This is a genomic window from Azotobacter vinelandii CA (genome assembly GCF_000380335.1).
In the GTDB taxonomy this organism is placed as follows: Bacteria; Pseudomonadota; Gammaproteobacteria; order Pseudomonadales; family Pseudomonadaceae; genus Azotobacter; species Azotobacter vinelandii.
The window spans coordinates 2,140,366-2,197,083 of the sequence record NC_021149.1 but is presented as its reverse complement, the minus strand read 5'-3'; the positions used below and the strand labels follow the sequence as shown (position 1 = coordinate 2,197,083).

Below are 56,718 nucleotides of genomic sequence, written 5' to 3'. Positions count from 1 at the left end.
GCCGACTTTCGCGACGCGCTGCCGGGCACGCTGTCCGGCGGCATGCGCCAGCGGGTGGCGCTGGCCCGCGCCTATGCGGTGGCCCCGGACTATCTGCTGATGGACGAACCCTTCGCCGCGCTGGACGCGCAGACGCGCCTGGTGATGCACGACCTGCTGCTGGAACTGCAGGGCCGCGAGCGCAAGGGCGTGCTGCTGATCACCCATTCGGTGGACGAAGCCCTCTACCTCTCCTCGAAGATCGTGCTGATCAGCGCCCGTCCCGCGCGCCTGCTGGAGGTGGTCGAGGTTCCCTTCGCCCATCCCCGCGACGAGACGCTGCGCGCCGATCCCCGTTTCGCCCGGCTGCACGCCCACCTGCGCCAGCGGGTGATGCAGGCCTACGCCGAACAGCAACACCAGGACAACCCCCATGCCTTGCCCCCGGAGAATCCCTGAATCATGAAACGCAGATCCCTGCTGCAAGGCGCCCTGGCCCTGGGCGCCGCCGCCTCGCTGCCGTCCCGGCTGCTCGCCGCGCCGCGCGAGAAGCTCAAGGTCGGATACCTGCACACCCTGTCCGCCGACGCCCACTTGTGGCTGGGCGAGCACCTGGGCGCCTGGTCCGCACAGGCCATCGAGATCGAGCCGATACGCTTCGTCACCGGCCTGGAGGCCTACCAGGCGCTGGCCGGTGGCAGCGTCGACCTGGTGACGACCGGCGCGGTCATCTCCAACTTCCCGGCGCGCGGCCAGGGCAAGGCGTTCCTGGTCAACGCGCTGGAAACCGGGATCGCGCAGATCTGGGCCGATCCGGCGGCCGGCATCCGCTCGCTGGCCGACCTCAAGGGCCGGCAGGTCGCCACCACGCGCGGCACCACCGCCCACTTCTTCCTGCACCGCGCGCTGCTCGCCGCCGGGCTGGACAGCACCAAGGACGTGGAAATCGTCCACCAGCGCCTCGACCAGGCGGTGACCTCGTTCATCGCCGGCTCGGTACCGGCGACCTCCCTGTGGGTGCCCTTCGACGTGCCGATCCGCCAGCGCCGGCCGCAGGCCGCATTGCTGGCGCAGTCCGGCGACTACCCGGACGCCACGGTGGTGGACGGCTGGTCGGCGCGCAACGAGCTGCACGCCAGCCGGCCCGATCTGCTGCAACGCTTCATCCGCGGCTGGGCACGGGCCAACGACCTGCTGGTCGAGCAGCCCGACGAGGCGCTGAAGATCCTCGCCGCGAGCCACTACAAGGAATTCGACTTGGCGGAACTGCGCCGCCAGCACGCGCTGATCACCTGGTACCCGAGCCGCGAATGGCCGCGTTACTACCGCGACGGTTCGGTGCAAGCCTGGCTGGACCGGGTGACCGCCTTCAACCGCGAGGTCGGGGCGATCCAGGACCCGCTGCCCGCCGCCCGCTACTTCGATCCGCAACCCTTCCTCGATGTCTTCGCCTGAACGGCAGGAGCCCAGCCATGTATCACTACAAGCACGCCAAATCGGTCGTCGAGCCGGTCCCCATCGAACAGCGTTACCGGCACATCCGCCCTCGCCCGCAGATGCCCGACTTCGCCGCCGAGGTGGACATCGACCTGTCGCGGCCGCTGGATGAGCCGGTCCGCGAGGAACTGCGCCAGGCCCTGCGGGATTTCGAGGTGCTGTTCCTGACACCCCAGGAACTGACCCCGGAACAGCACCTGGAGCTGGCCTCGGTGTTCGGCCCGGTGGCCCAGGGCGCCTACTTCCCGCGCAAGGACAGTCATCCGCAGATCGAGGTACTGGCCAACGACGCCCGGCGGCCGGCCTCGGTGGACCACTGGCACAGCGATCTGACCTGGCTGGAAGAGCCGCCCGCCGGGGTGGCGATCCAGCTCGTCGAAATCCCGGCGAACGGCGGCAACACCGCCTGGGCGAGCATGAGCAAGGCGTTCGCCGCCCTGTCGCCGGGGCTGCAGGAATACCTGCGCGGCCTGCGCGCCACCCATACCTGGGAAATCAGCCAGTGGCGCAACTACCTGGCCAACCTGGGCGAGGAAGTCCTTCTCAACTCGATCCGCCGCTTCAAGCCGGTGAGCCATCCGGTCGTGCAAAAGCACCCGCAGTCGGGCAAGGAAATCCTCTACGTCAACGAAACCTTCACCCGCAATATCGACGATGTTCCCCCTCAGGAAAGCCGCGAGATCCTGCGCTTTCTCTGCGAGTGGCTGAAACAGCCGGAATTCGTCCACAGCCACCGCTGGCAGCGCAACGGCATCGCCATCTGGGACAACCTCGCCACCCAGCATTACGCCCTGGCCGACTACTGGCCGCACAGTCGGGTCAACCAGCGGGTGACCTTCAATGCCCAGGGCAGCCGGGCGCCGGTGGCCAACACCCTGGCCGAAGTCGGCGGCCTGGGTGTCGAATCCAGGGTCGCCTATGGCTATTGAGGCATTGCGCCAGCTCCGTACCGCGCGTCTGCACCTGCACTACGCCGACAGTGGCCCGGCGGACGGGCCGGTCGCGGTGCTGCTGCATGGCTGGCCGGACTCGATCCTGGGCTGGTCGGACCTGGTGGCGGCGCTCAACGCCGCCGGCTGGCGCACGCTGGTGCCTTTCCTGCGCGGCTTCGGGCCGAACCGCTTCCTCGCCCCGGACACGCCGCGCAGCGGTCAGGCCTGTGCCATCGCCGCCGACGTGGAAGCCCTCGCCGACGGCCTCGACATCGAGCGTTTCGCATTGATCGGCCACGACTGGGGCGCCCGCGCCTCCTACGCGCTGGCGGCCTTGCGCAGCGAGCGGATCGAGCGGCTGGTCGCGCTGTCGGTCGGCCATGCGCCGCCCGCCCCGCTCGGCCTGCGCCAGGCGCAGAACTACTGGTACCACTGGTATTTCGCCCTGCCGCGCGGCGAGGCGGCGCTGCGCGAAGACCCGCGCGCCCTGTGCCGTCACCTGTGGCAGTCCTGGTCCCCCGGCTGGGCGTTCCCGGACAGCCTGTTCGAAGCGGCCGCGCAGGCCTTCGACAACCCGGACTGGATCGCCGTGACCCTGCATTCCTACCGGCAACGCTGGGGCTTCGCCGCGGGCGATCCGGCCCATGCGACCTGGGAAGGCCGCCTCGCCCAGGGTCTGCCCATCCCGGTCCCGACACTGGTGCTACACGGCGCGGACGACCGTTGCAACGATCCGTCCACCTCGGCGGATGCCTCCCTGTTCGTCGGCCGCTACCGGCGCCTGCTGCTGCCGGGCGTCGGCCACTTCCCCCAGCGCGAAGCCCCGGAAACGGTGAGCGCGGCCGTGCTGGACTGGCTGGGAACGCCCGGGCAGGCGGGAAACCGGGCTCTGTAGCAAAATGCCTGCGCTCGCTGGATGCGTCGTTGAAAACCGGTTCGGAATGCTCATTCACCGCGCGCAGGCCCTTCTTCCTCACCAACTCTTGCCTGGCCCGACCTTCGCTCGACGACTTTCGTACAGCCCCTAGCGAAAGCGCGGCGGCTCGAACGCCGTCACCGGCGGCGCTTCGCCGCTCCAGCGCTCCACCTCCACCTGCGCGCTATGGGCGGTGCAGCCCTGCGACAGGCTGGAGGCGCCGACGTCGTGGGTCAGCACGTTGGGGTTGCCGTGCTTCTCCAGACTATTGTGCTCGGCGGGATCGACGGGGTCGTACCAGGCGCCGGTGGCCAGTTGCACTACGCCGGGACGTATGTCTTCGCTGAGGATCGCGCCGGCCAGCAGCGCGCCGCGTTCGTTGAACACCCGCACTATGTCGCCGTCGGCGATGCCGCGGGCGGCGGCGTCCCGCGGATGCAGGGTGAGCGGCTCGCGGCCGTGGATCTTCGAGGCCCGGCTGTAGGCGCCGTGGTCATACTGGCTGTGCAGGCGGGTCTTCGGCTGGTTGGAGATCAGGTGCAGCGGATGGCTGGGCGGCGGCGGCTCGAACCAGACCGGATGGCCGGGGCAATCGGCGTAGCCGAAGCCGGCGATGCGCTCGGAGTGGATTTCCAGCCGACCGGAGGGCGTGCCCAGCGGGTGGGCCTCGGGGTCGTCGCGGAACTCCTCGAGCAGGATGGTCTGCTGCGCCGGGCGGGGCACCTCGAAGCAGCCCTCGGCCCAGAAGACCTCGAAGTCCGGCAGTTCGATGCCCTGCTCCCTGGCGCGCTGCCGCGAGCCTTCGTAGCTGTGGCGCAGCCAGTCCAAGGTGTCGCGGCCCTCGCCGAAGCGGTCGGCGAAGCCCAGACGCCCGGCCAGGTCGAGGAAGATGCGGTAGTCGTCGCGCGCCTCGCCGACCGGCTCGATGGCGCGCTTCATGGCCAGCATGAAACGGTCCGAACTGGCACTGCCGATGTCGTCGCGCTCCAGTGCGGTGGTCGCCGGCAGGACGATGTCGGCATGCTTGGCCTGGGCCGTCCAGTACTGCTCGTGGACCACGATGGTCTGCGGGCGCCGCCAGGCGTGGAGGAAGCGGTTGAGGTCCTGGTGGTGATGGAAGGCGTTGCCGCCCGCCCAGTACACCAGACGAATGTCCGGGTAACGGTGGCGCCGGCCGTCGTAGTCGAACGGCGCGCCCGGCCGCAGCAGCATGTCGGCGATGCGCGCGACGGGAATGAAATCGCGCACCGGGTTCGTGCCCTGCTCCAGGCGCGGGCCGGAAAACGGCTTGCGCCCGCTGCCGGTGTTGTTCATCGCCCCGTAGCCCAGGCCGAAGCCGCCGCCGGGCAGGCCGATCTGGCCCAGCAGGCAGGCCAGCACCAGGGTCATCCAGAACGGCTGTTCGCCGTGCACGGCGCGCTGCAAGGCGTAGGCGACGTTGATCATGGTGCGGCCGGCGGCCATGCGCCGGGCCAGTTCGACGATGCGCGGCGCGGGAATGTCGGTGCGCGCCGCGGCCCACTCCGGGTCCTTCGGCTGGCCGTCGACGACCCCTAGCAGGTAATCGCGAAAAGGTTCGAAACCCACCGTGTAGCGCGCCAGGAAAGCCTGGTCGTGCAGACCCTCGTCGACCAGCACATAGGCCAGCGCCAGCATCAGCGCGGTGTCGCTGCCCGGCCGCAGGGGCCACCACTCGCAGTCGGCCGCGCCCTGCAGGTCGCTGCGCAGCGGGCTGAGGTTGACGAAGCGCACGCCGGCCCGCGACAGCCTGTCGATGGCCTCGCGCAGCAGGTGATCGCTGGCGCCGCCGGGGCTGACCTGGGCGTTCTTCAGCGGCAGGCCGCCGAAGGCGACGAACAGTTGGCAATGCTCGGCCAGGTTGTCCCAGGAGGTGTGCCGCGCCAGCAGCCAGTCCATGTCGCCGGCGATGTGCGGCAGCAGCACGCGCCCGGCGCCCAGGCTGTAGCTGTCGCGGCTGGAGACGTAGCCGCCGAAGCCGTTGAGGAAGCGATGCAACTGGCTCTGCGCATGGTGGAAGCGGCCGGCGCTGCTCCAGCCGTAGCTGCCGCCGAAGATCGCCCGGTTGCCGTATTCGCCGCGCACCCGGCGCAGCTCGGCGGCGACCAGATCCAGCGCGGTATCCCAGTCGACCTCGACGAAGGGCTCCCGCCCGCGTCCTTCGCCGCTGCCGCCCGGCCGCTCCAGGAATCCCCGGCGCACGGCCGGGCGGCGAATCCGGCTGGGCGAGTCGATGGCGCCCGGCAGGGAGGCGCCGATGGGCGACGGATCGCGGTCCCAGGGCACCGGACGCATCTCCACCAGGCGGCCGTTCTCGACCAGGGGCCGGTAGGCGCCCCAATGCAGCGAGGTATAAGTCATCGTCGTTCGCCAGACAGTTCGGGAAAGCGGGTTCGCGGCGGGCAAAACGCCTCAAAGGCGCGACGGGCAAGCCTATGGCAGCGCTTTCGAACTGCTAAATACAAATAAATAATATGTTTATTATGCAATTTCATAATAATGATGCCTGCGCCCATGGGTGCGCAGCAGGTGCCTTCCATACTCCGTTTCGGACAGGCCGAGCGCCTCGTGAAACCGGGGTTGCCGTCATCCCCGGTCGAAGCTACCGGCACTCCGGCGCTTGCCCCGGCAACGATGAACAGGGCAGCGGAAGCCCGCCCGCAGCACGGCGATCCCCGCCTTCCCCCACTCGCCCAAACACATACAAAGTTTTTATTTTTAAAAAAATAAAATTCAAAAAATTAATAATAATCATAGAACCAAAAACAATTTCACAGTCACTTTTCAGGGGCATACGGTTGTAACCAGCCGACCCCCTCTCCGGTGGAGGCAGTAACGAACTGCCACTCATTACCGGAGATACGCCGATGTGCGCCGCCTCGAGTTTCTACAGTGCCACGGGGGCCAGCCAGAGCCTGGAGTTGCAGGCCGATGTGCTCGTGCTGGGCGGCGGTCTGTCCGGAACCTGGGCCGCCGTCGCGGCGGCCCGCGCCGGCGCGCGGGTGATCCTCGCCGACAAGGGTTGGTGCGGCGCCAGCGGCGTCACCGCGACGGCCGGCCCCGGACACTGGTGGGTGGCGCCCGAGGAACGCCGGGCCGCCATCGACAAACGCCTGGCCGGCGCCCTGGGGCTAGCCGATCCGCAGTGGATGGCGCGGATTCTCGACTGCACCTGGCGCACCTTGCCGACCCTGGCCGGCTACTACGACTTTCCCCGCGACGAACGGGGCGTGACCCAGTATCGCGGCCTGCGCGGCCCGGAATACATGCGCGGCATGCGCCGGCTGGCCGAGGACAACGGCGTGTCCATCCTCGACCAGAGCCCGGCCCTGGAACTGCTGCGCAACGCCGACGGAAGACTGGCCGGCGCGCGCGGCTGGCAGCGCCAGGCCAGGCGCGACTGGCAGGTGCGCGCCCCGGCCGTGGTGGTGGCGACCGGCGGCTGCGGGTTCCTCTCGCGCCTGCTCGGCAGCCAGACCAACACCGGCGACGGCCATCTCATGGCCGTGGAGGCCGGCGCCGAGCTGTCCGGCATGGAGTTCTCCAGCTACTACTGCATCGCTCCGCTGGACAGCACCATGACCCGCTCCATGGTCTACACCTTCGGCAGCTATTTCGACGACGCCGGGCGGCCGCTGGGCATAGTGCCCGGCCCGGACTTCACCAACGCCCTGGCCCGCGCGCTGCTCCAGGGCCCCGTGTACTGCCGGCTGGAACGCGTCCCGGAAGCGCTGCGCGCGCGCCTGCCCTACGTCCAGCCGAACCTGATGCTGCCGTTCGCCAGGCGCGGCATCGACCCCTACCGCGACCGCTTCCCGGTGACGCTGCATGCCGAGGGCACCATTCGCGGCGTGGGCGGCCTGCGGGTCGTGGACGCGCATTGCCAGACCGGGGTGCCGGGCCTGTTCGCCGCCGGCGATGCGGCCAGCCGGGAGCCGGTCACCGGCGCGGTTTCCGGCGGTGGCGCGGTGAACGCGGCCTGGGCGCTGTCCTCCGGGCAATGGGCCGGCCAGGGCGCGGCCCGCCATGCGCGCGGCAACGCATCCCTCGCACGCCGGGGCCTGCTGCTCGGCCTGGGCGGGATCGGCATGCCGCGCCGGCAGGGCGACAAGGCTCCCGACAACCGGACCCTGGTGCGACGCATCCAGGAGGAAATGCACCCCTACGACAAGAACCTGTTCCGCTCCGGCGGCCAACTGGATCGTTCGCTGGCGGAACTGGAAAACGTCTGGGACCGCTTGCGCCACGCTCCCGAGGGTCACGGCGGCGATCCCCTGCGCGTGCGGGAAACCGCCGCGCTGGCGGCAGTGGCCCGCTGGTGCTACGGCGCCGCCCTGGAACGCCAGGAGAGTCGCGGCCTGCACCAGCGCAGCGATGCGCCGGCGCAACGCGTGGAGTTCGACCTGCACCTGCGCAGCGGCGGCCTGGACCGGCCCTGGGTGCGTCGCGACGGACTGCCGGCAAGCACCTGGACGGACTTCGAGAACAGGAGCCACAACGCATGATCGAGCTGATCTTCAAGGACCTTTGTTCCGGCTGCGGAAGCTGCGTGCGCCTGTGTCCGGGCAACGTCCTGGGCCTGGATACGGACGGCAAGCCCCTCATCCGGGACCAGACGGCCTGCCAGACCTGCTTCATGTGCGAGCTGTACTGCACGGCCGACGCGCTTTACGTCGACCCGGACTGCGAGCACCCGGTAGCCCTGGACGCCCACGAGATCCGCGAATCGGGCCTGCTCGGCCAGTACCGCCGCGATTCCGGCTGGGACGAATGGGCCGCCGACCCACGCTACGCCAACCAGCATTGGCGCATGGACGCCATCTTCGCCCTGGGCTACGGCCTGCTGTCGCCGGCCATCCCGGGCGCCACGGGAGAAGCCGATGAAAAACGCTAGCCGTCTCTGTCTCACCCTGGCCGGGCTGCTGTCCTGCTCGGGAATCGCCTGGGCGCAGAACCTGCAAGCCCTGCGGGTGGCCAATCAGAAATCCGGCATCAAGCTGCTCCTGGAGGCGGCCGGGGAACTGCAAGAGGTGCCCTACGCCATCCAGTTCTCCGAATTTCCGGCGGCCGCGCCGCTGGGCGAGGCGCTGAACGCCGGCGCGGTGGATGTCGGCGGCCTGGGCGACGCGCCCTACGTTTTCGCCCTGGGCAGCGGTGCAGCGCTGAAGGTCGTCTGCATCGTCCATGCGGCCGGCCGCCTGAGCACGGCGATCATCGTGCCCAAGGACTCGCCCCTGCACGGCGTCGCCGACCTGAAGGGTAAGCGCATCGTCACCGGACGCGGCTCGATCGGGCATTTCCTGGCGCTCAAGGCCCTGCGCGAGGCGGGACTGCAAAGCAGCGACGTACGCTTCGTCAACCTGCTGCCCAGCGACGCGCGCAGCGTCCTGGAGAGCGGCGGCGCCGACGCCTGGTCGACCTGGGACCCGTACACCGCCATCGCCATCACCCAGGGCGCCCGGGTGCTGGTCAACGGCAGCCACCTGCTCAGCAACAACTTCTATCTGGCGGCGACCGCCCAGGCCATCGAGGACAAACGCCCGCAACTCACGGACTTCGTGAAGCGGCTGGAGCGCGCCTATCGATGGGCCAACCAGCATCCGGACGCCTACGCCGCCGCCCAGTCCAGGGTCACCGGCCTGTCCCGCGAGACGCACCTGGAGTCGGCCAGGAATACCCGTTTCCAGCGGGTCCCGATCGACGATGCGCTGATCGAGGGTCTGCAGGCGACCGCCGACCTGTATTTCGAGGAAGGCATCACCGGCAAGCGAATCGAGGTTTCGCAGGGCTTCGACAGGAGTTTCAACGAGGCGGCCGACGGACCGCTTCTACCCGCCCCGTCCCGGGTCCAGGCCTCCGGCCGCCCATGAGTCCTTTTCAGGAGATCGCAACGATGAGCATTTTCCAGTCCGGCCAGATCGGCAACCTCGCGCTCGCCAACCGTATCGTCATGGCCCCACTCGGCCGGGCGCGCTCGGACGTGCAGAGCCGCGTCCCGCTGCCGCGGGTGGCCACCTACTACAGCCAGCGCGCCGGCGCCGGGCTGATCGTCTCGGAAGCCACCCATGTCTCGCCGAACAGCGTCAGCCGCCCCGGCGGCTCGGCCATCCACACCGCCGAGCAGGTCGAGGGCTGGAAGGCGGTGACCGCCGCCGTGCATGCCGCCGGCGGGCGGATCTTCCAGCAGCTCTTCCACCTCGGCCGCAAGGCGCACCAGGGCCGCCTGCCCGGCAATGCCCTGCCGGTCGCGCCCTCGGCCATCGCCGCACAGGGCGAAGTGGAAACCCCGCAGGGACCGCAACCCTTCCCCGTGCCACGGGCGCTGGAGCGCGCGGAAATCCCCGCGCTGGTCGAGGAGTTCCGCCAGGCCGCGCGCAACTCGCTGCTGGCCGGCTTCGACGGCGTGGAAATCCATGCCGCCAACGGCTACCTGATCGACCAGTTCCTGCGCGACGGCAGCAACCGGCGCCAGGACGACTACGGCGGCAGCGTGGCGAACCGGGCGCGCCTGCTGCTGGAAATCGTCGACGCCGTCATCGGCGTGTTCGGCCCCGGCCGGGTCGGGGTGCGCATTTCGCCGCATTTCGAGGTGGACGGCATCGGCGACAGCGATCCCGCCGCGCTCTACACCCATGTCGCCGAACAGTTGCAGGCGCGCGGCATCGCCTACCTGCACCTGATCGAACCGGACAGCGTCGAGCCGGCCCGGCGCCTGGCGCCGCGCCTGCGCCAACTGTTCCGCGGCGCCTTCATCCTCGCCGGCGAGTTCGACCGCGCCAGGGCGATCCGCGCGCTGGCGGAGGGGCGCGCCGATTTCGTCGCGTTCGGCCGGCTGTTCATCGCCAATCCCGACCTGGTCGAGCGCCTGCGCCGCGAAGCGCCCCTGAATCCGCCGGACGAGGCCACCTTCTACAGCGGCGAAGAGCACGGCTACATCGATTACCCCTTCCTGGCGGTCGGTTGAACGCCGTCCAGCCGCGCCCGCGCGGGCACACCCTTACATACAAGGAGGCAAAGAAAGCATGAGTACGGGACAACTCAAGCTGGGCACCATGATCCATGGGGTCGGCCATGGCTGGGGAGAATGGCGGCACCCCGAGGCCCTGGCCGACGCCAGCGTCAATTTCGAGTTCTACCGGCAGCAGGCCCAGGTCGCCGAGGCGGGCAAGTTCGACTTCGTGTTCATCGCCGACAGCCTGCACATCCACGAGAAATCCAGTCCGCACTACCTCAACCGCTTCGAGCCCCTGACCATCCTCTCGGCGCTGGCGGCGGTGACCCGGCACGTCGGCCTGGTGGGCACCGTCACGGTCAGCTACAGCGAGCCCTTCAACGTCGCCCGCCAGTTCGCCTCGCTCGACCACATCAGCGGCGGGCGGGCCGGCTGGAACGTGGTGACCTCCTGGCTGTCCGGCACGGCGGACAATTTCGGCAGGGCCGAGCATCCGGCGCATGCCGTGCGCTACCGGATCGCCAGGGAACATGTCGGGGTCGTGAAAGGACTGTGGGACTCCTGGGAGGACGATGCCTTCGTCCGCGACAAGGCGAGCGGCGAATTCTTCGCTCCCGGCAAGCTGCACGCGTTGAACCACCAGGGCGAGTTCTTTGCCGTCAAGGGTCCCTTGAACATCGCCCGTTCGCGCCAGGGGCAGCCGGTCATCTTCCAGGCCGGCATCTCCGAGGCCGGCCGCGATTTCGCGGCGCAGAACGCCGACGCGGTCTTCACCAACCCGGGCTCGTTCGACGAAGCCCAGGCCTTCTACCGCGACCTCAAGGCGCGTGCCGCCGCTCACGGCCGCGACCCGCGGGAACTCTCGATCCTGCCGGGCATCAGCCCGATCGTCGGACGCGATCCCGTCGAGGTCGAGCGGCGTTACCGGCAGGCCGTCGACCTGGTGTCCATCGAGGACGCCCTCGTCGCCCTCGGCCGCCCGTTCGACGACCACGATTTCTCGCGCTACCCGCTCGACGAGCCCTTCCCCGATATCGACGACGGCGACGACAGCCATAAAGGCAGCGCCGACCGCATCAGGCGAGTCGCCCGCGAAGAAGGACTGAGCCTGCGCGAGGTGGCGCTGCGCTTCGCCCTGCCCGACCGGACCTTCGCCGGCACTCCCGAGCAGGTCGCCGACACCCTGCAGCACTGGTTCGAGAAGGACGCGGCGGATGGTTTCATCGTCAGGTCGCTGCTGCCGGACGGCCTGGAGCATTTCGTCGAGCTGGTCGTGCCGGTCCTGCAGGCGCGCGGCCTGTTCCGCCGGGAATACAGCGGCCGGACCCTGCGCGACAACCTGCGTCTGCCGGTGCCGGCGAACCGCTACAGCGTGCGCGACGAAGCGGGAGCGGCGAGATGAGCGAATCCCTCAACCGCCTGCTGGCCGAACTGCACGCCGAACGGGAACGGACCTGGGACCCGGCGGCGCTGCGGGTGAACGTCGAGCAGCGCCGCCGCCTGGTCGAGGAGGCTCGAGCGGAGCGCTTCGTCAAGGCCGGCGAGCGGGTCGAACCGTTCGAACTGCTGCGGGTCGAGGGCGGCCGCCTGACGCTGGACGAGCTGGTCGCCAACGGCCCCGCCGTGCTGGTGTTCTTCCGCTTCGCCGGCTGCCCGGCCTGCAACATCGCCATCCCCTACTACCAGCGCAACCTCCAGCCGATCCTGCACGCATGGGGCGTGCCCCTGGTGGCGGTCAGCCCGCAGATTCCGGAACGCCTGGGCGAGATCAAATCCCGCCACGGGCTGACGCTGGAAGTGGCCAGCGACCGGGACAACGCCCTGGGCCGGCGCTTCGGGATTCTCTACGAATTCGACGAGCCCTCCCGCCGGGCTTCCCTGGCCAAGGGACCGGGCATCGGCGCGCTGACCGGCACCGGTACCTGGGAGCTGCCGCAGCCGGCGGCGATCGTGATCGGCCGCGACCGGCGCGTGCACTTCGCCGAGGTGAGCCCCGACTGGCTGGTGCGCACCGAAGCGCTCCCCATCCTGGAGGCGGTCCGGGCGCTGCTGGAAGCACCGCGGGCCCTCCGGGCCACGCCCTGAACGACAGGGATTTCATCCGTAAGTAAGGAGAGGAGAAAACCGCATGACCACAGCAACTCTGGCCAGCAAGACCGAAACCCTCGAAATCACCCCGCTGGAGCCGACCATCGGCGCCGAAGTGAGCGGCGTGGACCTGAAGAAACCCCTGAGCCCGGCCCAGCGCGACCGGCTCAAGGCGCTGCTGCTGCAATACAAGGTGCTGTTCTTCCGCGACCAGCACCTGAGCCGCGAGCAGCAGGTGGCCTTCGCCCGCCATTTCGGCGAGTTGTACGTGCATCCGACCTCGAAACAGCCCGACGAGCGGTTCCCGGAAGTGCACCAGATCATCGCCAGCGAGGCCCGGGCCCGCTACGGGGACGCGCTGCGCGGGCGCTGGCACTCGGACACCAGTTGGCTGCTGGAACCCACCTACGGCGCGGTCCTGCGCCCGCTGGACCTGCCGCCGGCCGGCGGCGACACCATCTGGGCGGACAGCGGGCTGGTTTACCGGGGCCTGCCCGATGACGTCAAGGCGCGCATCGACGATCTCTACGTGGTGCACAACTTCAAGCCCTCGCTGGACGCGGTGGGCTTCGACTATCCGCTGGTATCCCATCCGCTGGTGCGCACCCATCCGGAAACCGGCGAGGACGTGCTCTTCATCAACTTCTCCATGTTCCCCTACATCCTCGGCTGGAGCCCGGAGGAGAGCCGCGAACTGGTGGACTACCTGCTCAAGGAGTTCAGCACCCCGGAATACCATGTGCGCTTCAAGTGGCGGGAGGGTTCGCTAGCCTTCTGGGACAATCGCTCCAGCCTGCACTATCCGGTGCACAACTACGGGGACTATCCCCGCGTCATGGAGCGGGTGCTGATCGCCGACGACGACATTCCGCATCGGCTCAGGAAGGCCGCCAGGGCGGGTTGATTTTTCTGTGTCGGAGTGTAGGGCCGGGGCGCTTTCCTGTCTGGGAGGACAGGTTTCGCCCCAACCAGGGAAAACGTATCGGTCCTGCACCTGCCCTTCCCCCCACCGACAACGAACGAGACCCCACCCCATGCATCTCGCCCTCTTCCTGACTCACTCCGGCAGTCACCTGGGCGGCTGGCGCCTGCCCGGCGGCGCCGAATTCTTCCTCTCCCTGATGGTGCCGGAGTTGCAGCGGCGCGGCCTGTTCCGCACGGAATACCGGGGAAGCACCCTGCGCGAGCACCTCGGCCCGCCCAGGCCGGTCAATTCCTTCGATGGCGCCCACGCCTGAAACGGCGCAGAGAGTCCCCACGTCGAACGACGATGCAGCCGGGCTCCCGAGGGAGCATGTGAGCGACTTTCCCGCCGCCCGGATATCCGCAGCGGTCCAGCGCCGCCTGGCCCCGGATCCGGCCGACGGTCCGGCGCTCGACGGACCCTGACCCGCTCCGGACTTTCCCATTCTCCGCACCAACGCAACCCGTTCACGCATGCGCCTGCACGCACGGCGATCCTCTGCGTCGCGATAGCGGCCCCCTCGCTTCAGTTATATAAACCAAAATCATTATATAGATATTTCTATAATGTTTTTGCATATTCAGACGGCTTTTCCTAGCATCACGACAGCAGCGCAAATCCGTCTTGTCGCATATCGGCAAGCACCTTTCAGAATGGAGAACATGTGAAATGAGTCTGGAGTTCATTGGTTTCATCGGCCCGCAGGAAGCGAGCGAATCCCTGGCCGCGCGCGGACCGCAGGTCGACCGGGAATTCATCAAGGCCTTCGCCCAGGCCCAGGAATACGGTGGTTTCGACAAGGCCCTGCTGGCAGTGAACACCAGCGTGCCGGACTCCCTGGTGCTGGCCAGTTACGCCGCCGCCCATACCGAACGGCTGGGCCTGCTGGTCGCCCACCGCCCCGGCTTCCAGGCCCCCACCTTCGCGGCCCGCCAGTTCGCCACCCTGGATCAGTTGAGCAACGGGCGCGCCGCGATCAACGTGATCACCGGCGGCGACAGCGGCGATCTGCAGCGGGACGGCGAACTGCTCGCCGACAAGGACGAGCGCTATCGGCGCACCGACGAATACCTCGACGTGTTCAAGAAAACCTGGACGAGCACCGAGCCTTTCGACCACCAAGGAAAGTACTACCAGATCACCGACAACCTGACCCAGGTGAAGCCCGTGCAGAAGCCGCACCTGCCGATCTTCTTCTCCGGCGCCTCCGACGCCGCCGTGGAGGTCGCGGCCAAGCACGCGGACGTCTACATGATGTGGGGCGAACCGGTGGAGAACATCCGCGAACGCATCGCCCAGGTACGCAAGGCGGCGGCCAAGTACGGCCGGGACAAGCACATCCGCTTCAGCCTGTCGCTGCGCCCGATCCTGGGCGCGACCGAGGAGGAAGCCTGGGCGCGTTCCCAGCGCATCCTGGAAAGCGCCACCCGGCTGGTGAACCAGCAGGGCGGCTGGCGCCGCTTCAAGGAAGGCGCCAAGAGCAACGTGGGCGCCGAGCGCCTGGTGGACTTCTCGCGCCAGAGGCCCGTGCACGACAAGCGCCTGTGGACGGAGATCGCCGCGCTGACCGGTGCCGCGGGCAACTCGACCTCCCTGGTCGGAACGCCCGACCAGGTCGCCGAGGCCGCGCTGGACTACTACAACGTCGGCGTGACCACCTTCCTGTTCCGAGGCTTCGACCCGTTGCGCGATGCCGTCGAATACGGGCAGGAGCTGCTGCCACGCATCCGCAAGCTGGTGAACGAGCAGTCCGCCGCGCCGAAAAGCCTGGCCGGCTGAAGCGAACGACGCTCCGGGCGCACCGCAAGCGCGTGGCTCCGCCGGGCCATCGGCGCTTGCGAATCCGCAGCGATCGCTTTCGGTTTCTTCCTGTCATCCCCCGGATAGACGTTTCGTTCAGGAGTATTGCCGATGGGCAGCGTCCTTACAGCCAATGGCCCCGCTGCCGGGCCATGGCCTGAAGCGGATATTTCTGGCGAGGTTCCCGACTTTGGCGCGCCGGTCCGGCGCGCCCTGGGCTCCGTGCGCTTCGCGGCGCCGGATACGCGCCCGTTGCGCCGCCGGGAAGCGCTCCTGCTCGGTGCCCTGGCGCTGGCGCTGCACGCCGGCGCCCTGCATTGGCTCGGCCGGCACAGCGCGCCGCCCCTGCCGGAAGTCCCCGTGCAAATCCCTCCCATGACCATCGAGTTCAGCAGCCCGGCCCCACCCGCCGAGCCGGTCGAACCGACGCCTCCGCCACCGGCGGTCGCCGCACCGGAACCGCCTCCCCCTCCGCCGGTGGTCGAGGAACTGGCCCCCAGGAAGGCGCCGCCCAAGCCCCCCAAACCCCAACCGCCCAGGCAGAAGGCCGAAGCCAAGCCGGCCAGGACGCCTCCGGCCAAGGCCGAGGCGCCACCCGCTCCGACGGCGCCCCCGGCCCCGGCCCCGGCCCCGGCCCCGGCCCCGGCCCCGGCCGCCCCGACATCGGCGCCCGCGCCCGCCCAGGCCCCGCTCACGCCGCCCTCGGCCGGCGCCGGCTATCTGAAGAATCCGGCACCCGAATACCCGGCCCTGGCCCTGCGCCGCAATTGGGAAGGCAGCGTCCTGCTGCGCGTGCATGTGCTGGCCAGCGGCAGGCCGAGCGAGATCCGCGTCCAGCAGTCCAGCGGCCGCGACCTGCTCGACGAAGCCGCGGTCGCCGCGGTCCGCCGCTGGAGCTTCGTCCCCGCCAAGCGCGGCGACCAGGCCCAGGACGGCTGGGTGACCGTGCCCATCGATTTCAAACTGAACTAACCCATCCGCACCCTTCTTCAGGAGGAACCCACCATGGATCTGCTCGGCAACCCCTTCGCCTCGGTCGAACATGTCGTCATCTGGGTCTTGATCGGCTTTTCCGTCCTCACCTGGGGCCTGGCCCTGATCAAGACCATCCAGTTCGCCCGCCTCGGATACCGCGACCGCCGGCTGCTGAAACACTTCTGGCAGGCGCCCAGCCTGGACAGCGCCGCCGAACTGGTCCAGCGCCAGGCCAGCGCCGTGGCCCATGTCGCCCAGGCCGGCTTCGCCGCCATCCGGGAGGAGCCCGGCCAGCACGACCTGGCCCATTCGATCAACCACCAGGACCGCCTCGAACGGGCCCTGCGCCAGCAGATCCAGCGCGAGCGCCGCTCCCTGGAGTCCGGCCTGGCGGTGGTCGCCTCGATCGGCTCCACCTCCCCCTTCATCGGCCTGTTCGGCACCGTCTGGGGCATCATGGAAGCGCTCAAGGGCATCAGCGCCGCCGGCTCGGCCAGCCTGGAAACCGTCGCCGGCCCGATCGGCGCCGCCCTGGTCGCCACCGGCGTGGGGATCGCCGTCGCGGTGCCCGCCGTGCTGGTCTACAACTACTTCCTGCGCCGCCTGAAGCTGACCGCCGCGGACCTCGACGACTTCGCCCACGACTTCTACAGCCTGGCGCAGAAGAGCGCCTTCAAGCTGATCCCGTATCCGCGCGCCGGCCGGAGCCAGGGTGTCCAGCACGTCAAGGAGGCGATCTGAGATGGCCTTCTCGACCCAGGAAAGCGACGAAGTCCTCAGCGAGATGAACGTCACGCCGCTGGTCGACGTGATGCTGGTGCTGCTGGTGGTGTTCATCGTCACCGCGCCGATGCTGACCAACAGCATCCCCATCAACCTGCCCAAGACCGAGGCGGTCGCCCCGCCGGACACCAAGGACCCGCTGGTGGTGAGCATCGACGGCAGCGGCAAGCTGTTCATCAACAAGGACGAGATCCAGCCCGACCTGCTGGAAAGCAACCTGCAGGCGGCCAAGGCTGCGGATGCCGAGCTGCGCGTGCAGTTGCAGGCCGACGACCAGGTGGACTACGGCGTGGTGGCCAGGGCCATGGCCGCCATCGAGCGGGCGGGGATCACCAAGCTCGCGGTGATCACCGCACGCTGATCGCACGTCGGGCCGTGTCTTCAGACGAGCCGGGCGTCGAGGGGAAACTGCTCCACCCGGATGCTCGCGCCGCTGGCTTCGGGATGTACGGGGTTGAACAGATAGTTGGTCGTGCAGGGGATGATGGCACTGGGTACCGGGAGCAGCAGGGCGCTCCTCGTATCCAGAAACCGGTCGCCGATGGCGCGGGTGGCTTCCGGGTCGGACTTCCAGTTCTCCGGCAGCGGCGCGAGTTCGGCCAGCGAAACCGGATCCGGAAGCTCGATGCGGATCAACTGCAGCGTCGCCGGGAAGTCCTCGGGATCGATTTCCAGATGGACGAGCACCTCCAGCATCGCCCCGGCCGGGCTTTCCGCCGCATAGACGACCGGCCTGCCGATATGATGCCAGCGGCCGCTGGCGCGCAAGCCGCCGACTCCGCCGAGATCGGCGTAGGCGCTGATCCGCCAGAGGATCACAAGGCCAGGCCTTCGACGATCTGCAGCAACATTTCTTCCACCTGAGCGGTGCCCTGCTGGGTGGTGAGCATCTGCATGGGAGTCAGGCCGGAAAACCGCTCCTTGGGTTTGGAAAGCCAGCGCCTGGCCTTTTCGCGATCGCCGAAGACGGCTTCGGCCATCGCCGTGATGTGAGCGGCGCGAAAGAACCTGTCGCTTTCCTCCACGGTCAGCGGCTGATCGCGCTCGATGCGGCTCTTGAGGGTGCGCAGGGGAATGATCTGGTCGCGCTCCAGTGGCGTGACAACCCCGGCCTCGGTCAACTGCATCAGGCGTGCCGCGGGAAAGCCCTGGGTAATCCGGGTGTGGATCTCGAAGTCGGTTGCCGACTCGGGAATGTCCAGCAGACTGCGAAGACGCACCCGGTACGCGGTATAGCCGTGGTCACGCAGCACTTCGGCAAGCATGGAGGACCTCCGATCCGGTGTTCGCCGGATTGTATCCGGCATTCGCCGGAGCGGACAAGCGTGCCCTCTCGCGGACACCGGGGCCATGGCCGCCATCGAGCGGGCGGGGATCGCCGGGTTCGCCGTCAATCAGGGCGGTTCCGGCCACTTCCCCCGGGCCTGGAAGCGGCTACGGCTTTCGTTTCCGCCCGGATCGTCCCTATGTGCTTTCCCGCTCGACCAGTTGGCATTCGAGCCGGTTCAAGCGCTGCACCGGCAGCGTCGTGGCTATCGCCCCGAGGCTTTCCAATACCCGCAGCGCAGCCATTTCACCGATCGCCAGCGACGGTGGCCGGATGGTGCTCAGGCTCGGTAACAGCATGTGGGCGAAGGCGTAGTCGCCGAACCCCATGACAGCGCAATCGTCGGGGATGCGCAGGCCCATGCGTTGCGCGGCGAGCAGGCCGCCGGCCGCCAGGTTGTCATTGGCGAAAATGATCGCATCGGGCTTCGGCGTACCCTGCATCAGCGTTTCCATGGCCTCCTTGCCTGCCTCGAAAGGTGCGCTGCCGATGCTGGGGACGAAATTCCAGGGCTGGAGTCCAGCGGCTTCCAGGATGGCCGCATAGCCATCGCGCCTATCCAAGGCGCTGAAGTCTCCGGCGGCGCTGTTCAGCACGAAGGCGATGCGCCGGTAACCCTTGCCGAGCAGATGGCGTACCGCCATTTCCCCCACATCGTAGTGCTGGAAACCGACCTGAATGGGCGCGCGTTCGGGTTGGTAATCCCAAATCTCGACCACGGGGATGTCCGTTCCGGCAAGAAGTTTTTCCGTGCCCTCGCTATGGAAATGACTGGTGACCACCAATGCGGCCGGCGACCAGCCGAGAAAAGCGCGCACGGCATTTTCCTCCTGTTCCGGCGAGAAGTAGCTGGAGGCCAGCAGCAACTGGTATCCGTGCCGGCTCAGGGTGTCGCTGAAGCCCTGGATGGTATTGGCGAAGATGGGACCCGAAATATTCGGGATGACCATGCCGACGATACGGCTGCGCGCGGAAGCGAGGCTGCCGGCGACCAGATTGGGTACATAGCCGAGTGCCGAGACGGCTTCGCCGATACGCTGACGCAGTTCTTCCGAAACCCGCTCGGGATGATTGAAGAAACGCGAGACGGTCAGCGCCGAAACCCCCACCTCGCGGGCGACGTCGTTAAGCGTGATGCGCCCGGCCGTACGCCGTTTGCGGGGAGGCGATGAATCGCTCACAGGCTTTCCTCTCGAAACTGAATATAAAAGTAATTTTTGATTATTTGACGATCTATCTGGAACACTTCGATACTGCGCATGTTAGCGCTGACATAACGAGTTATTTCTCGTCATCTGCCACTCGCACACACGAGACCAGAACAGGCGCTTCGTTCAGATCCAGTAGCCGAACAGACCGCATCCGGTCCTTCGGGGCAGAGCAAGAGCATGAAAGAAATCAGTCATCACATCGGCGCCGAACCCAGCAACAGACAGCATTTTGCCAATTATCGCGATCCCCTGGCATTGGCGGTTCTGCTGTCCTGCCTGGGAGGCTCCGCCTGGGCGGAGTCGGACGCGGCAACGACCGAAGCCACGGCATCGAGCACCGATGGCGAGCCGGTTCTCCAGGCCGTCACCGTTACGGCCACCCGCCGCGAGGCCTCCTTGCAGGAGATTCCCGTGGCCGTTTCGGTGATCGACGGGGAGCAGTTGGAGCGCGACAACCGCAACAGCGTCGCCAGCATCGTCCAGCAGGTACCGACATTGAACTTCCGCACCGGTGCCTCGAACAAGGACACCTCGCTGTTCATCCGCGGCGTCGGCACCATCTCCACTTCGCCGGGCATCGAACCGACCGTGGCCACGGTGATCGATGGCGTGGTGTTCGGCCGGCCCGGCCAGTCGACCCTCGATCTGGTCGATCTGGAACGCATCGAAGTGCTGCGCGGACCGCAAGGCACCCTGTTCGGCAAGAACGCCTCGGCCGGTGTGCTCAACATCGTCTCCCGGGCCGCGCCGGAACACCTCCAGGGCTACGTCGACTATTCGCACTTCGGCAACGGCAACGAGAACCGCGTGCGCTTCGGCGTCGGCGGTCGCCTGACCGACAGCCTCAAGGGCTCGCTGAGCGGCCTGCTCGGCAAATACGACGGCAACGTGGAAAACGTCGCCAACAACGACGATGTCAATGGCTACGACCGCACGGGCCTGCGCGGCAAACTGGAATTCGAGCCAAGCGAAAACTTCAAGTTCACCCTGATCGGCGACTACTCGCGCAGCGACGACGACATCCCCAACGGAGTGGTCGTCTCGACCGGTAGCGCCGCCTTCGCCGACTCGCTCAAGCCGGTATCGCCGAGCCGACACAACCAGGACATCGCCAGCGACTACAAAAGCCGCGTCGAGGACACCAACGCCGGCATCTCCGGACAGGCCGAATGGCGGCTGGGCGACTTCACCCTGACCTCCATCACGGCCTGGCGCCGCTGGGACAACACCCAGTTCCAGGATGGCGACCGCCTTGAGGCCCTGCCGCTGAGCGCTTCTCACGACAAGGGCGAAGTGGACTACGACCAGTACTCCCAGGAGTTTCGTCTGACCTCGCCGAAGGGCGGATTTCTCGAATACGTGCTGGGCGTCTACTACATGCACGGCCGCACCGAAGAAACCTACCAGCGTCTGTCGGTGAACGGCGGAGTGGCCAATCAGGGGCGCGCCGACTACGACGTGACCAGCGACAGCTTCGCCCTGTTCGGCGAGAACACCTTCAATTTCACCGAGAATTTCCGGGGCATCTTCGGCCTGCGCTGGACCCAGGACGAACTGGAATACACTCACCGCCGGGTTTCCACCTCGCCTGTCGCGGTCACCGGCATCCAGCCCTCGACCGCCAGCTCCGGCTCGGTGGACGAGGACGAGTGGAGCGGCCGCATCGGCGTGCAGTACGACTTCACCGACCACCTGATGGGCTATGCCACCTACTCGCGAGGCTACAAGGGGCCGGCCTACAACGTGTTCTTCAACATGCAGCCGCGCGACACCGAATCCCTCAAGCCGGAAACCTCCGACGCCTACGAGATCGGCCTTAAGGCCACGGCGCTGAACAACCGCCTGACTGCCAACCTGGCGATCTTCCACACCGATTACGACGACTACCAGGCGAACTTCTACGACACCGTGGCCGGCCAGGTGGTGACTCGTCTGGTCAATGCCGGCAGCGTCTACACCCGCGGTGTCGAACTGGACTACAGCTTTCAGGCCACCCGCCGGTTCCGGCTGTCCGGCGCCCTGGCCTATACGGAGGCGCGCATCGACAGCTTCCAGTGCCCGCCGGGCGCGGCCGCCAATTGCGACGTGGACGGCAAGCCACTGCCCTTCACGCCGGACTGGAAGAGCTAGAGCATTTTTAGAAAATACGAATTCGACATACAGGGGTTGCTCTTCCTGGTCATTTCGGTTCTCCTCTCCCGCTCGGACAAGGAGACCAGAATGGCTCGGGCATACAGTGCGGACCTTCGCCGGCGCGTCGTCGAGGCGGCCATGGGCGGGCTGTCGGCTCGGCGGGCCGCCGAGCGATTCGACGTCGGCACGGCGACGGCGATCGTCTGGGTACGGCGCTTCCGGGAAGGCGGGGAACTCGTCGCCCGCCGACAGGGCAAGCCCCGGGGCTTGCGGCTCGATCCCCATGCGGACTACCTGCTCGGCCTGCTCGAGCAGACCCCCGACCTGACGCTGGCCGAACTCGCCGCGACCCTCGAACGGGAGCGTGGCGTCCGTGTCAGCCTGGCGACGGTGTGGACGTTTCTCGACCGGCACGCCATGACGTTCAAAAAAAGACGGCGCATGCAGCCGAGCAGCAACGGCCGGACGTCCAGGCAGCCCGACAGGGATGGATCGAGGAGCAGTCCGGTTTCGATTGGCGCAAGCTGATCTTCGTCGACGAAACCGCCGCTTCGACGAACCTGGCCCGCCTGCGGGGCTGGGCCCCTCGCGGCGAGCGCTGCCGGGCCGCGATCCCCCACGGCCACTGGAAAACCACGACCTTTACCGCCGGCCTGCGCGTGGACGGGCTAACTGCTCCGCTGGTGCTCGATGGCGCCATGAACGGCCCGGTCTTCCTGGCCTATGTCGGGCAGGTTCTGGTACCCGAACTGACGCCCGGCGATATCGTGGTGATGGACAACCTGCCGGCCCACAAGGTGGCGGGGGTACGCCAGGCCATCGAAGGCGCAGGAGCCACACTGCGCTACTTGCCACCCTATAGCCCCGACCTGAACCCGATCGAGATGGCCTTCTCCAAGCTCAAGGCACTGCTGAGAAAGGCGGCGGCGCGGACCGTGCCGGAGCTGTGGCAGAGCATTGGCGAGGCGATTGCGCAGTTCTCTGCACAGGACTGCAGGCACTACTTCGAGGCCGCCGGATATGAATCAGGATAAGGTAAAAATGCTCTATGTGCGCGCCGACTACACGATCCCGCTGCGCAACGGGCTGGACATCGAGCTGAGCAGCGACTTCAGTTGGCAGGACGAGGTGCAGTTCACCCTCGACCAGAATCCGGACACCAAGCAGGGCGCCTATGGCATCTGGAACGCCAGCATCGCCCTGGCCGATTACAACGACGGCTGGCGCGTGGCCTTTCTGGGCAAGAACCTGAACGACAAGTCCTACGCCCAGTCGCTGGCCTCCGGCGGCAACTACATCTATCGCTTCGTGCCGCGCGACGACGAGCGCTACTTCGGCGTGCAACTGCGCAAGGAGCTTTGAGCCTGCTTCCGAGCATTTTCCGCCCGGCTCGCCGGGCGATCCGATCACTTCGTTCGCCCCTGTGGCAAGGACATCTCATGAGCCAATCCTCTCGTCAACTCAGTCTCGGCGCCTTCCTCATGGCCACCGGGCATCATGTGGCCGCCTGGCGGCATCCGGATGTGCCGGCCGATCCCCTGGATTTTTCCGTTTACCGGCGTGCCGCGCAGGTCGCCGAAGCGGCCTGCTTCGATGCGCTGTTCGTCGCCGACAGCGTCGCCGTCTTCGACGACAAGGTTGCCAGCCATACCTCGCGCTCGACCTATTTCGAGCCCCTCACCCTGCTCTCGGCGCTCGCTGCGATCACCGAGCGGATCGGTCTGGTCGGCACGGCGACCACCACCTATAACGAGCCCTACCACGTGGCGCGCAAGTTCGCCTCGCTGGATCACCTGTCGGGCGGGCGCTGCGGCTGGAACCTGGTGACCTCCGACGCCGCCGCCGAAGCACAGAACTTCGGCCGCGACGAACATCTCGGGCATGCCGAACGCTATGTCCGGGCACACGAGTTCCACCGCGTGGTCACCGGCCTGTGGGACAGTTGGGCGGATGACGCCTTCCTGCGCGACAAGGCCAGCGGGCGCTTCTACGACCCGGACAAGCTGCATGTGCTTGATCACCGGGGCGAGCATTTCCAGGTGCGCGGTCCGCTCAATGTGGCGCGTTCGCCTCAAGGACGCCCGGTGGTCGTGCAGGCCGGCTCCTCCGAAGCCGGCCGCGAGCTGGCCGCCGAGACCGCCGAGATGGTGTTCACCGCACAGGCTTCGCTGGAATCGGCGAAAACCTTTTACGCCGACCTCAAGGGACGGCTTGGCAGGTTCGGCCGCGACGAGAACGCGCTGCGCATCATGCCTGGCGTCTTCGTGGTCGCCGGGCAGAGCGAGAGCGAGGCCAAAGAGAAGTTCGAGGCCTTCCAGGAGTTGGTCGAGCCGCAGGTGGGCGTCGCCCTGCTCGGGCGCATGCTGGGTAACTTCGACCTGTCCGAATACCCGCTGGACGGCCCGCTGCCGGAACTGCCGCTCACCGACAGCGGCCAGCGCAGCCGCCAGCAGCTTTTGACCGAACTGGCGGGCGCAGAAAACCTGACTCTGGCCCAGTTGGGCCGGCGCATCGCCGGCGGGCGCGGCCACTACAGCCTGATCGGCACGCCTCGGCAGATCGCCGACGAGCTACAGGCCTGGTTCGAGGAGCGCGCTGCCGACGGTTTCAATGTGCTGGTGCCGCACCTGCCGGGCGGTCTGGAAGACTTCGCCGCACTGGTGGTACCGGAACTGCAGCGGCGCGGCCTGTTCCGGCGCGAATACCGGGGCCGCACTCTGCGCGAACACCTCGGCTTGGCGCGCCCGAAAAGCCCCTTCTTCGCCTGATCGCCCACCGTCCGGAGGTTTCCCCATGACCTATGTTGCCGTGCCGAACCGCTACGAGCGCATCCCCTACCGCCGCGTTGGCCGCAGCGGCCTGGTGCTGCCGGCCCTGTCCCTGGGGCTGTGGCACAACTTCGGTGACAGTAGCCCGCTCGACACCCAGCGCGCCCTGCTGCGCGCCGCCTTCGACCTCGGCATCAACCACTTCGACCTGGCCAACAACTACGGGCCGCCCTACGGCAGCGCCGAGACCAACTTCGGCCGCCTGCTGCGCGAGGATTTCCGCGCCTATCGCGACGAGTTGATCCTCTCCACCAAGGCCGGCTGGGACATGTGGCCCGGCCCCTATGGACAGGGTGGCGGCTCGCGCAAGTACGTGCTCGCCAGCCTCGACCAGAGCCTCAGGCGCCTGGGCGTCGACTACGTGGACATCTTCTATTCGCACCGCTTCGACGCCGACACGCCACTGGAGGAAACCGCCGGCGCGCTGGCCGATGCCGTTCGTCAAGGCAAGGCGCTGTATGTGGGCATTTCCTCCTACTCCGCGGGCAAGACCCGCGAGATCGCCGCCTTGCTGCGCGAGCACAAGGTGCCTCTGCTGATCCACCAGCCGGCCTACAACCTGTTCAACCGCTGGGTGGAAAAGGACCTGCTGGCCACCACCGAGGACCTCGGCGCCGGCGTGATCGCCTTCACCCCCCTGGCCCAGGGGCTGCTCACCGACAAGTACCTGGATGGCATCCCCGCCGATGCGCGGATCAACCGTCCCGGCGGCGCCTCGCTGCGCCCCGAGCACCTGTCCGAGGCGAACATTCGGCGTGCCCGGGCGCTCGCCGAGATCGCCCGCCGGCGCGGCCAGAGCCTGGCTCAGTTGGCCCTGGCCTGGACCTTGCGCGATCCACGGGTGACCTCGGCATTGATCGGTGCCAGCCGCCCGGAGCAACTCGTCGAGAACGTCGCCGCTCTGGATAACCTGGCGTTTAGCACCGAGGAGCTGGCCGAAATCGACCGCCATGCCGTCGAAGGCGGCATCAATCTCTGGGAAAAGCCCTCGAGCGACTGGCAGGCATGAAGATGAAGACTTTCCGATTCGGCATGCTTCTGTTTGGACTGTTGGCCTTCGCCCAAGTGTCGCTCGCCGATCCGACGGTCTTACGCATTGGCTACCAGAAAGCGTCGAGCAGTCTGGTCCTGGCCAAGCAGCACGGCCTACTGGAGAAACGCTTTCCTCGAACTCGCATCGACTGGATCGAATTCCCTGCCGGTCCGCAGATGCTCGAGGCGCTGAACATCGGCAGTCTGGATATCGGCTCCACGGGCGACATCCCGCCGCTGTTCGCCCAGGCGGCCGGTGCCGACCTGCTGTACATCGGCGCCGAACCGCCCAAGCCACGGGCCGAAGTGATTCTGGTGGCGCCGGACAGCCCGATCCGCAGCGTCGCCGAGCTCAAGGGGCGCAAGGTGGCCCTGCAGAAAGGCTCCAGCGCGCACAACTTGCTGCTGCGCGCGCTGGCGGCGGCCGGCCTGTCCTTCGTGGATATCCAGCCGGTCTACCTGCCGCCGGCCGACGCCCGCGCCGCCTTCGAAAGCGGCCGGGTGGACGCCTGGGCGATCTGGGACCCCTTCTATTCGGCCGTCGAACTGGAGGGACGCGCACGCCTGCTGGCCAACGGCGAGGGCCTGGGGCTGCTCGGTCCGTTCTATCTGGCGGCACGTTCCTATGCCGAGTCCGATCCGAACTTCGTGAAAGCCGTGCTGGATGAGCTGGAGCAGGCGGAAAGACGGCTCCAGAGCGACAGGGCCGGCAGCATCCGTCTGCTCGCCGGGTTCACCGGATTGCCGGAGGCGGTGATCGAGCGGACGTTCAGCCATCGCCCGGTAGCGTCCGTCCTGCCCATGAGTGCGGAAATCGTCGCCGCCCAGCAGCGCACTGCCGACCTGTTCCTGGAAAACCGTCTGCTGCCGAAACGGGTGGATGTCTCCGCTGCCGTCTGGCGGCCATGACCGGCAATGCACGGCCGCGGCCAATCGACCGGGCGCTCGGAAACCTCCCGGATCGTACCCTTGAACCCATGGAGCGCAACGATGGGAAACGCCCTTGGCGCCGGCAGAGCGCCTCATATGCCGAAGCATGAAGAACGCCAGACGGAAAAGGCGCCGGCATTCGACGCAGCGCGACCTCAGGCGTTGGAGGCATCGCGTTTCAGAGTCGCCAACCGATCCCCAAGGAGAGAAGTTCTGGCTCTGGGCATGCTGGCGGCCCTGCTGCTGCACGCCGGCGCCCTGCACTGGCTCGGCCGGCACAGCGCACCGCCCCTGCCGGAAGTCCCCGTGCAAATCCCCCCCATGACCATCGAGTTCAGCAGCCCGGCGCCACCCGCCGAGCCGGTCGAACCGACTCCGCCGCCACCGACGGTCGCCGCACCGGAGCCGCCTCCCCCTCCGCCGGTGGTCGAGGAACTGGCCCCCAGAAAGGCGCCGCCCAAGCCGCCCAAACCCCAGCCGCCCAGGCAGAAGGCCGAAGCCAAGCCGGCCAGGACGCCTCCGGCCAAAGCCGAGGCGCCACCCGCTCCGGCGGCTCCCCCGGCGCCGGCCGCCCCGGCATCGGCGCCCGCGCCCGCCCAGGCCCCGCTCACGCCACCCTCGGCCGGCGCCGGCTATCTGAAGAACCCGGCACCCGAATACCCGGCCCTGGCCCTGCGCCGCAACTGGGAAGGCAGCGTCCTGCTGCGCGTGCATGTGCTGGCCAGCGGCAGGCCGAGCGAGATCCGCGTCCAGCAGTCCAGCGGACGCGACCTGCTCGACGAAGCCGCGGTCGCCGCGGTCCGCCGCTGGAGCTTCGTCCCCGCCAAGCGCGGCGACCAGGCCCAGGACGGCTGGGTGACCGTGCCCATCGATTTCAAACTGAACTAACCCATCCGCACCCTTCTTCAGGAGGAACCCACCATGGATCTGCTCGGCAACCCCTTCGCCTCGGTCGAACATGTCGTCATCTGGGTCTTGATCGGCTTTTCCGTCCTCACCTGGGGCCTGGCCCTGATCAAGGCCATCCAGTTCGCCCGCCTCGGATACCGCGACCGCCGGCTGCTGAAACACTTCTGGCAAGCGCCCAGCCTGGACAGCGCCGCCGAACTGGTCCAGCGCCAGGCCGGCGCCGTGGCCCATGTCGCCCAGGCCGGCTTCGCCGCCATCCGGGAGGAGCCCGGCCAGCACGACCTGGCCCATTCGATCAACCACCAGGACCGCCTCGAACGGGCCCTGCGCCAGCAGATCCAGCGCGAGCGCCGCTCCCTGGAGTCCGGCCTGGCGGTGGTCGCCTCGATCGGCTCCACCTCCCCCTTCATCGGCCTGTTCGGCACCGTCTGGGGCATCATGGAAGCGCTCAAGGGCATCAGCGCCGCCGGCTCGGCCAGCCTGGAAACCGTCGCCGGCCCGATCGGCGCCGCCCTGGTCGCCACCGGCGTGGGGATCGCCGTCGCGGTGCCCGCCGTGCTGGTCTACAACTACTTCCTGCGCCGCCTGAAGCTGACCGCCGCGGACCTCGACGACTTCGCCCACGACTTCTACAGCCTGGCGCAGAAGAGCGCCTTCAAGCTGATCCCGTATCCGCGCGCCGGCCGGAGCCAGGGTGTCCAGCACGTCAAGGAGGCGATCTGAGATGGCCTTCTCGACCCAGGAAAGCGACGAAGTCCTCAGCGAGATGAACGTCACGCCGCTGGTCGACGTGATGCTGGTGCTGCTGGTGGTGTTCATCGTCACCGCGCCGATGCTGACCAACAGCATCCCCATCAACCTGCCCAAGACCGAGGCGGTCGCCCCGCCGGACACCAAGGACCCGCTGGTGGTGAGCATCGACGGCAGCGGCAAGCTGTTCATCAACAAGGACGAGATCCAGCCCGACCTGCTGGAAAGCAACCTGCAGGCGGCCAAGGCTGCGGATGCCGAGCTGCGCGTGCAGTTGCAGGCCGACGACCAGGTGGACTACGGCGTGGTGGCCAGGGCCATGGCCGCCATCGAGCGGGCGGGGATCACCAAGCTCGCCGTCATTACGGCGCGCTAACGGGCGTCGAGCCGCCTCTTTCCCGGCAGGGAAAGGGCGGCCTGGTTTTGATCAGAGAAAATTCAGCGTCTGGCCGATCAGTTTCCGGAAAAAGTCGACGGGCCCCTGCAGGTTGCCCAGAAAGCGCGGCTGCAACAGCCACAGGTCGATCGTCGGCTTGAAATCCTTGAGACTCACCACGGCCAGCCGCTCGTAATGGGCGCTGCGCTCCAGCAGCGGTCCGGGAACCAGCCCCAGGCCCAGGCCGTCGGCGACCAGGCCCAGTTGCAGCTCGACGCCGAAGGTTTCCAGGTTGACCCGCAGTTCGAGCCCCTGCTCCATCAGGGTGTGCTGCAGGCTGGAGCGAAAGCCGCAACCGTCGGGATTCAATACCCAGCCGTTCTGGTAGCAGTCGACCAGCCTGCAGGGACGCTTGGGCGCCTGATCCTTCGCGCAGACCACCAGCAGGTTCATGCTGCCGAGGCTGTTGGCCACCACGCTGCCGGAGAACACCTTGCGGGATGGAAAGAACGCGACGGCCGCATCCAGTTCGTCCTTTTCGATGCCACTGAGCAGATGGCTTCCCCAATCCGTGGATACCTGGGTGTTCAGGTCCGGATAGGCCGCCTTCAACTGCTTGAAGGCATGCGGCAGCACGGCATCGCTCAGGGTCTGCGGAACGCCGATGCGCAACATGCCGCTGGGCAGCCGGTCGCTGGCCACCAGTTCGCGCAGGTTTTCCATCTCGCGCAGGATCGCCAGGCATTGCTTGTAGACGCGCAAGCCGATGACGGTCGGCTTGAGCGGCTTGGTGTTGCGGTCGAGCAATTCGACCCCCAGGTCGTGCTCGAGATTCTGGATGCGCCGGGTGATCGCCGGCTGGGTCAACTGCAACGACTCCGCGGCGTGGATGATCGACTGGCAGCGGACTGCCGACATGAAGGCCGTTATGTCATCAAGCTTCATTCGGTATGAACATAATGAGGAAATGGAAAATGTATAAAAATGATAATTCCAATCCTCTTGCCAGGCCAGTGCGACAGGATGGCCGGCCGCCGCGGGCGGAAGATGGTAGGCGCCGGCCGGGGCCTCACGCCAGGCGTCTCGCACTATAGCGGTTGACGGGCACGTCCAGGCCCAGGTTGTCGCGCAGGGTATGGCCGGCGTATTCCCGGCGGAACAGGCCGCGCGCCTGCAGAACCGGCACCACCAGCTCGGTGAAGGACTGCAGGCTGTCGGGCAGCAGCGAACCGATGGTGAAACCGTCCGCCGCGCCCTTCTCGAACCAGTGCTGCAAAGTGTCGGCGATCTGCTCCGGCGTACCGACGAACGCCCGGTTCGGCCGGGAAAAGCGCAGGGCGGCCTCGCGCAGGCTGAGTCCCTCCTCCCTGGCCACCCGCTTGATGTGGTTGGACTCGCCCTGCTGGCTGTCCCTGCCGATATCGCCCAGTTCGGGGAAGGGCTCGTCGAGGGGATATCGCGAGAAATCGTGATCGTTGAAGGGACGCCCCAGCGCGACGAGGGCATCCTCGATGGACACCAGGTCGACGGCCTGCCGGTAACGCCGCTCGACCTCGGCCGGGTCGCGTCCGACGATCGGCCGGATGCCCGGCAGGATCGACAGCTTCTGCGGGTCCCGGCCGTATTGGGCCGTGCGCGTCTTGATGTCCCGATAATAGGCGAGCGCTTCGTCGAAAGACTCCGGATTGACGAAGATCGCATCGGCGTTCTGCGCCGCGAAGTTGCGCCCCTCCTCCGAGCTGCCGGCCTGGAAGATGACCGGTTGTCCCTGGGGCGAACGGGCGATGTTCAAGGGCCCCTTGACGGAAAAGAACTCGCCCTGGTGGTTGAGCGCATGCAGCCTGTCGGGATCGAAGAATTTGCCGCTCGCCTTGTCGCGGACGAAGGCATCGTCCTCCCAGGAGTCCCACAGGCCCTTGACCACGTTGAGGTGCTCCCTGGCGATCCGGTAGCGCAGGTCGTGCGGCGCGTGTTCGGGCCGGCCGAAGTTGTCGGCCGTGCCGGACAGCCAGGAGGTCACCACGTTCCAGCCGGCCCGCCCGCCGCTGATATGGTCGAGCGAGGCGAACTGGCGGGCCAGGTTGAAGGGCTCCGTGTAGCTGACCGTGGCGGTGCCGACCAGGCCGATGTGCTCGGTCACGGTGGCCAGCGCGGAAAGGATGGTCAGGGGTTCGAAGCGGTTGAGGTAGTGCGGGCTGGATTTCTCGTGGATGTGCAGGCTGTCGGCGATGAACAGGAAATCGAACCTGCCCGCCTCGGCCAGTTGCGCCTGCTGCCGGTAGAAACGGAAATTGACACTGGCATCGGCCACGGCATCCGGATGGCGCCAATCGCCCCAGCCGTGGCCGACACCGTGAATGATCGCACCCAGTTTGAGTTGCCTCGGGCCACCCATAGCTATTTCTCCGTCATCGAAAACAACCGATATCGGCCAAAGCAGTCGGTCTCGGCTCAAGGAGGCTGCAGGCTGGAAACGGTCATGGCCTGCGGCTTCGCCCAGGCACTTCCCCGACCGAGGCATTCCCCCGGGGCGAGCGTGCCGCCACCCTGTCATGGCCGGGCGGGGTCGCACACGGGGGCCTCTTCGGACGAATCGGCGAGGTTCGCCTCCACCGGGAATGGGGTCGGCCTGGATCAACGTTATTACTATAAAAAATATGTGTGAAATTATTTTTGGCTATAAATAAATGATGATTACGCCATTGACGATCGCCGACGAGCTCACCCGAAAAGCGCCTTAGGGCCAGACGTCCCTGGTCCACAGGGGGGCGACATCCAGCCGCTGGTCCAGTACGCCGGCCTCGTGGAACAGATCCGCCACCTCCTGCTGGGAAGCGATCGCCGCGTCGTCGACGGGAACCATGCGATAAGGCTCGCTGTGTGCCCGGAACTGATCCATGAACAGGGAAGCGTCGATGCCGGTGATCGCCGCGCTTTTCTTCGCCCAGCGCTCCGGGTTGGCCTGCACCCAGTCCCATACCTGCTGTTCCCGCGCCAGATAATCCTTGATCGCCGCGACCCGGTAGGGGTCCTTCAGGGATTCGGCGCGGGCGGCGATCACGTAATTGCCCGACAGATAACCCAGCGCGGTCTTGATGATGCGCGCGCCGGTCCTGGCGAGCGCGATCTGGATATGGATGCCATAAATCACCCAGGCATCCAGTTGTCCGCTCTGGAAGGCGGAAAAGCCGTCCTGCGGCGTCAGCCCCACCGGCTCGATGTCGGCCAGGCTCAGGCCCTGCTCCTTCAAGGCCTTGATCAGGAAGTAGTGGGACGTCGTCGAACGCACGAAGCCGACGCGCTTGCCCTTCAGTTCGGCGATCTCCCGGATGCCGGAGCCCCGCGGCACCAGGAAGACCTGATTGTTCACGTCGCCACGCAGCACGGCGATCAGCTTGATGGGCGCCCGGCTCCGGATGGCGAACACTGGCGGGATTTCGCTCATGCTGCCGACATCCAGGCTGCCGGCGGCCAGTGCCTCGACGATCAGATTGCCGCCGGCCAGTTCCGCGTAGCTGACTTCATAGGGAGGCGGCGCCACACCGGCTTCCTCGAAAAAGGAAGGCGCGGCGCCCTTGTAGGTACCGACCCCCAACCGGGTGCGGGACAGATCCAGCGGGCCGCTCGCGGCCACGCCCCAGCGGCTCGCCAGCGCCGCCCCCGCCAGCAGGCTTCCCGTCAACAGGATGCGACGGCGATTCATCGAAGGATATTCATCCGGCATTGCCTGCCCTCTCTCTTCGTTACCGGGAAAACGCGACGCCGCATCGGCCGGCCGACGCCGCTCAAAAGTCGTACGCGAGTTTCGTGTACCAGGCACCGCCGCCGGGGTGGAAAGGCGGATTCCCGTACTCGGGACCGCCGATCGCCTGGTGGACGCCGTTCTTGTCGGGACGGACGTCGAAGATATTGTTCCCGCCCAGGCTGAGGGTCAGGCTGTCGAACAGGGTGTAGGAAATGTCCAGGTCGGTGATCCACTTGTGGCCGAAGGTGCGATCCTGGGCCTCGTTCTGCTGCCAGGTTTCCACCGAGCCGTAGCGGGTGACCATCAGGTTGACCAGAAAGTCCCTGATCGACCAGTTGGCGCCCAGCATGGTCTTGGTGTGGGGCATGGCCGATACCAGGGTGCCTTCGGCGGCATGGCCGACCAGTTCGATCCCGGACCCCAGCCCGGCGGGCGTGCTGCTCTTGCGGCTGCGGATGGTGGTGTTGTTCCAGTTGAAGCCCAGGGTCCAGCGCACCTCGCCGAACCTGCCGAAGTCGGTGGTGTGGTCAGCCACCAGGTCCAGCCCGCGGGTACGGGTGTCGAAGGCGTTGGTGTAGAAGTTGATCCAGTCGGTGCGTTCCAGACCGTAGGCGGCCAGGATGTCTCCCATCCCGCCGTTGCCGCCGGAGCGGTCGTAGAGGTTCTCGGTCAGGGCGATGCGGTCGTCCACATCGATCACATAGAAGTCCAGGGTCACGCTGGTGCGCGGCGCCGGCTGCCAGGTCAGGCCCAGGCCCAGGCTCTTGGTGCGCTCGGCCTCCAGTTCGCTGCCACCCAGGGCCTCGGCCAGGGCGGAGTCCGGCCGGATGGTCCGGCGCAAGGCCGGCACCACCACGCCTTCCGCATTGAAGGCGGTACGGTTGTCGGAGACGGTGTAGCCGATCTGGGTCAGGGAAGGCGCCCGGATACCGGTGCCGAAGTTGCCGCGCACGGCCAGGGTATCGGTCAGCTCGTAGCGGGAATTGACGCTGAAGCTGAAATTCTCGTTCTCCATTATGTCGTCGAAGTGTTCCAGGCGCCCGCCCAGGCCGATGGACCAGCGCTTGGTGGGGTGCAGGTTGAGGGTCAGGTACAGGGAAGAGGTGTTGCGCTGTTCGTCCGCCTCGTCCTCGGGACGGATGGTCACCGCTCCCTGGGCGCCGACCATGGGCTGAGGGCCATTGGCCGCGTACAGGGGGTTCAGGGACCCATCGGCCAGGTACTGCGAGTAGGTGTAGGGTCCGACGCTGTAGCCCTTCGGGTCGCCATCGAAGGTGCGGAAACGCTCCCAGCGGTTCTCCAGTCCCATTTCCAGATCCACCGGGAAATTCAGGAGGGGAAACTTCTCGAAGCCGTGGCTGATATCGAGGTTGGTCGAGAGCTGCTCGAACTGGAAGGTGGCCAGGTCGTCGAACGAGGTGGGCGAGTCCGGGCCGTAGGTGGGGTTGAGCGTCAGGTCGCTGGCGTGGCTGTTGCGGTTGCGCCCGTAGACGGTGCTCAGGTCCCAGTCCCACCCGGAGGCGTCGCCCTTGGCGCCCAGCAGCAGCGAATAGTCGATGTTCTCGATGTTGTTCAGCGGGAAGTAGCCATCCGGGAAAAGCTCCGGGATCGAGGCGTTGCCGTTGGCCGGACGCATGTTGTTCTGCGCTTCGCTGCGGCGTTCGCCATAGGTGCCGTAGGAATAGAAGCGGGCCAGGTCGCCCAGGGCGAATTCGGTGTTGAAGGCCCAGTTGTAGGCCTTGAGCTTGGGATCGCCGTTCTTGACCCGCACATGGTCCCAGGCGGCCTGGCGATCGTCCTCGAAGAAGGCGCGGTTGTCCGGGTCGGCCTTTTCGCCCCAGTAGGCCATGCCGCGCTTGCGGGCATCCAGGGAGATCTGCAGGAAGCCGTCGTCGCCGATGGCGAAACCGCTGTTGCCCTCGAACTTGGCGGTTTCGCCCCGGCCGGAATAGAGCTGCCCGTAACTCGTGCCGATATGCGTGCCCGCGGGGTCCGAGCGCAGGATGATGTTGATGACTCCGGCGATGCCGTCGGCGCCGTACTTGACGCCGGCGCCGTCCTTGAGCACTTCGATGCGCTCGACGGCGCTGATCGGGATCATGTCGATATCCACCGGGTTGTGACCGCTGTTGTCGGTCGAACCGCTGGCCGGAACCGAGCCGTTGTGGCGGCGCTTGCCGTTGACCAGCACCACGGTGTAGGCCGGGTTCAGGCTGCGGTTGTTCAACGGCCGCACCGTGGATTGGACGCCGGCGATGTTGGTGCCGAAGTTGAACGACGGCAGCAGCTTGGAAATGGCCTCGGACAACTCCGCGCGCCCGGTCTTCAACAATTGCTCGCTGTTGATGATATCGATGGGGGTCGCGCTCTCGACCACGGTGCGCTGGTTGCTGCGTGCCTTTTCCGCCGTCCTGCCGGAGGTCACCGTCACCGTCTGCAGTGCCGTGTCGCCCGCGACCTCTTCGGCCTGCGCCAGCGGGCACAGGCCGAACGCCAGTAGCAGGCCGGAAAGCTTCAATCCGATGGGTTCCCTTTCGGGCATGCGCCTGCTGGATGGGAGCGGCTCCGCCCCGGCCCCTGTGGAGGAAAATCGTTGCAATGGGTACGGCATGGAGGGTCATTCCTTACTTCAAAGTTCCTGATTCCGAAACCTCCACAACGTCAGTGGTCGGTGCGTGGACGCAGACTAATTGCATAAGAAATCCCAGTGAAATCACCATTAGCAATATTAAAATAATTAATATTTATTTATTGAAAATAAATTTTTATTATTTTTTGCGCGATGCGCGGCCCATGCACGGGTGCCGCCGATGCGGGCCATGAGTTGCGGGACGGTGCTTTGCGAACGGTCGGAAGCCGCTGCCGGACGGCGACGTTCGAAAGGTGGGCGATCGGCGGGCGGCGAGGTGGAGCGGTACGAGAGGCCGGACTCGTCGCCATGCAACGGCGCTCGTGCGCCATCCGGCCGGCGGGCCTTGGCGGCTCGGCGAAGGCGCGCGCTCCAAGGCCTGCCCCAGGTCCCCGCCCCTTGCCGGGCAGGCCACGGAGCGACGCGGCTTGCGCCGGGCCGGCATCGAAAGCCTGGCCACGGAAGCGGCACGAAGCGCGCTCCCGCGTGCCGGTGCCGCGGGAGCGTTATCCGGCCAGCGCCCGCCTGGAGGCGGCAGGCGGAAAGGACTCGCCACCGCTCCGCTGCTCCTGCGCGCCCTCCTCCCCGCGCTCCACGGCCACGCCGAGCAGACCCAGCAGTTGCGCGCGGATGGCATTGAAGCCTTGCTGGCCGTTGTCCCGGGGTCTCTCCAGGGCGACCCGGATCTCCCTGGCGATGCGGCCGTCCTTCAGGACGATGATCCGGTCGGCCAGCAGGATGGCCTCGTCGACATCGTGGGTCACCAGCAGCACGGCGGGCTTGTGCGTCTGCCAGAGTTCGATGATCAGCCGGTGCATGCGGATCCGGGTCAGGGCGTCCAGGGCGGCGAAGGGTTCGTCGAGCAGCAGCAGTTCCGGCTCCCGGACCAGCCCGCGCGCCAGGGCGACCCGCTGCGCCTCGCCGCCCGACAGGGTGCCGGGATAGGCTTCGAGGCGATGGGCCAGCCCCACCTCGGTCAGGGCCTGGATGGCCCTCTGCCTGGCATCGCCCGCGCGCAGCCCTAGGGTGACGTTCTTCCAGGTGCGTTTCCAGGGCATCAGGCGCGGCTCCTGGAAAACCGCGGCGCGCGCTTCGGGGACCTCCAGCCGCCCGCCGTCGACCTCGTCGAGACCGGCCAGCGCCCTCAACAGGGTGGTCTTGCCGGAACCGCTCGCCCCGAGCAGCGCGACGAACTCGCCGGGAGCGATATCCAGGTCCAGGTTGTCGATGACTCGGTTGCCGCCGAACTGGCGGACGATCTGCTGCAGCCTGACGGCCGGCCGTTCGCAAAGGTACTGGGTGGTCATGGGCTCAATTCCCGACGAAAGAAGGACGCCAAGCCAGGGCGAAGCGTTCGAGGGTGCGGATCAACCCGTCGATCAGCAGCCCCAGCACGCTATAGATGAGCAGGCAGATGACGATGACATCGGTGCGCATGAAATCCCGCGCATCGCTGGCCAGGAAGCCGATGCCGGCGGTAGCGTTGATCTGCTCGACGAACACCAGGGCCAGCCAGGAAATGCCCAGCGAGTAGCGCAGCCCGACGAAGAAGGACGGCAGGGCGCCGGGCAGGATCACGTGCCAGATCAGTTCCCGGCGGTTCAGGCCCAGGGTATTGGCGGCCTCGACCAGCTTGGGATCGATGTTGCGAATGCCGGCGAACAGGTTCAGGTACACCGGAAAGGTCGTGCCCATCACGATCAGGGCGATCTTGGTGAACTCGCCGATGCCGAACCACAGGATGAACAGGGGCACCAGCGCCAGCGACGGCACCGTCCTGAGCATCTGCATGGGCGAGTCCAGGACGAGTTCGCCGCGCCTGGACAGGCCGCTGATCAGCGCCGCCACGGTACCGATGCCGACGCCGATGGCCAGGCCCGACACGGCCCGCTGCAGCGAGACCGCCAGATGCCTGCCCAGCTCGCCGCTGGCGATCATCGCCCAGAGCGTCTCGCCGATGGCGCTGGGGGCCGCGATCACCCGGGCCGGAATCAGCCCCGTCTGCGCGGCCAGTTCCCAGAGCAGCAGGATGGCCAGCGGACTGGCCAGGCGCCGGGCGAAATCGGGCGTTTTCCAGCCTGCGCCGTACCTGGCCAGGCGATCGCCGATCCATTGCCGTGAGAGCCGGCCCGCCGGAAATAACGATCCGTTGATTTTTCCAGTCATGCTTACCTCATGTCCCGCAGGGCCCGATGTGCAGGTATGCCGGTCCGGGACGGCCGGCCACCCGCCCTGCCGGGAGGATGGCCGGCCGCCGTTCAGCTCTTGTAATCGCTGCCGCGCCGTTCGAGTTGCCGGATCGCGGCGCTCCAGTGGCGGGTGATGCCGGGGTGTTCGCCGTCGGCGAACACCGTGGCCTGGCGGCGCACCTTGTCGATGGCCGCCTGCGGAGCGAACAGCAGGCCGTCGTTGCCGCCCGCCTGGGCGGCGATCTGGATGGCGCAGGCGTTTTCCAGGCCATGCAGCAGGCGGAAAGCGTGCTCCACGCTGACGCCGCCGGCCAGCAAGCCGTGGTTGCGCAGGATCAGCACATTGCGCTCGCCCAGGTTGGCGATCAGCCGCTCCTGCTCGTCCAGATCCAGCACCACCCCTTCGTAGGTGTGATAAGCCACCCGGCCGTAGTAGGCCAGCGCGTGCTGGGACAGCGGCAGCAGGCCCTCCTTCTGCGCCGACACGGCGGCGCCGTGGCGGGTATGGGTATGCAGGACGGCTTTCAGATCGGGACGGGCCCGGTGGATGGCGCTGTGGATCACGTAGCCGGCCTGGTTGATGCCCAGCCCCAGGGGGTCGTCGATGATGGTGCCGTCGATATCGATCTTGACCAGCGTCGAGGCGGTGACTTCGTCGAACAGCAGGCCGAAGGGGTTGATCAGGAAATGCTCTTCGGCTCCCGGCACGCGCACGGAAAAGTGCGTGTAGATGTGGTCCGTCCAGCCGTACAGGGCGGCCAGTTGGTAGGCCGCCGCCAGCTTGACGCGAACCGCCCACTCCTCGGGAGCGATATCGGGGCGGGGAGCGGCGCTGTGAGCGGTTTCGGGTTTCACCAGTACGGTCATGCTTCATTCCTTCCTTGTGGAGGTGTGGTCTTGAACGTTTTCCTTCAGTAGCCCCGGGCGACGTCCACGAGGCCGATCAGCTCCCGCTGCGCCTTGAAGCGCTCGAAGTTCTCGAGAAAGCGGGCGGCGACGTTCTTCTGGCTGTCCGCCGAGATGGCGGAGGTGTGCGGGGAAATCCTGACCCGCGGATGCCGGTAGAGCGGATGCCCCGACGGCAGCGGCTCCGGGTCGGTGACATCGAGCGTGGCCAGGCTCAGGCGGCCGGCGTCCAGGGCCTCCAGCAGCGCCTGCTGATCCAGCAGGCCGCCACGGGCGATATTGATCAGGTGCTGCCCCGCCCTGGCGCGCCCGAGCACGTCGCGGCCGACCAGATGCCGCGTCTCGGGCGTCAGGGGCGCGGCGATGACCAGATGGTCGGCACGCTCGGCCAGATCGAGGATGTCCCGCGCCGACTCGACGCCCGGATGATCGACGGGCCGGTTGTCCTTGCGCAGCGCCAGCACCCGCATGCCCAGCGCCAGGGCCTTGTCCGCGAGGACCTGGCCGATCGAACCGAAACCGAGGATGCCCAGCGTGCTGCCGCGCAGTTGTCCGAGCGGCTGCAGTTCCCAGCGCGCGTCCTTGACCCAGAGTTCCGGGAAGCGCTTGGCCGCACAGAAGATCGCCGCCAGGGCGAACTCGGCCAGGGCATGGGCCGCCGTCCCCTTGGCGCTGGTCACCCGGGGCAGCTCGAACAGCCAGTCGGGATAGGCGTCGATGCCGGACGAAGCGAGTTGCACCCATTCCAGCCGGAACGGCCAGCCCTCGGGGGGATGGGTCAGGGACACGCCGCGGACATTGATCGGCCGCACGACGAGTACCCGGGTTTCGGCGGGAATGCCCGCCAGCGACTGGTTTTCCAGCTGGACGATCCGCTCGTCCGGCAATTGCGCCTGAAGATACCGGTTCGCCTCGCCGTCGAGTTGGCTGGCGATGGTGATTCCGCTCATGCTTTCGCTCCTTCGGTTGTGTGCAGCGCCGCCTTGCCGATCCCGCCGAAGACCACGTCGTCCTGCGGGGTGTGCACCCTGGCGCAGAGTACGTCCCGGTAATGCCGCTCCAGCGGATAGCGGCGGGAAAGCCCCGGATTGCCCGCCGCCTCGACGGCCAGCTCGACGGCGCGTATGGCGTTGCCGGTCACCAGTTGCTTGATCTGCCCGGCATGTCCGGGCGGAACCTGCCCGGCGGCGGCCGAATCGAGCAGGTTGCGGTTGGCGAACAACAGGGTGTCGATGCGCCCGACCAGTTCCTGGAAACGCGGCAGGCTCGCCAGCGTGGCGCCGAGGTTCGATGGCCTGCGCGTCTGCAGCCAGGCGACCAGCCAGTCCCTGGCGGCCTGGGCCACGCCGTCGTAGAGCGAAGACAGCAGTACGGCCATCCACAGGGCGCCGTCGGCATTCAGCTCCGCGACGGGCGCCAGCCAGGGGCTGACGTTCACCGCATGGTCGAGCGGCACCCGGACATCGGTGAAATCGACCCGATGGCTGCAGGTGGCACGCATTCCCAGGTGATCCCAGTCCTCGACGATGCGGATGCCGGGGCTGTCCTTGCGGACCAGCCATGCGCCGACCAGCGGCTCCGGGTCGTCGCTGCGCGCCCAGACCAGATACCAGGTGATGCCGACGCTGCCGGTCGAATAGATCTTGCTGCCGTCGATGATCCAGCCGTCGGGGGTGCGCCGCGCCAGGGTGGCGGGCAGTCCGCCGCGGGCCGGCGTGCCCAGTTCCGGCTCGACGCGGAACGAGTTGATCAGCGCGCCGTCGCGCACCGCCTCTTGCACCACCCGCCGGCGCAGGTGTTCGGGCCAGGAGGCGCTGTGCTGCAGGGTACGCTGATGCAGGTACTGCATGACCAGGATGAGCGCGGTCGAAGGCTCGCCCCTGGCGACTGCCGAGACGACCTGCCGGGCCTCGCCCAGGCCGGCGCCGCCGCCGCCCTGCTCGCGCGGCACGGTGAAGGCCAGCAAGCCGCGCTCATGCAGGTACTGGAAATTCGCCCAGGGAAAGTTTCCGGAACGGTCGTATTCCGCGGCGGTCGCGGCCAGGAACCGGGTAAGCTCGGCCAGGAACCCTTCCGGGCTCCCGCCCCCCGCCGGACCTCGATCGCCCGCCGCCGGGGAAATGGCGGGCTGCTGCACTGAAAGACTCATGGACTACCTTCGCCGTGAAAGTTGCGACAGGACATGGGCTCCGGATGCAGTGGCAAGGTGGAAGCACACTGGATATCCAGATCGCCTCCACCTGGCGGGGTCGGTCTCGAAAGACCTTATTCATATAAAAGAATGCTGTAAAAGTCTTTTTAGCTATAAATTAATTATGATTTTTTATTATTTTTATCGATAAAATTATTTTTTATTTTCATATATTGCGGATCGATTCGCGGGCCGGAAAAACTCCCTGCCACGGCCATCCGCCCCCCGCACGAGAAGAAGAGCGGCCGCTCGTCGTCCGCAGCGAAGTGGCGGGAGGCGGATGCGAACGGCCCCGGCGGTCGGCGCGACAGTATCGGGCGACGCCTCTTCCCGGTGTCTTGCGCTTGATTGATGGCTCGCATAAATTGCGAAACATTCTCAATTGAATCGGTTTCCCATGAGCGATGCCATCCGCGACGCAGCCGAGCCGCCCCATCGGGCGGTCGGCCTGCTCTACCAGAATCATCACACCTGGTTGGTCGGCTGGCTGCGCCGCCGGATGGACTGCTCGCACAGCGCCGCCGACCTGGCCCAGGACACCTTCGTGCGCCTGATCGGCGGCAGCCTGCCCGAACTGCGCGAGCCCCGGCATTATCTGGTCACCGTGGCCAAGCGCGTGCTGATCGACCACTTCCGCCGGCGCACCCTCGAGCGCACCTATCTGGACGCCCTGGCCCGGCAGCCCGAAGCGGAAGAAGTATCCCCGGAAGTCCGCCTGCAGATCGTGGAAACCCTGCTCGCCCTGGATGCCATGCTGCTGGGGTTGGGCCACAAGCCGCGCCAGGCTTTCCTCATGTCCCAGTTGCTGGGAATGAACTACGCCGAGATCGCCGAACGCCTCGGCGTTTCGGTCAGCTCGGTGACCAAATATATCGCCAGGGCTACCGAACAATGCCTGCTGTTCGCCCTCGACGCGGACCTCTGATGCCCAGCGACCGGCAACGCGACGCCCTGCGCATGGCTGCCCGCTGGCACGCCGTGCTGTGCTCGGACGAGGTCCGCGAGGAAGATCGCGCCGCCTGGCGCGCCTGGCGGGCCCAGGCGCCGGAAAACCAGTGGGCCTGGCAGCGGATGGAACTCCTCCAGCGGCAATTGCAGGACCTGCCGGGCAACCTCGCCTTCCAGACGATGAGCGAAGAGCCACGACTCGGCCGCCGGACCCTGCTCAAGGGAGTGATCCTGGCCGGAGGCGCCGCAACGCTGGGCTGGACGGCCAGACAAGGCCTGCCCTGGCAGGAATGGCTCGCCGACCAGCGCAGCGCCATCGGCGAACGGCGGCGTCTGACCCTGGAAGACGGCTCGCGCCTGGTACTCAACACCGACAGCGCCGTGGATGTCCGTTTCGACGGGCAGCGGCGCCTGATCGAACTCCACCGCGGGGAAATTCTCGTCGAAACCGCCAGGAGCCTCGGCGGCGACGAACGCCCTTTCGTCGTCTCCACTCATGACGGACTGATCCGCGCCCTGGGCACCCGCTTCATCGTCCGACAGCATCGGACGTTCAGCGAAGTGACCGTCCTGGAGCATGCCGTCGCCGTGAGCAACGCGGCGCCGGGGGAAACCATCGTCCAGGCCGGACAGGCGCTCGCCTTCGACGCCGGACGAAACCTCCCCCGCCGCTTCGACCCACTGGCCGCCGAATGGGCGAATGGCCGCCTGGTGATCGACGACTGGCGGCTGGCCGACCTGCTCGACGAACTGGCGCGCTATCGTCCGGGCTTTCTCTCCGCCGATCCGGCGGTGGCCGACCTGCGCCTGTCCGGCGCCTACCCGCTGGACGACACCGACCGGGCCCTGGCCGCCATCGTCCACGCCTTGCCGGTTCGCCTGTCCAGCCACACCCGCTACTGGGTGCGGCTGCTGCCGAAGGGCCGATGACCCGCCGCCCCGAAAAAACTTTCACGGCCATTGTCGATTTCCCCCCGCCCATACGACCCCTGTTGCAAATGAGAACGAAAGTCTCTCCGGGAGGAGAACATGCAGCAGGATCGAACCCGATACACGGGCCCCATGAAACCACTGGCCGTCGCCATCCTCGGCGCGACCCTGATATTCCAGCAGGCGCTGCTGGCGCCGCTGTTCGCCGCCGGCTCCGCCGCCCGGGCCGACGACGCCAGCCGCCGCTTCGACGTCGCCGGTGGCCCGCTCGGGCAGGTGCTCGGCCAGTACGCCAGCCAGGCCGGCGTGGTGCTGTCCTTCGATGCCAGCCTGACCACGGGCAGGCACAGCGACGGGTTGAACGGCAGTTACGGCATCGCCGAAGGTTTCGCCCGGATTCTCGCGGGTAGCGGCCTGGAAGTCCGCTTCGTCGATGAAAGAACGGTGCTGTTGCAGAAGGTTCCGGAAGATTCCGCAGTCGTGAGCCTGGATGCGATGCGGGTGGAAGACAACGCGCTCGGCACCATCACCGAGCAGACCAAATCCTATACGCCGGGCACCATCGCGACCGCTACCCGACTGGTACTGACGCCTCGCGAGACACCGCAGACCGTCACGGTCGTCACTCGCCAGCATATGGACGACTTCAATCTCACCAATATCAACAAGGTGATGGATCACACGCCAGGTATCACGCGGCATGGCACGGATAACTATCGATCCTATTACTATGCCCGTGGTTACCAGATCCAGAACTTTCAATACGACGGTATTCCGGTTTTGACCGGTACCGACATGGGCAATACATCGGTCGATATGATCCAGTACGATCGAATCGAGGTCATCAAAGGAGCCAGTGGCCTGACTACCGGCGCGGGTGCTCCGGGTGCCACTATCAACCTTGTGCGCAAGAAACCTACCCATGAATTTTCCGGGCACGCCACGGCCGAATATGGTCGCTGGGATAATTACCGCACCGAATGGGATGTAGGTGGTCCTTTGAACGAAAGCGGTAGTGTTCGTGGCCGTTTCGCGACAGCATTTCAGGATCAGCAATCCTTCATGGATCATTTCAAGGAGCAGACTCGGGCACTGTATGGAATCTTGGAAGTAGATCTATCCTCACAGACCTTGTGGACCATTGGAGCCAACTATGACAAAAGAATCCCAACTGGTAATAACTGGGCAGGAACACCAGTTTTTGATAGCCATAATAATGAAATAAACACGTCGCGATCCTTCAATCCTGGAGCAACTTGGTCGCGCGCAGAGCAGTTCAGCCATGCCTTCTTCACCCAGCTTGATCATGAGTTCGATAATGGCTGGAATAGCCGAATTTACTACACATTCCAGAGAAATGCATATGATGCTAATCTAGGAAGCATTAAGTCTATCCCAAGTGCTGACAATGGCAGCGCCACATTGCAATCTGGCCAATATAGAACAAAAATAAGAACACAGGCATTGGAAGCCTATGCCCGTGGTCCTTTCGAACTATTTGGACGCACACACGAATTGGCAGTAGGTGTCAGTGGATATCACAACCATCTCAAAGGGTCAGGACACAACTCTGTTAGAACAACCATTAACTTCTGGGACTGGAATGGTCGTATAGAGCGACCGGACTGGGGTGGTATCCGTTATCGCACCGAAGATCGAGTCAACCAACGTGCCTACTACGCCAGTGGCCGCTTCAGCCTGACCGATGATCTCGCCGTGATTCTGGGCGGCCGTGTGACCAATTATCGCCGGGGTGGCGACAGCAATATGCGCGAAACGGGCGAAGTGGTTCCTTTCGCGGGTATCACCTACGACCTGAACGACAATTTTTCGCTGTATGCCAGCTACACCAAGATATTCCAGCCGCAAAGTGCTCGGGATGAAAACTATGCCGTACTCGATCCGGACGAAGGCGATAGCTATGAGGGCGGGCTCAAGGGCGAATGGTTCAATGGTCGGTTGAATGCCAGCCTGGCTTATTTCGAAATCCGCCAGGACAATCGTGCCGAATTTGTAGGCTGGAATGCCGAACGAAACTACAGCATGTATGAAGGAAAGAAAGCCAAGACCAAGGGTATCGAACTGGAGATCAGTGGCGAATTGATGCCTGGCTGGAATATCCAGGCGGGCTTTACCCATCAGGTCATCCGAGAGGATGAAACCAACGAGAAGCTGACAACTTTCGAACCGGAAAACCAATTCAAGCTCTATACGACCTACCGGTTGCCCGGCAGGTTTAGCCGAATCACTATCGGCGGCGGTGGCAGTTACCAGGGCACGACTTGGCGGGACGGTACCGATGTTCTGGGTAATGAGCACCAATACCGTCAGGAAGCCTTCTGGTTGGTCAATCTGATGGGCAAGTATCAGATCACCGACAATCTCTCGGCCACGCTCAATATCAATAACCTGTTCGACAAATATTATTACTCCAATTACGGAGAGGTATGGACCGGCGTAGCTACCAAAACCTATGGCGAACCTCGCAATATGATGTTGACGACTCGCTGGGATTTTTAATCGTCGCCTCTTTCAATCTCGGCGGCCGTTCGATACAACCCGCCAGCCATGGCAATGGCCCACGCCCGAATTGGCGGGTTGCACCTGCCCTACCCTCTGACCGATCTACCCGGCAATGTAGGGCGGACAACGCCGCAGGCTTGTCCGCCACGGTGGATGGCTTCGGCCATCCCCCCTACTGAGCCACGCCACCACGATCCTTGTGTGAAGCGGATTCATCCGCGACTCAGGCAACGCCCGGAGCTCCCTGCCCACCCCGGTCGCGAATGAATTCGCTCCCACAGGGGGAACGGCAAAAGTCCGGCGCCTCAGCCCACCGCCGCTTTCAGCGCCTGCTCCAGATCGGCGATCAGGGAAGCGCTGTCGTCCAGGCCGATATGCAGGCGCACGATGCAACTGGCGGTCGTCGGCAAGGCGCCGCGTCCGCTCAGTTCGGCGAGGATCGCCAGGCTCTCGTAGCCGCCCCAGGAGGCGCCGATGCCGAACAGGCGCAGCGCATCGACGAAACGGGCGGCCAGCGCTGGATCGTCCTCGGCGAACTCGAACGACAGCAGCCCGTTGCTGCCGGCGAAATCGCGCCGCCAGAGCGCGTGGCCTGGGTGCTCGGGCAAGGCCGGATGATGGACGCGGCCGACCTCCGGGCGCCGCTGCAGCCAGCGAGCGATCTCCAGCGCCTGGCGTTCGTGTACCTCCAGACGCGCCGCCAGCGTCCGCGCGCCGCGCAGCACCAGCCAGGCGTCGTCCGGGCTGACGGTGATGCCGAGGGCATCGCTCATCCGCGACAGCGGTTGCCAGACCTCCTCGCGGGTACAGGCGCTGCCCATGACCACATCGCCGTGTCCGCCCAGGTACTTGGTCAGCGCCATGACCGAAATGTCCGCGCCCAGCGCCAGCGGCCGGTACAGATAGCCGGAGCCCCAGGTGTTGTCGACCGCCAGCAGGATGCCGCGCGGCCGGCAGAGGGCGGCGATGGCCGGCAGGTCGCACAGTTCGTAGAGCAGCGAGCCGGGCACTTCGGTATAGACCATGCGCGTGTTGGCTTGCAGGTGCGCTTCGAGATCCCGGCCGTCCGGGGCGAAATAGCCGACCTCGATGCCGAAGGGTTCGAGCAGTTCGCTGGCCACCCGGCGCACCGGCGCATAGACCGACTCGGTGATCAGCACCTGATCGCCCGGCCGCAGATAGCTGAGCAGCGTCTGCGCCGCGGCGGCCAGCCCGGTGGGGAACAGTTTGGTGCGGTAGCCGCCCTCCAGTTCGCTGACCAGATCCTCCAGGGCGAAGGCGGTCGGATTGCCGCGCGCGCCGTAGCTCAGCAGGCGTTCGCCGTCGCGGCGCCGGCGGACTTCCCGCATTTCCCCGACGCTGTCGAACAGCACGGTGCTCAGGCGCGTCAGCGGCGGATTGACCGGCCGCCCGCCGGGGCCCTTCGGCGGACGGGCGGCGTGCACCAGACGGGTACGCGCATCGTCGTTCATGAGCGATCCTCCGCGACCAGCGGGCGGAAGGCGGCCAGTTCGCGCGCGTCGAGCTGCGCCAGCAGACCCAGTTCCCAGGCCAGGTACTGGCGCGCCGCCGCCTTGTTGCCGGCGTGGCGGTCGTGGACGAAGAACAGGAAATCGATGCATTCGGCATCCGGCGGCTGCCCGCCGCCCTCCTCCAGCGCCAGCCCGGCGGCGCGCCAGACAGCCGGATCGGCGCGGCAGATCCGCACAGTCTCGCGTTGCGCCTCGGGCAACTCCAGGGCGGCCAGTCGCGCGAGCCACGGGTCGTCGGCGAGCAGGCGCAGCGGGCGCGTTTCGCCGGCCGCGGCGGCGGCCAGCAGCGGGCGGATCGACCAGTCCGCGCCTTTTATATGCACGGCGCGGTAGGCCATGCTCGGGCGCAGGTCGAACAGCCGCACGGCATCCCCGGCCAGTTCGTCCGCGAGGGTCGCGGCATCCGCTTCCGCCAGCGCGGGCAGCTCGAACGCCGGGACGCGGCCGGCCAGCGCCAGACCGCTGTCCAGGCCGCCGGCCAGCACATGGGCGTCATGGCCCGCCTGGCGCAGCCAACTGGCCACGATGGGCGCGCGGATGCCCTCGGCGTCGAACAGCACGATCCGCGCCCCGCGCACGCCGACGTACTGGTCGGTCGCCTGGATCAACTGCCCGCCCGGCGCGTGGCGGGCGCCCGCCAGGCTGCCGGCGGCGAATTCCTCGGCGCTGCGCACATCGAGGAGGAACAGGCTGCGCTCGGGGTCGTCGGCCCAGGCCGCCACCTGCTGCGCCGCCAACGCCTCCACCCCGGCGCGCGCCGCCAGCCGCTGCGCGGCCTCGCGCCGTTCGGCGAGGCCGGCCGGCTCGGTCGACTCCGGGTAGCGCCGCGTGCTGCCGTGCTCCAGCGGCAAATCGGCGAGGAACCAGCCCTGGGTGCCGTTCTCCAGCGCGTAGACGGGATTCTTCACGCCTAGGTTGATCAGCGTCTGCGCGCCGATGATGCTGCGCGTGCGCCCGGCGCAGTTGATCACGATGGTGGTCCGCTCGTCGGCGACCAGATCGCCCAGCCGGTAGCCCAGCTCGCCGTTCGGGCAGCAGATGGCGCCGGGAATGTTCATCTTGCGGTATTCCTCGAACGGCCGGCCGTCCAGCACCAGCAGCGGCTCGCCGCGCGCCTGCCGGGCGGCCAGTTCGGGCGCCGAGATGTGCGGCGTGGCGCAAGCCAGTTCGACCCGTTCGCCGAACGCCTTGGACGGCACGTTGACCCCGGCGAACAGCTCGAAGCCGGCGGCCCGCCAGCCCTGCGCGCCGCCGTCGAGGATGTGCACCCGGCGGTAGCCCAGCGCCCGCAGGCGTACGGCGGCGCGCTCGGCCAGTTCGCCGCCGGTTTCGTCGTAGATCGCCAGGCGTACCGCCGGATTCGGCGCCAGCCGAACGGCATCCAGCTCCAGCCGGCTGTAGGGCAGCGACACGCCATAGAAGAGGTGCGCCGCACCGTACTGTCCGTGTTCGCGTACATCGAACAGGGCGATTTCCCGCCCGTCGTGCAGCCATTGCTGCAATTGCTGCGGCGTTATGGTCTGGCTCATGCAAGTCTCATCCGCAAAAGAAAAGAACGACCCTCAGAACCTATTCAAAGTCTGCTGCGCGTTGGCCACACCGCGTTGAAAATGGCTTCGAAATGCTCATTTACAGCACGTAAACTCCGCTTCCTCAGCCATTTTCGCCTTGTCTGGCCTTAGCTCGCGAGACTTTGAGCAGGTTCTCATTCGAGGGCCAGGGAACGCTCCGTCGGCGCCAGTTCGCGCCCTTTGGCATAGGCGCGCTGGACGGCCGGCCGCGCCTTCAGGCGTTCGCGCCAGGCGCCGATCCGCGGGAAGTCGGCCAGTCGGCGGCCCTGCCGCCGCGGCTGTATCCAGGGGAAGATCGCCATGTCGGCGATGGAATAGGCGCCGGCGACGTAATCCACCTCGCCCAGGCGCCGCTCCAGTACGCCGTACAGCCGCTCGGCCTCCCGGTCGAGCAGTTCCAGCGCGCGCGGCACCGGCTCCGGCAGCCGCTCGCGGAACACCTGCAACTGGCTGAGGTAGGGCGTGATGTGCCCGGCCTGCCAGAACAGCCATTCCTGCACCCGATAGCGGTCGTCCTGGAAACGCCCGCTCTTGTCGGCCAGATAGCCGAGGATGGCGCCGGACTCGAACAACGCGAACGGCCCGCCGCCGCCGGCCGGCGCATGGTCGACGATGGCCGGGATGCGCCCGTTGGCGCTGATCCGCTGGAAGGCCGCGTCCTGCTGCTCGCCGGCGCGGATGTTCACCGCCAGCAGGCGATGCTCCAGGCCCAGCTCTTCCAGCAGGATGGCCGCCTTGAGACCGTTGGCGGTCGGCCAGTAGTAGAGGTCGATCATGCGTAGACGACCGGCGTAGAGGGTTCCATCTGGTTGCGGTTGTAGTTCTGCAGTTTGCCGTCGGGCTGCACGCCGTAGCGCCCGCTCAGCGCCTCCAGCGGGCGGCCGTAGAGGTGGAAGTGCAGCGTCGGCCGGTCACCCTCGACGCGGATGTCGTGGATGTCGTCGCCGAGGAAGGCGATCGGCGAACCGGGCTGCACGGTGACTTCGCGCTCCAGTTGCAACCTGGCGAATTCCGGGTCGCTGCCGTCGTCGGTGCGCAGATAGACGCGGTTGAACTCGGTGCCTTCGACCGCGACGATGATCGCCCAGGTCTCGTGATTGTGCGGGACGGTCTTCTTGCCCGGCAGCAGGGAGTTCAGGTAGAGCGTCGGGCTGTCGTCGCCGTCGTCGTTGAGGCGATAGCGGGTCGCGGTCTTGCCTTCGCTGGCGGCCGGCGGCGGGAAGCTGGCGAAATTGAAGAAATCGCGGCGCTCGGCCAGCTTCTCCAGCAGGCCGACGATTTCGCGCAGGGCCTCGCGGTCGATGCCGCGCGCCTGGATCGCGCGCACCTGTTCGAGGAGCGCGGCGACCGCTTTACCGACTTCTTGGTTGCTCATTGGGCTGTTTCCTTGTCTGGGTGGGGTTGGCGACGGCCCGCGCGGGCCGTCGGGGGAAATCCTCGAAGCGCTCGCTCAGCGCGCCGCCGCGCCGGCCGGGACGAGCGGCCGGCGCTCCCGCTCGCCGCGTCCCAGCGCGTGCTGGAGAAAGGCGCGGGTGCGCGGGCTGCGCGGCTCGTTGAACAGTTGCCGGGGGCTGCCGTGCTCGACGATCACGCCGTGCTCGGTGAAATACACCGCATCGCTGATCTCTTCGGCGAAACGCATCTCGTGGGTGACCAGCACGCAGGTCATGCCCTCCTCGATCAGTTCGCGGATCGTTCGCAGCACCTCGCCGACCGTCTCCGGGTCGAGCGCCGAGGTCACTTCGTCGAACAGGATCAGTTCCGGGCGCATGGCCAGCGCCCTGGCGATGGCCACGCGCTGCTGCTGGCCGCCGGACAGCTCGCCGGGATAGGCGTGCTCCTTGTGCTCCAGACGCACCTTGCCGAGCAGGCGGCGGGCCTCGTCCTGCGCCTCGCGGCGCTCGCGGCCCAGCACCTTGCAGGGGGCGATGGTCAGGTTTTCCAGCACCGACAGGTGCGGGAACAGGTTGTACTGCTGGAACACGAAACCGACCCGCTTGCGCAGGGCGATGAACTCGGCGTCGCTGCGCAGTTCGTGCACCGCCGTGTCGCCCACGCGGATCTGCCCGCGCTGCGGGCGCAGCAGCCCGGTGATACAGCGCAGCAGAGTGGACTTGCCGGAGCCGGACGGGCCGATGATCGACACCGCCTGTCCGCGCTGCACGTCCAGGTCGATGCCGCGCAGCACGCGGGTGTCGGCGAAGCTCAGGTGCAGGTCGCGCAGCGCGATCAGCGGCGCGCAAGAGTCATTGGAAGGCATGGCGGCGCTCCAGGTACCGGGTGAATCGGGAAATCGGGTAGCAGTAGGCGAAGAACAGGCCCAGCACGCTGGCGTAGATCAGCACCGTGAAACCGACCCGGTTCACCGTGTTGGTGGCGATCTGCGCGGTGTCGATCAGGTCGTGCACGCCGACCAAGGACGCCAGCGCGGTGCCCATGGTGATGACCGCGTAGAGGTTCATCCACGGCGGCAGCATGCGCTTGCAGCACTGCGGCAGGATGATCGCGCGCAGAATCTGCCCGCGGCCGAAGCCCAGCGAGCGGGCGGCCTCCCACTGGGTGGCGGGGATCGAGGCGACCGCGCCGCGAAACACCTCGGCGACGTTGGCGCTGGCCGGCAGGGCCAGGCCGAGGGTGACCTTGAGCCAGTCGGGAAACGGCAGGTAATGGCCGGCGACGCGGATCTCGAAGGGGAACACGTAGGTGGTGAAGTAGATCAGCACCAGCAAAGGCGCGTTGCGAAACGCCTGCACCCAGAGCCAGCCGGGCAGGCGCAGCAGCCGCAAAGGCGACAGGTTGAGCGCGCCGATCGCGAGCCCCAGCAGGGTGCCCAGGCCGATGGCCAGCAGGCTGATGAGAATGTTCAGCGCGAAGCCCTTGAGCAGCGCCGGCGACCATTCCCAGAGCGGCGCGAAGACCTCTCGCGGCGGCGCCCCGGCGGCCAGCCAGACCAATAGCGCGGCCAGCGCGAGGATTTTGCCGGCATGCCGGCGCAGCCGGTCGGGCGCGGCGCGGCTGCCCAGCGACAGTTCAGTGGCCATAGCCGGGCATCCTCAGGCGCGCTTCCAGGCCACGGCCCAGGCAGTTGACGACGAAGCTCAGCAGGCCGAAGAACAGCAGGATCAGGATCATCAGCTCCAGCACGTTGTCGCGCTGGGTCCAGATCAGGATCGAGGCGTAGGTGATATCGCCCACCGCGATGGCCGAGGCCAGGGCGGTCATCTTCACCAGTTCGATCAGGTTATTGACCAGCGACGGCAGGGCGAAGCGCACCGCCAGCGGCAGTTCGACCCGCCAGAGCCGCTGGCGGCGGCTGAAACCCAGCGAGGTCGCGGCTTCCAGGGTCACCTGCGGCACCGCCTCGATGCCGGCGCGCAGGGCTTCGGCGTGGAACACGCCCTTGTGCAGGGAAATGACGATCACCACCCAGGCGAAGGGCGTGAACGGATTGGCGCCGCCGATGACCTCGCTGATCAGCATGTTGAGCACCAGGAAGGCGCAATAGAGCTGTACCAGGGTCGGCGTGTTGCGGGTGACCTCGACGAACAGCCGGGTCGGCCCGGCCAGCCAGGGACGCCCGGACACCAGCGCGGCGGCCAGCGCCACGCCGACCGCCAGGCTGCCGGCCATGGTGCACAGGCACAACTGCAGGGTGACCCAGGCGCCGGCGACGAAGGAGCCGCGCTCGTAGGCATCGAGCAGAAAGCGGTAATCGAGCCCCAGCCAACCCGTCCACTGCACGAAGGCGTCGAGCCAGCTCATGCCGGCAGCTCCTCGCGCAGCGCCGCGCAGGCCAGGGCGATGCGCCGGCCGGCCTCGACGACGCTGTCCGTCGCGGTGGCGATGGACAGGCGGAAATACGGCGACAGCCCGTAGGCGCTGCCGGCGACCCCGGACACGCCGGATTCCAGCAGGTAGTCCAGCACGTCCGCCTCGCCGTCCAGGCGCCGGCCGTCCGGGCGCCGGCGGCCGAGCAGACCGACGCAACGCACGAAGACGAAGAAGCCGCCCTGCGGCGCCAGCACCTCCAGCCCGTCCACCGCCGCCAGTGCCTCGACCAGCAGGTCGCGCCGCTCGCGGTAGGCGGCCACCTGGGCCGGCAGGAATTCCAGACCGCCCGCGAAGGCGGCCAGCGCGGCGGCCTGGCCGACCGAGGAGGCGCCGGAGGCGGCCTGCGACTGCACCACGGTCATCGCCGTGGCCAGGGCTTCCGGCGCGGCGCCGAAGCCGACCCGCCAGCCGGTCATGGCGTAGGTCTTGGACACCCCGCCGACCAGCAGGCTGCGCGCCTGCAGGTCCGGCGCGACGTTCAGCAGCCCCAGCGGCGGACGCCCGTCGAAACGGATGTGCTCGTACAGCTCGTCGAGCAGGATCAGCACCTGCGGATGGCGGCGCAGCACGGCGGCCAGGGCCGCCAGTTCCGCCTCGTCGTAGAGCGCGCCGCTCGGGTTGCCGGGGCTGTTGAGGATCAGCCAGCGGGTGCGCGGGCCGATGTGTGCCTCCAACTGCTCCGGGGTCAGCTTGTAGCCCTGCTCCAGCGGGCATTCGAGGAACACCGGAGTGCCGTCGTTGAAACGCACTATGTCCGGGAACGACGGCCAGTAGGGAACCGGCACCAGCACCTCGTCGCCCTCGTCCAGGGTCGCGGCGAAGGCGTTGAAGACGATCTGCTTGGCGCCGTTGGCGACCACGATGCCGGCCAGCGGGTAGTCCAGGCGGTTCTCGGCGGCCAGCTTGCGCCGCACCGCCTCGCGCAGCGCGCGCACGCCGGCGGTCGGCGTGTACTTGGTGGCGCCGGCGGCGATCGCCGCGCAGGCCGCCCGCTTGATGTGCTCGGGGGTATCGAAATCCGGCTCGCCGGTGGTCAGGTCGAGGATGTCGCGACCGGCTTCGCGCAGCGTGGTGGTCTTCAGTTTGGCGGCGGCGTTGGCCGACAGCGATACGCGGCGCACGCGCCGGGACAGGGAGATGGTCATGCAGAGGCCTCCGGCAGAACCTTTCCGGGATTGAGCAGCCCGCGCGGGTCCAGCGCCTGCTTGATGCGGCGCATCAGCTCCAGCTCGACCGGGCTCTTGTAGCGGGCCAGCAGGTCGCGCTTGCGCTGGCCGATGCCGTGCTCGGCGCTGATCGAACCGCCATGGGCATGCGCGCTGTCGTGCACCAGCCGGCTCAGCGCCGCGTAGTCGGCCATGTGCTCGGCCACGCTGCGGCCGGGCGCATGGGCCACGTTGTAATGCAGGTTGCCGTCGCCGAGATGACCGAAGGTGTAGTTGCGTACCCCCGGGAAATGTCGCTGCAACAGCGCGTCAGTGCTTTCGACGAACTCGACGATCCGCGAAACCGGCACCGAGATGTCGTGCTTCATGTTCTGCCCAGCGCGCTTCTGGGCGTCGCTCATGGTTTCCCGCAGGCGCCACAGCGCCTCGCCCTGCGCCAGGCTCGCGGCGATCCGCGCATCGACCAGCAGGTCGTTTTCCAGCGCATCGCCGAGCACCTGCTCGAACAGCGCGCGGGCATGGGCCTCGTCCTGGTGGTCGGAGAGTTCCAGCAGGGCGTACCAGGGCTGCTCCAGATCCGGGAAGGGCAAGGGACTGGCGGGAAATTGCTCGCGCAGCAGGCGCAGGCAATCCACCGAGAGCAGTTCGAAGGCCGTCAGCCCGGCGCCGAAGCCCCGCCGGGCGTGGGACAGGAAGGCCACCGCCCGGGCCAGCGAGGCGAAGGCGAGAAAGGCCGTGCACTGCCCCGCCGGCAGGGGGAACAGCTTGAGCGTGGCAGCGGTGATGATGCCCAGGGTGCCCTCGCTGCCGATGAACAGGTCGCGCAGGTCGTAGCCGGTGTTGTCCTTGCGCAGGCCGCGCAGACCGTCCCAGACCTGCCCGTCGGCGGTGACCACTTCCAGTCCCAGGGTCAGTTCGCGGGCGTTGCCGTAGCGCAGCACCGCGACGCCGCCGGCGTTGGTGCCCAGGTTGCCGCCCAGGGTGCAACTGCCCTCGGCGCCCAGGCTGAGCGGGAACAGCCGGCCAGCGGCGCGGGCCGCCTCCTGGACCTGCTGGAGGATGCAGCCGGCCTCGACGGTCAGGGTGTCGTTGTCGGTATCGATCTGCCGCACGCGGTTCAGCCGGTCGAGCAGCAGCAGCACGGCCCGCCCGCTGGCGTCGGGCGTCGCCGCGCCCATCAGGCCGGTATTGCCGCCCTGCACTACGATGGGCGCCGCGTGCCGTCCGCACAGGCGCACCACGGCGGCGACCTCGGCGGTGTCGCGCGGATGCACCGCCGCCGCGACCCGGCCGACGAAACGGCCGTGCCGGTCGCGCAGGAAGGCCTCGGCCTGCGCGGAATCCTGCACCTGGTCGACGCCCAGGAGCCGTTGCAAGTCATCGAACAGCGTCATCGGGCGACCTCCGGCGACGGCGCGACGCCTTCGAGCCGATAGGCCACGCCGCTGCGCCGGCAGATCTCGCGCAACTGCGCCTGCAGCCGGTCCGGCAGCGGAATGCCCTCGCGCAGCCGCGTCTCGCGGGTCTGCGCCTCGGGATCGCCGGCCACCAGCACCGGCAGGGCCGGATCGGCGGCCGGCGTGGCGTGCAGGGCGTCGACGATGGCGTCCAGTTCGTCCTCGAACTCGTCCGCGTCGCGGAAGGCGCGCGGATCGAGGGCCAGGAAGAAGTGGCCGATGTTCGGTTTCTCGTCCGCTTCGCGCCGGGCTCCGAAAGCGGCGCCGCACAGGGGGCCGGCGAGAATCTGCGCCAGCATGCCCAGGCCGTAGCCCTTGTGGCTGCCCAGCTCGGCGACGCCGCCCAGGGCGGTCAGGCCACCCTCGGGCCGCCGGAACAGGTACTCCATGGCGCGTTCGCCGGCGGTCACCGGCCGGCCCGCCTCATCGACCACCCAGCCGGGCGGGATGTCCTTGCCCTGCAGGTCGTACACCTTGACCTTGTTCGCCGCCACCGTGGTGGTGGCCATATCCAGCACGAACGGACGGTTGCGCCGCGCCGGCGCGGCGAAGGCGATGGGGTTGGTGCCCAGCACCGGCACGCGGGCGCGGGTCGGCACCAGCATGGGGCTGCGCGTGGTGCTGGCGACCAGCCCGATCAGTCCGCGCTCGGCCGCCGCGCGGGCATACAGGCCGGCCGCGCCGAAGTGGTTGGAATTGCGCACCGCCACGGCGCCCAGTCCGACTCCTTGCGCCTTGTCGGCCGCCAGGCGCATGGCCTGCATGGCGGTGCGATGGCCGAGCCCGTGGCCGCCGTCGAGCAGCGCCGTGCACGGCGACTCGCGCACCACGCGCGGCTCGGCGTCCGGCACCCAGCCGCCGGCTTCGCGCAGGGTTTCGTAGAACGGCAGCATCGACACGCCATGCGAGTCGATCCCGGCCAGATCCGTTTCGACGATCAGCGCCGCGGTTTCTTCGGCGGCGACGGCCGGCATGCCCCAGGCGGCGAGAACCGCCGCGGTCAGCTCGCGCAGGGCGTCGGCGCCGACCTTCGCCATCGCCTGCCCGCTCATTGCCGGCTGTCCGCCAGGGGGGCCGCGTCGCGGTATTTCTCGTGCAGGTCGCGCAGCGCCTGCGACGGCTGCAGGCCGTTGCGCTCGCCGACCTCGAGCAGCCAGCCGCTGCGGTGCCAGTCGCGGACGATGGCATCGAGCCGGGCCTGGATGTCCTTCTCGCCCTTGCGCACCCAGATCACCGAAGGCGACGGGATCAGGTCGTTCGGCAGCGGAAGCTCGTAGTCGGCCCACTCCGGTTCCTTGAGCAGAGTGCGCATGGTCGGGCCGACGTGCACGGCGGCGACGCAGCCGTTGCCGCGCAGCGAGAGCAGCGATTCCGACTGGCTGCGGAACGCCTTGATCTCGGCGCCGTAGGTTTCCACCAGCGGCTTGATGAAGTTGCTGCCCTGGGACACGCACACCGGCTTGCCCTTGAGGTCTTCCCAGTTCGCGATGCCGCTACCCTTGCGGATCAGCGCGCCGCCGCCGACTTCTTCATAGGGGGTCGGCACGTAGTCGAGGATCTGCGTGCGCTCCTCGGTCAACTGCATGTTGGCGATCAGGATGTCGACCTTGCCCTGCTGCAGGAACTGCACGCGGTTCGGCGCCAGCACCGAGACGGTTTCCAGCCCGACGCCGAGCGTCTTGGCGATGCCCTTGGCCAGCTCGACGTTGTAGCCGAGGTGCTCGCGGGTGACCGGGTCGATGGTGCCGAACGGCGGCCCGCTGAGGATCACCCCGACGCTGATTCTGTTGCGCTCGCGGATCTTCTCCAGCGTCGCGTCGGCGTGCGCCGCGCTGCCGGCGACGGCCAGCAGCGTCGCGCCGAACAAAGCGGCCAGCGCCTTGAGCGCGGGACGGCCGGAGGATGGTTGAGCGTGCCTGAAGAACATGGAATTTCCCTCTCGCCAGATCGGTGCGGGTCGAACGAATCGGAGGGATGCTAGAAACAACAGTTAAGGCGGTGAAATTCTATTAAATACTATGGTTATAGCTGGCTAAATTCTTATTCACTTAAATAAAAATCAACTGATTGTATTCATTGGAATTTTTGAAAAACACCCTCACAATGCCCGGTAAAACACATAAATAACCATGATGTTTTATGTGAAGGCCATGATGAATGCCGAACGGAAAGCGCCCATGCCCTCCCCGACCCTGGACCTGGAACTGCTGAGAACCTTCATCGCCGTGGCGGACAGCCAGAGCTTCGCCGAAGCCGGGCAGCGGCTGGCGCGGACGCAATCGTCCGTCACCCAGCAGATGCAGCGTCTCGAACAATCGGTCGGCGTCGCCCTGTTCCAGAAACAGGGCCGCCAGAAACAGCTCACCGACGCAGGCCGGCAACTGCTGCGCCGCGCCAGGGAAATGCTCGCGCTCAACGACGACGCGCTGAACTCCCTGCGCGAAGAGGGCCTCAGCGGCGTGCTGCGCATCGGCTCGCCGCACGATGTCGCCGACACCATACTGCCGCCGATCCTCAGCCACATCGCCCGCGCCGCACCGCGCCTGCGCCTGGAGATCGACGTGGGCCGCAGCCCCTTCCTGATGGAAGACCTGCACCGCGGCCGGGTCGACATGATCATTTCCACCCGCGAGGACCCGAACCTGGAAGGCTTCCCCCTGCGCACCTCGCCGGTCTGGTGGATCTGCTCCGCGCAGTACC

General features: G+C 67.1%; 49 protein-coding genes and 3 pseudogenes (2 of these 52 cut by a window edge). 29 read left to right on the top strand and 23 right to left on the bottom strand.

What is annotated here, in order from left to right; translation table 11 throughout:
• The 4 genes in view from AVCA_RS10040 to AVCA_RS10025 are tightly spaced (at most 17 nt apart) and all read left to right on the top strand, a layout consistent with a single transcriptional unit that may run on beyond the window.
• On the top strand, positions 1-438 hold the 3' portion of the coding sequence (locus AVCA_RS10040) for an ABC transporter ATP-binding protein (protein ID WP_012700788.1). 378 nt of this gene lie to the left of the window's left edge; 438 of the gene's 816 nt are visible here — the last part of the coding sequence; the start codon falls outside the window, past its left edge; the stop codon is at positions 436-438.
• A 3-nt stretch (positions 439-441) separates the two neighbouring features.
• A complete protein-coding gene (locus tag AVCA_RS10035; RefSeq protein WP_012700787.1) occupies positions 442-1,434 on the top strand; it encodes an ABC transporter substrate-binding protein in 993 nt (330 codons plus the stop codon).
• A gap of 17 nt (positions 1,435-1,451) precedes the next feature.
• A complete protein-coding gene (locus AVCA_RS10030; protein ID WP_012700786.1) occupies positions 1,452-2,405 on the top strand; it encodes a TauD/TfdA dioxygenase family protein in 954 nt (317 codons plus the stop codon).
• Entirely contained in the window at positions 2,395-3,303 is a 909-nt protein-coding gene (locus AVCA_RS10025; protein ID WP_012700785.1) for an alpha/beta fold hydrolase, read from the top strand. Before AVCA_RS10030 ends, AVCA_RS10025 begins: the two co-directional genes overlap by 11 nt.
• 129 nt (positions 3,304-3,432) lie before the next feature.
• Here AVCA_RS10025 and AVCA_RS10020 read toward each other — a convergent pair whose 3' ends face one another.
• The gene (locus AVCA_RS10020) at positions 3,433-5,703 is read right to left on the bottom strand and encodes a molybdopterin guanine dinucleotide-containing S/N-oxide reductase (protein ID WP_012700784.1); all 2,271 of its coding nucleotides are present in this window, start codon (positions 5,701-5,703) and stop codon (positions 3,433-3,435) included.
• Positions 5,704-6,209: 506 nt separating this feature from the next.
• On the opposite strand from AVCA_RS10020, the gene AVCA_RS10015 reads away from it, so the two are divergent.
• From AVCA_RS10015 to AVCA_RS09960, 12 genes are all read left to right on the top strand, one after another.
• Positions 6,210-7,847 (top strand): FAD-dependent oxidoreductase, encoded by a 1,638-nt coding sequence (locus tag AVCA_RS10015; protein ID WP_012700783.1) that lies wholly within the window; start codon positions 6,210-6,212, stop codon positions 7,845-7,847.
• Complete coding sequence (locus AVCA_RS10010) at positions 7,844-8,236, top strand: 4Fe-4S dicluster domain-containing protein (protein WP_012700782.1); 393 nt, start codon at positions 7,844-7,846, stop codon at positions 8,234-8,236. Before AVCA_RS10015 ends, AVCA_RS10010 begins: the two co-directional genes overlap by 4 nt.
• Positions 8,223-9,212, top strand: coding sequence for an ABC transporter substrate-binding protein (locus AVCA_RS10005; protein ID WP_012700781.1), 990 nt, complete (start codon positions 8,223-8,225; stop codon positions 9,210-9,212). The genes AVCA_RS10010 and AVCA_RS10005 overlap by 14 nt, the downstream gene beginning before the upstream one ends.
• Positions 9,213-9,235: 23 nt before the next feature.
• Entirely contained in the window at positions 9,236-10,306 is a 1,071-nt protein-coding gene (locus AVCA_RS10000; RefSeq protein WP_012700780.1) for an alkene reductase, read from the top strand.
• Positions 10,307-10,364: 58 nt separating this feature from the next.
• Positions 10,365-11,696: an LLM class flavin-dependent oxidoreductase gene (locus tag AVCA_RS09995; protein ID WP_012700779.1), complete on the top strand. Its 1,332-nt coding sequence runs from the start codon at positions 10,365-10,367 to the stop codon at positions 11,694-11,696.
• Positions 11,693-12,379 carry a peroxiredoxin-like family protein gene (locus AVCA_RS09990; protein ID WP_012700778.1) on the top strand — a complete coding sequence of 229 codons (687 nt, stop codon included), beginning with the start codon at positions 11,693-11,695 and terminating at the stop codon, positions 12,377-12,379. Before AVCA_RS09995 ends, AVCA_RS09990 begins: the two co-directional genes overlap by 4 nt.
• 43 nt (positions 12,380-12,422) lie before the next feature.
• A complete protein-coding gene (locus AVCA_RS09985) occupies positions 12,423-13,286 on the top strand; it encodes a TauD/TfdA dioxygenase family protein (RefSeq protein WP_012700777.1) in 864 nt (287 codons plus the stop codon).
• Between the two features lie 130 nt (positions 13,287-13,416).
• Positions 13,417-13,620 (top strand): hypothetical protein, encoded by a 204-nt coding sequence (locus AVCA_RS09980; protein WP_012700776.1) that lies wholly within the window; start codon positions 13,417-13,419, stop codon positions 13,618-13,620.
• A 395-nt stretch (positions 13,621-14,015) separates the two neighbouring features.
• The gene (locus AVCA_RS09975; RefSeq protein ID WP_012700775.1) at positions 14,016-15,125 is read left to right on the top strand and encodes an LLM class flavin-dependent oxidoreductase; all 1,110 of its coding nucleotides are present in this window, start codon (positions 14,016-14,018) and stop codon (positions 15,123-15,125) included.
• Positions 15,126-15,257: 132 nt separating this feature from the next.
• Entirely contained in the window at positions 15,258-16,118 is an 861-nt protein-coding gene (locus tag AVCA_RS09970) for an energy transducer TonB (protein WP_012700774.1), read from the top strand.
• 33 nt (positions 16,119-16,151) lie between these two features.
• A complete protein-coding gene (locus tag AVCA_RS09965) occupies positions 16,152-16,862 on the top strand; it encodes a MotA/TolQ/ExbB proton channel family protein (RefSeq protein ID WP_012700773.1) in 711 nt (236 codons plus the stop codon).
• 1 nt (position 16,863) lies between these two features.
• A complete protein-coding gene (locus AVCA_RS09960; protein WP_012699476.1) occupies positions 16,864-17,265 on the top strand; it encodes an ExbD/TolR family protein in 402 nt (133 codons plus the stop codon).
• 20 nt (positions 17,266-17,285) lie between these two features.
• On the opposite strand, the gene AVCA_RS09955 is transcribed toward AVCA_RS09960, so the two are convergent.
• From AVCA_RS09955 to AVCA_RS09945, 3 genes are all read right to left on the bottom strand, one after another.
• On the bottom strand, positions 17,286-17,723 hold the full coding sequence (locus tag AVCA_RS09955; RefSeq protein ID WP_012700772.1) for an RES family NAD+ phosphorylase: 438 nt from the start codon (positions 17,721-17,723) through the stop codon (positions 17,286-17,288).
• On the bottom strand, positions 17,720-18,169 hold the full coding sequence (locus AVCA_RS09950; RefSeq protein ID WP_012700771.1) for an antitoxin Xre/MbcA/ParS toxin-binding domain-containing protein: 450 nt from the start codon (positions 18,167-18,169) through the stop codon (positions 17,720-17,722). Before AVCA_RS09950 ends, AVCA_RS09955 begins: the two co-directional genes overlap by 4 nt.
• 199 nt (positions 18,170-18,368) lie before the next feature.
• A complete protein-coding gene (locus AVCA_RS09945; RefSeq protein ID WP_175556059.1) occupies positions 18,369-19,412 on the bottom strand; it encodes a LacI family DNA-binding transcriptional regulator in 1,044 nt (347 codons plus the stop codon).
• A gap of 207 nt (positions 19,413-19,619) precedes the next feature.
• On the opposite strand from AVCA_RS09945, the pseudogene AVCA_RS09940 reads away from it, so the two are divergent.
• The 9 genes and pseudogenes from AVCA_RS09940 to AVCA_RS09895 all read left to right on the top strand — a co-directional run.
• Positions 19,620-21,569: pseudogene (locus AVCA_RS09940) on the top strand (TonB-dependent receptor); the annotation flags it as partial.
• A 93-nt stretch (positions 21,570-21,662) separates the two neighbouring features.
• A protein-coding gene (locus AVCA_RS09930; RefSeq protein WP_407919053.1) for an IS630 family transposase occupies positions 21,663-22,609 on the top strand; the annotation gives its coding sequence in 2 pieces (ribosomal slippage) (positions 21,663-22,008 and positions 22,008-22,609; 948 coding nt in all).
• Positions 22,610-22,622: 13 nt separating this feature from the next.
• Positions 22,623-22,937: pseudogene (locus tag AVCA_RS09925) on the top strand (TonB-dependent receptor); the annotation flags it as partial.
• A gap of 77 nt (positions 22,938-23,014) precedes the next feature.
• Positions 23,015-24,343 (top strand): LLM class flavin-dependent oxidoreductase, encoded by a 1,329-nt coding sequence (locus AVCA_RS09920; protein WP_012700769.1) that lies wholly within the window; start codon positions 23,015-23,017, stop codon positions 24,341-24,343.
• A 25-nt stretch (positions 24,344-24,368) separates the two neighbouring features.
• Entirely contained in the window at positions 24,369-25,412 is a 1,044-nt protein-coding gene (gene mgrA, locus AVCA_RS09915; RefSeq protein WP_012700768.1) for an L-glyceraldehyde 3-phosphate reductase, read from the top strand.
• The gene (locus AVCA_RS09910) at positions 25,409-26,344 is read left to right on the top strand and encodes an aliphatic sulfonate ABC transporter substrate-binding protein (protein WP_012700767.1); all 936 of its coding nucleotides are present in this window, start codon (positions 25,409-25,411) and stop codon (positions 26,342-26,344) included. Before mgrA ends, AVCA_RS09910 begins: the two co-directional genes overlap by 4 nt.
• A gap of 81 nt (positions 26,345-26,425) precedes the next feature.
• Positions 26,426-27,253, top strand: a complete 828-nt coding sequence (locus AVCA_RS09905) for an energy transducer TonB (RefSeq protein WP_012700766.1) — start codon at positions 26,426-26,428, stop codon at positions 27,251-27,253.
• 33 nt (positions 27,254-27,286) lie between these two features.
• The gene (locus AVCA_RS09900) at positions 27,287-27,997 is read left to right on the top strand and encodes a MotA/TolQ/ExbB proton channel family protein (RefSeq protein ID WP_012699477.1); all 711 of its coding nucleotides are present in this window, start codon (positions 27,287-27,289) and stop codon (positions 27,995-27,997) included.
• 1 nt (position 27,998) lies between these two features.
• The gene (locus tag AVCA_RS09895) at positions 27,999-28,400 is read left to right on the top strand and encodes an ExbD/TolR family protein (protein WP_012699476.1); all 402 of its coding nucleotides are present in this window, start codon (positions 27,999-28,001) and stop codon (positions 28,398-28,400) included.
• Positions 28,401-28,451: 51 nt separating this feature from the next.
• On the opposite strand, the gene AVCA_RS09890 is transcribed toward AVCA_RS09895, so the two are convergent.
• The 9 genes from AVCA_RS09890 to AVCA_RS09850 form a co-directional block, all read right to left on the bottom strand.
• Complete coding sequence (locus AVCA_RS09890) at positions 28,452-29,345, bottom strand: LysR family transcriptional regulator (RefSeq protein ID WP_041807141.1); 894 nt, start codon at positions 29,343-29,345, stop codon at positions 28,452-28,454.
• Between the two features lie 124 nt (positions 29,346-29,469).
• Entirely contained in the window at positions 29,470-30,795 is a 1,326-nt protein-coding gene (locus tag AVCA_RS09885; RefSeq protein ID WP_012700763.1) for an LLM class flavin-dependent oxidoreductase, read from the bottom strand.
• A 342-nt stretch (positions 30,796-31,137) separates the two neighbouring features.
• Positions 31,138-32,124 carry an ABC transporter substrate-binding protein gene (locus AVCA_RS09880; protein ID WP_012700761.1) on the bottom strand — a complete coding sequence of 329 codons (987 nt, stop codon included), beginning with the start codon at positions 32,122-32,124 and terminating at the stop codon, positions 31,138-31,140.
• Between the two features lie 61 nt (positions 32,125-32,185).
• Complete coding sequence (locus AVCA_RS09875; protein WP_012700760.1) at positions 32,186-34,687, bottom strand: TonB-dependent receptor plug domain-containing protein; 2,502 nt, start codon at positions 34,685-34,687, stop codon at positions 32,186-32,188.
• Between the two features lie 593 nt (positions 34,688-35,280).
• Positions 35,281-36,081 (bottom strand): ABC transporter ATP-binding protein, encoded by an 801-nt coding sequence (locus AVCA_RS09870; protein ID WP_012700759.1) that lies wholly within the window; start codon positions 36,079-36,081, stop codon positions 35,281-35,283.
• Between the two features lie 4 nt (positions 36,082-36,085).
• Positions 36,086-36,940, bottom strand: coding sequence for an ABC transporter permease (locus AVCA_RS09865; protein ID WP_012700758.1), 855 nt, complete (start codon positions 36,938-36,940; stop codon positions 36,086-36,088).
• Between the two features lie 92 nt (positions 36,941-37,032).
• A complete protein-coding gene (locus AVCA_RS09860; protein ID WP_012700757.1) occupies positions 37,033-37,830 on the bottom strand; it encodes a class II aldolase/adducin family protein in 798 nt (265 codons plus the stop codon).
• Between the two features lie 44 nt (positions 37,831-37,874).
• The gene (locus tag AVCA_RS09855; RefSeq protein WP_012700756.1) at positions 37,875-38,819 is read right to left on the bottom strand and encodes a D-isomer specific 2-hydroxyacid dehydrogenase family protein; all 945 of its coding nucleotides are present in this window, start codon (positions 38,817-38,819) and stop codon (positions 37,875-37,877) included.
• Complete coding sequence (locus tag AVCA_RS09850) at positions 38,816-40,018, bottom strand: acyl-CoA dehydrogenase family protein (protein WP_012700755.1); 1,203 nt, start codon at positions 40,016-40,018, stop codon at positions 38,816-38,818. Before AVCA_RS09850 ends, AVCA_RS09855 begins: the two co-directional genes overlap by 4 nt.
• 439 nt (positions 40,019-40,457) lie before the next feature.
• On the opposite strand from AVCA_RS09850, the gene AVCA_RS09845 reads away from it, so the two are divergent.
• From AVCA_RS09845 to AVCA_RS09835, 3 genes are all read left to right on the top strand, one after another.
• On the top strand, positions 40,458-40,985 hold the full coding sequence (locus tag AVCA_RS09845) for a sigma-70 family RNA polymerase sigma factor (protein ID WP_012700754.1): 528 nt from the start codon (positions 40,458-40,460) through the stop codon (positions 40,983-40,985).
• Positions 40,985-41,938, top strand: a complete 954-nt coding sequence (locus AVCA_RS09840) for a FecR domain-containing protein (RefSeq protein WP_012700753.1) — start codon at positions 40,985-40,987, stop codon at positions 41,936-41,938. The genes AVCA_RS09845 and AVCA_RS09840 overlap by 1 nt, the downstream gene beginning before the upstream one ends.
• Before the next feature lie 132 nt (positions 41,939-42,070).
• Positions 42,071-44,458: a TonB-dependent siderophore receptor gene (locus AVCA_RS09835; protein ID WP_012700752.1), complete on the top strand. Its 2,388-nt coding sequence runs from the start codon at positions 42,071-42,073 to the stop codon at positions 44,456-44,458.
• A 308-nt stretch (positions 44,459-44,766) separates the two neighbouring features.
• Here the strand turns inward: AVCA_RS09835 and metC are convergent.
• The 10 genes and pseudogenes from metC to AVCA_RS09780 all read right to left on the bottom strand — a co-directional run bounded on the left by metC (position 44,767) and on the right by AVCA_RS09780 (position 55,945).
• Positions 44,767-47,522, bottom strand: a pseudogene (gene metC, locus AVCA_RS26760) (cystathionine beta-lyase).
• A 176-nt stretch (positions 47,523-47,698) separates the two neighbouring features.
• Complete coding sequence (locus AVCA_RS09820; protein WP_012700749.1) at positions 47,699-48,340, bottom strand: glutathione S-transferase N-terminal domain-containing protein; 642 nt, start codon at positions 48,338-48,340, stop codon at positions 47,699-47,701.
• Positions 48,337-48,939 (bottom strand): cysteine dioxygenase family protein, encoded by a 603-nt coding sequence (locus AVCA_RS09815; RefSeq protein ID WP_012700748.1) that lies wholly within the window; start codon positions 48,937-48,939, stop codon positions 48,337-48,339. Before AVCA_RS09815 ends, AVCA_RS09820 begins: the two co-directional genes overlap by 4 nt.
• A 75-nt stretch (positions 48,940-49,014) precedes the next feature.
• Positions 49,015-49,824: an amino acid ABC transporter ATP-binding protein gene (locus AVCA_RS09810; RefSeq protein WP_012700747.1), complete on the bottom strand. Its 810-nt coding sequence runs from the start codon at positions 49,822-49,824 to the stop codon at positions 49,015-49,017.
• Positions 49,811-50,605 (bottom strand): amino acid ABC transporter permease, encoded by a 795-nt coding sequence (locus tag AVCA_RS09805; protein WP_012700746.1) that lies wholly within the window; start codon positions 50,603-50,605, stop codon positions 49,811-49,813. The genes AVCA_RS09810 and AVCA_RS09805 overlap by 14 nt, the downstream gene beginning before the upstream one ends.
• A complete protein-coding gene (locus tag AVCA_RS09800) occupies positions 50,595-51,326 on the bottom strand; it encodes an amino acid ABC transporter permease (RefSeq protein ID WP_012700745.1) in 732 nt (243 codons plus the stop codon). Before AVCA_RS09800 ends, AVCA_RS09805 begins: the two co-directional genes overlap by 11 nt.
• The gene (locus AVCA_RS09795; protein ID WP_012700744.1) at positions 51,323-52,540 is read right to left on the bottom strand and encodes an aminotransferase class I/II-fold pyridoxal phosphate-dependent enzyme; all 1,218 of its coding nucleotides are present in this window, start codon (positions 52,538-52,540) and stop codon (positions 51,323-51,325) included. Before AVCA_RS09795 ends, AVCA_RS09800 begins: the two co-directional genes overlap by 4 nt.
• Positions 52,537-53,955: an FAD-binding oxidoreductase gene (locus tag AVCA_RS09790; protein WP_012700743.1), complete on the bottom strand. Its 1,419-nt coding sequence runs from the start codon at positions 53,953-53,955 to the stop codon at positions 52,537-52,539. The genes AVCA_RS09795 and AVCA_RS09790 overlap by 4 nt, the downstream gene beginning before the upstream one ends.
• A complete protein-coding gene (locus AVCA_RS09785) occupies positions 53,952-55,070 on the bottom strand; it encodes an Ldh family oxidoreductase (protein WP_012700742.1) in 1,119 nt (372 codons plus the stop codon). The genes AVCA_RS09790 and AVCA_RS09785 overlap by 4 nt, the downstream gene beginning before the upstream one ends.
• Positions 55,067-55,945 (bottom strand): transporter substrate-binding domain-containing protein, encoded by an 879-nt coding sequence (locus tag AVCA_RS09780; protein WP_012700741.1) that lies wholly within the window; start codon positions 55,943-55,945, stop codon positions 55,067-55,069. The genes AVCA_RS09785 and AVCA_RS09780 overlap by 4 nt, the downstream gene beginning before the upstream one ends.
• Positions 55,946-56,195: 250 nt before the next feature.
• On the opposite strand from AVCA_RS09780, the gene AVCA_RS09775 reads away from it, so the two are divergent.
• Positions 56,196-56,718 carry the 5' portion of a LysR substrate-binding domain-containing protein gene (locus tag AVCA_RS09775; RefSeq protein ID WP_201765945.1) on the top strand. 383 nt of this gene lie beyond the right edge of the window, so 523 of the gene's 906 nt are visible here — the first part of the coding sequence; its start codon is at positions 56,196-56,198; the stop codon falls past the right edge of the window.

Coding starts and splice junctions, on each gene's coding strand:
- AVCA_RS10035 (WP_012700787.1), top strand. CDS start 442: ATGAAACGCAGATCCCTGCTGCAAGGCGCCCTGGCCCTGGGCGCCGCC.
- AVCA_RS10030 (WP_012700786.1), top strand. CDS start 1,452: ATGTATCACTACAAGCACGCCAAATCGGTCGTCGAGCCGGTCCCCATC.
- AVCA_RS10025 (WP_012700785.1), top strand. CDS start 2,395: ATGGCTATTGAGGCATTGCGCCAGCTCCGTACCGCGCGTCTGCACCTG.
- AVCA_RS10020 (WP_012700784.1), bottom strand. CDS start 5,703: ATGACTTATACCTCGCTGCATTGGGGCGCCTACCGGCCCCTGGTCGAG.
- AVCA_RS10015 (WP_012700783.1), top strand. CDS start 6,210: ATGTGCGCCGCCTCGAGTTTCTACAGTGCCACGGGGGCCAGCCAGAGC.
- AVCA_RS10010 (WP_012700782.1), top strand. CDS start 7,844: ATGATCGAGCTGATCTTCAAGGACCTTTGTTCCGGCTGCGGAAGCTGC.
- AVCA_RS10005 (WP_012700781.1), top strand. CDS start 8,223: ATGAAAAACGCTAGCCGTCTCTGTCTCACCCTGGCCGGGCTGCTGTCC.
- AVCA_RS10000 (WP_012700780.1), top strand. CDS start 9,236: ATGAGCATTTTCCAGTCCGGCCAGATCGGCAACCTCGCGCTCGCCAAC.
- AVCA_RS09995 (WP_012700779.1), top strand. CDS start 10,365: ATGAGTACGGGACAACTCAAGCTGGGCACCATGATCCATGGGGTCGGC.
- AVCA_RS09990 (WP_012700778.1), top strand. CDS start 11,693: ATGAGCGAATCCCTCAACCGCCTGCTGGCCGAACTGCACGCCGAACGG.
- AVCA_RS09985 (WP_012700777.1), top strand. CDS start 12,423: ATGACCACAGCAACTCTGGCCAGCAAGACCGAAACCCTCGAAATCACC.
- AVCA_RS09980 (WP_012700776.1), top strand. CDS start 13,417: ATGCATCTCGCCCTCTTCCTGACTCACTCCGGCAGTCACCTGGGCGGC.
- AVCA_RS09975 (WP_012700775.1), top strand. CDS start 14,016: ATGAGTCTGGAGTTCATTGGTTTCATCGGCCCGCAGGAAGCGAGCGAA.
- AVCA_RS09970 (WP_012700774.1), top strand. CDS start 15,258: ATGGGCAGCGTCCTTACAGCCAATGGCCCCGCTGCCGGGCCATGGCCT.
- AVCA_RS09965 (WP_012700773.1), top strand. CDS start 16,152: ATGGATCTGCTCGGCAACCCCTTCGCCTCGGTCGAACATGTCGTCATC.
- AVCA_RS09960 (WP_012699476.1), top strand. CDS start 16,864: ATGGCCTTCTCGACCCAGGAAAGCGACGAAGTCCTCAGCGAGATGAAC.
- AVCA_RS09950 (WP_012700771.1), bottom strand. CDS start 18,169: ATGCTTGCCGAAGTGCTGCGTGACCACGGCTATACCGCGTACCGGGTG.
- AVCA_RS09920 (WP_012700769.1), top strand. CDS start 23,015: ATGAGCCAATCCTCTCGTCAACTCAGTCTCGGCGCCTTCCTCATGGCC.
- mgrA (WP_012700768.1), top strand. CDS start 24,369: ATGACCTATGTTGCCGTGCCGAACCGCTACGAGCGCATCCCCTACCGC.
- AVCA_RS09910 (WP_012700767.1), top strand. CDS start 25,409: ATGAAGATGAAGACTTTCCGATTCGGCATGCTTCTGTTTGGACTGTTG.
- AVCA_RS09905 (WP_012700766.1), top strand. CDS start 26,426: ATGGGAAACGCCCTTGGCGCCGGCAGAGCGCCTCATATGCCGAAGCAT.
- AVCA_RS09900 (WP_012699477.1), top strand. CDS start 27,287: ATGGATCTGCTCGGCAACCCCTTCGCCTCGGTCGAACATGTCGTCATC.
- AVCA_RS09895 (WP_012699476.1), top strand. CDS start 27,999: ATGGCCTTCTCGACCCAGGAAAGCGACGAAGTCCTCAGCGAGATGAAC.
- AVCA_RS09890 (WP_041807141.1), bottom strand. CDS start 29,345: ATGAAGCTTGATGACATAACGGCCTTCATGTCGGCAGTCCGCTGCCAG.
- AVCA_RS09885 (WP_012700763.1), bottom strand. CDS start 30,795: ATGGGTGGCCCGAGGCAACTCAAACTGGGTGCGATCATTCACGGTGTC.
- AVCA_RS09880 (WP_012700761.1), bottom strand. CDS start 32,124: ATGCCGGATGAATATCCTTCGATGAATCGCCGTCGCATCCTGTTGACG.
- AVCA_RS09875 (WP_012700760.1), bottom strand. CDS start 34,687: ATGCCCGAAAGGGAACCCATCGGATTGAAGCTTTCCGGCCTGCTACTG.
- AVCA_RS09870 (WP_012700759.1), bottom strand. CDS start 36,081: ATGACCACCCAGTACCTTTGCGAACGGCCGGCCGTCAGGCTGCAGCAG.
- AVCA_RS09865 (WP_012700758.1), bottom strand. CDS start 36,940: ATGACTGGAAAAATCAACGGATCGTTATTTCCGGCGGGCCGGCTCTCA.
- AVCA_RS09860 (WP_012700757.1), bottom strand. CDS start 37,830: ATGACCGTACTGGTGAAACCCGAAACCGCTCACAGCGCCGCTCCCCGC.
- AVCA_RS09855 (WP_012700756.1), bottom strand. CDS start 38,819: ATGAGCGGAATCACCATCGCCAGCCAACTCGACGGCGAGGCGAACCGG.
- AVCA_RS09850 (WP_012700755.1), bottom strand. CDS start 40,018: ATGAGTCTTTCAGTGCAGCAGCCCGCCATTTCCCCGGCGGCGGGCGAT.
- AVCA_RS09845 (WP_012700754.1), top strand. CDS start 40,458: ATGAGCGATGCCATCCGCGACGCAGCCGAGCCGCCCCATCGGGCGGTC.
- AVCA_RS09840 (WP_012700753.1), top strand. CDS start 40,985: ATGCCCAGCGACCGGCAACGCGACGCCCTGCGCATGGCTGCCCGCTGG.
- AVCA_RS09835 (WP_012700752.1), top strand. CDS start 42,071: ATGAAACCACTGGCCGTCGCCATCCTCGGCGCGACCCTGATATTCCAG.
- AVCA_RS09820 (WP_012700749.1), bottom strand. CDS start 48,340: ATGATCGACCTCTACTACTGGCCGACCGCCAACGGTCTCAAGGCGGCC.
- AVCA_RS09815 (WP_012700748.1), bottom strand. CDS start 48,939: ATGAGCAACCAAGAAGTCGGTAAAGCGGTCGCCGCGCTCCTCGAACAG.
- AVCA_RS09810 (WP_012700747.1), bottom strand. CDS start 49,824: ATGCCTTCCAATGACTCTTGCGCGCCGCTGATCGCGCTGCGCGACCTG.
- AVCA_RS09805 (WP_012700746.1), bottom strand. CDS start 50,605: ATGGCCACTGAACTGTCGCTGGGCAGCCGCGCCGCGCCCGACCGGCTG.
- AVCA_RS09800 (WP_012700745.1), bottom strand. CDS start 51,326: ATGAGCTGGCTCGACGCCTTCGTGCAGTGGACGGGTTGGCTGGGGCTC.
- AVCA_RS09795 (WP_012700744.1), bottom strand. CDS start 52,540: ATGACCATCTCCCTGTCCCGGCGCGTGCGCCGCGTATCGCTGTCGGCC.
- AVCA_RS09790 (WP_012700743.1), bottom strand. CDS start 53,955: ATGACGCTGTTCGATGACTTGCAACGGCTCCTGGGCGTCGACCAGGTG.
- AVCA_RS09785 (WP_012700742.1), bottom strand. CDS start 55,070: ATGAGCGGGCAGGCGATGGCGAAGGTCGGCGCCGACGCCCTGCGCGAG.
- AVCA_RS09780 (WP_012700741.1), bottom strand. CDS start 55,945: ATGTTCTTCAGGCACGCTCAACCATCCTCCGGCCGTCCCGCGCTCAAG.